Origin of the sequence: Inquilinus sp. YAF38 (assembly GCF_052113205.1) — a bacterium.
GTDB lineage: Bacteria > Pseudomonadota > Alphaproteobacteria > DSM-16000 > Inquilinaceae > Inquilinus.
Map to the genome: position 1 here is coordinate 1 of NZ_JBFRCU010000041.1, position 55,110 is coordinate 55,110.

Consider the following 55,110-nt stretch of genomic DNA (forward strand, 5'->3'; position numbering starts at 1 on the left):
CTCCGAGCACTGGGTCGTGCTGTCCGGCACCGCCCGCGTCACCATGGAGGGCCAGTCCCGCATCCTGCGGGAGAACGAGGCCGTCTACCTGCCGATCGGCACCGACCACAAGCTCGAGAACCCCGGCAAGATCGACCTTGAGCTGATCGAGGTCCGCACCGGCCCCTATCTCGGCGAGGACGACGTCGTCCGGCTGGAAGAGCCCTGAGGCGGAAGTCGTGGGCTGAGTTCGCCACGGCGAGCCCGGCCTATGGGTGCCACAATGCCATGGTGTCCGTGATCCGCTGCCGGGCCGTGGCGACCACCGCGTCGGACACAGTCTGTCGGGTCAGGAACTCGGCCCAGCTGAACAGGTCCGCCAGCGCCGCCATCCGGCGCCATGCCGCCGGCAGGTCGCCGCCCGCCGCGCGGTAACCGGCGGCCACGGCATCGGCGAAGCCCGGGCGAGGTCCGAGCGGCGGCCGCAGCAGGTTGCCGAAATCGAAGAACGGGCTGCCGGCGAAGGCGAACTCCCAGTCCAGCACGGCGGCGACGGCCCAGCCGCTGGCTTCGGGACGGACCAGTATGTTGGTGCCGCCGAAATCGGAATGGGTCAGGCAGGGCGGGCCGGGCCATAGGTCGAGCAACCCGGCCTCGCGATCGGCGAAGGCGATCAGCCGGCCGGCCAGGTAGCGGCCCAGGCGCTCGCCGCCAGGGCCATCGACCAGCACATGTCGCAGGAAGCCGATCAGCCCGGCGCCGCCGGCATCGACCGGCTCGGCCACCGCCAGCGATCCGTCGAAAAAGCCGCTGCGGTCGAAGCGCACGGCATGGATCGCCGCCAGCGCACCGCCGATGGAACGGCCGAGCGGCAGAAGCGCCGAATCGTCCAGCTCGCGGGCAGCCTCGTCCAGGCGCTGTCCGTCGGTCCATTCCAGCAGGGCGAAGGGCAGCCCCGTCACCGGCTCGTTGCCGCTGCCCAGGAGGCCAGGGACGGGGAGGCCGCGTTCAGCGGCCAGGGCGGGGATCGCCCGTTCCTTCGCCGCCTGCGCCGGGTCGCGCTGGAACAGCCGCAGCACCACCGGTGGATGGCTGTCGAGGTCGAGGCGGAGATTGGTGTTGGCGAGGCCGCCCGACAGCTCGGTGACCCGCAGCACCGCAGGCCGGCCGGGCAGGGATCGGGCCAGCGCAGACGCCTGGTCCGGGCTGAGGACCGCCGCCGGATAGGGCCTCGACCAGCTCTCGCGCATGGCTTAGCGGCTCAGCGCGGGGACCACCCGGTCGGCCATGGCCGGCACCTCGGCGAGGTCGTGGTAGAGGCCGAAGCCGAAGCGCAGCCGATCGTCGCGGTGGTCGACGACGATGCCGGCGGCGCACAGCCGGTCGTCGATCGCGCCAGCGGCTTCCGTGCGGTAGGTCAGGAAATGGCCGCGGACCGGGGTGTCGAGCGGCACCAGCAGTCGGCCGCGGGCGAGGTCCGGCACCCCGGCCCGGTCGAGCGCGCCGGCGAAGCCCTGCTGCAGCGCCAGCACGTGATCGTGGATCGCCGGCACGCCGATGCCGTGCGCGTCCAGCAGGTCGAGCACGGCAAGCAGGCGGTACAGGCCGGAGGGATCGAAGGTCGAGCCGAGGAAGCGGCTGCCGTCGATGCCGTAGGGCACGCGCCCGTCCTGCGCTCCGGCCAAGGCACCGAAGGCGGCGTACCAGCCGGTGTCGCGTGGCCGCGGGCCGTAGCCCGGCGGCACATGCAGGAAGCAGGCGCCTTCGCCGGCCATGGCGTATTTGTATCCGCCGGCGATGTAGAAGGCGCGGCCGGCGATGGCGGACAGATCGGTCGGCAACGCCATGAAGCCGTGATAGCCGTCGATCGCGACCAGCGTCTCCCGGTCCGGCACCGCCGCCACCAGCGCTGCCAGGTCGGKCACGGCATAGCCGGAGTTGAAGAACACCTGGCTGAAGAACACCAGATCGTGGCCGCCGGCCGCGGCCGCAGCGGCGAAGCGGGCGGGGAAGTCGGCAGTCGGCTCCTGCGCCACACGGGTGACCTGGACCAGCCCGTCCTCCTCCAGCCGCGTGACCTGCCGGCGGACGCTGTGGAACTCGGAATCGGTGGTCAGCACCCGGGCCGGCCGGTCCGCCGGCAGGCAGGACAAGAGGCGCCGCACGAACTCATGCGTGTTCGGCGCGAAGGCCAGTGAGGTCGGCTCGGGTAGGCTTAAAATGGCTGCGATCCGCGCCTGCAGCCGCGGCACCACATCGCCGAACACCAGCTCCCATTTGTGGTCGGCGAGGCGGGCGGTGTCCTCGACGTAACGGAGCTGGGCCTCGAAGACGACATCGGGCCAGAGATGATGGCTGTGCGCGGCCAGGTGCAGCCGCTCCGGCGCTGCCGCGAGGAAGCGGGAGAACAGCGGCTTGAAGCTCATACTCCAGCCTCCCCGTCATAGGACAGTCCGGTGCGGCGGGTGATCTCGTCCGGCAGCGGCGGCAGGGCCGAGCGCGGGATCAGATAGGTCGACAGGGTGAACAGGTCGCCGAACACCCGGTGCCGCTCGGCGGTGCGGGCCAGATAGTCGTGGCCGGACGACCCGCCGGTGCCGGTCTTCAGCCCGATCATGCGCTGGACCATCAGCGCGTGGCGGTAGCGCCACAGCGTCATGGTCTCGTCGAGGTCCATCAGCAGGCTCAGCAGCCCGAACGGCACCTGCAGCGCCGGCTCGTCGCGGTAAAGGTTGATGAACAGGGCAGCCTGCAACGCTCGCCAGGACATGCGCCATGACCCCTGCGCCACCTCCTCGGCATGGCGGGTCTCGTCGAACAGCGCGTCGAAGCGCGACAGCGCCTGGCGCAGCGCCGCAACCTCCTTCTCCCGCGCCGTGTCGTCCAGCGTCGGATGGGCGGTCAGGTGGCCGATGTCGCCCTCCAGCATCGCCACCACGGCCTGGCGGTAGGCCTCGCGGAAGCGGTAGCCGCCGAGCTCGATGAACGGCGTGCGGGCCAGCCAGGCGTCGAGCTGCTCGAACAGGCTGGGCTGGCCGCCGGCCGCCACCACCTTCTCGCGTCCCGGCGATTCCAGCCTCGCCTCGAAGGATCGGCCCTCATAGGCCAGCCGGTCGGCTGCGCGCAGGCCGAGGCGGATCTCGATCAGCCGGAACTGCGCGCTCTGGAAGCCCGAGGCCGGGCGCAGCAGGTCGCGGAAATCGAGGAAGTCGAGCGGCGTCATGGTCTCCAGCACGTCGAGCTGGTGCACGCCGAGCTTCAGGATCTCGTGGATGCGGCGCAGGGCGCGGCTGGCGCGGCCGACGGCGCGGTCGTCGACCCGATCGGCGGCGAACACCCCCTGCACGGCATCGAGCTCGAACAGGATCTGCTTGAACCACAGCTCGTAGGCCTGGTGGACGATGATGAACAGCATCTCGTCATGCGCCGGCCGGCCGACCTTCTCGCTTTCGCGGTCCTGCAGGTTGAGCAGCTGGTCGAGCCGCAGATAGGATGCGTAGTGGACGCCTGGTTCGGCCATAGCACGTCTCCCGGTGGCTATGCCTGCCGGTTGCCGACCGGAGTCGACCGCGGTCCAGTGCTGATGATGACCGGAAGCTAGCGCAGGGGCGGCGCTGACGACAAGACGGCAACCAGCGGCTCACCGGCTCACTGCAGCTTGCGGGTGTCCTCGATCACCTTGCCGTCATTCGGCAGGCTGCCCGGCGGCACCGCCGCCACCGCGGCGCGCACCTTGGCGACGTCGAGCATCGTCTCGGCCACGGCATCGGCCACCGCGGCATCGGCGCTTTCCACCTGCAACACCACGTCGTCGATGCCTTGCTGGCTCTTTACCACCAGCCGGCCGCGCTCCAGCCCGTGGCGCTTCAGCACCTCGGCGATCTGGCCGGGATGGACGAACAGGCCGCGCACCTTGGTGCTCTGGTCGGCCCGGCCGAGCCAGCCGCGCAGCCGCGGCGCGGTGCGGCCGCAGGGGCTGCGCCCGGGCAGGATGGCGGACAGGTCGCCGGTGGCGAAGCGGATCCAGGGCGTGCAGCGGTCGAAGCTGGTGACCACCACCTCGCCGACCTCGCCCTCCGGCACCAGGTCGCCGGTGCCGGGGCGGACGATCTCGACCAGGATGCCCTCGGCCAGCACCAGCCCCTCATGCGCCTCGGTCTCATAGGCGATCAGGCCGAGATCGGCAGTGCCGTAGCTCTGGAACAGGTCGATGGCGCGGGCGGAGTAGAACTCGCGCAGCGGCGGCAGCAGCGGCCCGCCGGAGACATGGGCCAGCTTCACCGAGCTGCTGTCGTGGCCGAGTTGGTCCGCCTTCTCCAGGATCAGCTTCAGGAAGTCGGGCGTGCCGACATAGCCGCGCGGCTTCAGGTCGGCCATGGCCCGCGCCTGCAGCTCGGTGTTGCCGGTGCCGGCCGGGATCACGGCGCAGCCCAGCGCCTCGGCGCCGGTCTCGAACATCACGCCGGCCGGGGTGAAGTGGTAGGAGAAGCAGTTCTGCAGGATGTCGCCTTCGCGGAAGCCGCTGGCGAACAGGGCGCGGGCGGTGCGCCACATATCGATGCCATGGGCCTCGCCCTCGTAGATCGGGCCGGGGGAGCCGAAGATTCGGCGGAACTGGCCCGGCCGGACCGTGGTCAGCCCGCCGAAGGGCAGGTCGACAGCCTGGATCGTCGGCAGGTCGGATTTCCGGATCAGCGGCAGCTCCGCCAGCTCGGCCCGGCTGGTCACCGCCGCCGGGTCGAATCCGGCCAGGCGCTTGGCATAGCCGGGGGCGGCGGCCTTGGCATGGGCGATCTGGGCCGGCAGCTCGGCCAGCAGCGCCGCCTCCCGCGCCTCGGGCGGACGGGTATCGAGATCGTCGTAATGCTCGGCCATGGGGGTGCCCCACCGTGTGTCGTGTCGAAGCTGCAAGCATGGCGCCGCCTGCCGGGGCAGACAATGCCGGGAGGTGGATACCGCTATAGCCAGCGCTTGCGGCGCTTGAAGCTCTTCAGGTTCTTGAAGCTCTTGCGCTGCTCTCCGCCGCCGCCGAGGTAGAACTCCTTGACGTCCTCGTTGGCCGCCAGGGCCTCGGCGGTGCCGTCCAGCACCACCTTGCCGTTCTCCATGATGTAGCCGGTGTCGGCGCAGGACAGCGCCATCCGGGCGTTCTGCTCGACCAGCAGGATCGAGATGCCGAGATCGGTGTTGAGGCGGCGGATGATGCCGAACACCTCCTTCACCATCAGCGGCGACAGGCCCATCGACGGCTCGTCCATCAGGATCAGCTTCGGCCGCGCCATCAGCGCCCGGCCGATCGCCAGCATCTGCTGCTCGCCGCCGGACAGGTAGCCGGCCAGGCCGTTCCGCTCGCGCAGCCGCGGGAAGTAGCCGTAGACCCGGTCGATGTCGTCGGCGATGCCGCGGTCGCGCCGGGTGTGGGCGCCGAGCCGGAGATTCTCGACGCAGCTCATGTCGGCGACGATGCGGCGCCCCTCCATCACCTGGAAGATGCCCCGGCGCACCACGGCGCCGGGGTCGAGGTCATGAATCGGCTGGCCCTCGTAGCGGATGGCGCCGCGGGTGACTGCCCCGTCCTCGGTGCCCAGCAGGCCGGAGATCGCCTTCAGCGTCGTCGACTTGCCGGCCCCGTTGGCGCCCAGCAGCGCCACGATCGACCCCTGCGGCACCGCGAGGCTGAGGCCCCGCAGCACCAGGATGACGTCGTTGTAGACGACCTCGATGTTCTCGACCGACAGCAGCGGCGGGGCGGTCATGCCGCCACCAAAGCCTTCCGGTTCCTCTTCTTGTCATCCTCGGGCTTGACCCGAGGATCCAGGGGCCACCAGGAACCGCTCCGGCCGCCCCTGGATGCCCGGGTCAAGCCCGGGCATGACAGGAATGGAAGGGAAGAACCGGAAGCGCTCAGCACATCAGTACCCCAGCCATTCCGGGCGGCGGGGCAGGGTGATCTCGGCCACCTTCTCCAGCGACATGGTGCCGTCGGCCATCAGCGCCGTGACCTCCTTGCCCTGGGTCGTGCCCTTCACATGGCCCTGGTAGATCGGCACGGTCATCAGCCCGCGATGGTCGGTCGCGGTCCAGGTCGAGGGCAGGCACACCCCCTCCAGCCCGGCCGGCACCCAATCCTTCTTCTCGTACATCGCGTCGCGGATGGCGACGCCGGTGACCGCGCCCTTGGTCTTCGCCGCCTTGATCGCCTCGACCATGTAGGAGGTGGCGCAGACGCCGGCGAGGTAGCTCAGCGGGCGATAGGTCTCGCCCGTGGAATCGCTGGTCTTCGAGATCTCGCGCACCCGGTCCATGCCGGCATTCTTGTCGGTCCAGATCGCGCCGGTGCGGACCGCGACCACCACGCCGTCGGCGTTCTGGCCGGCCGCCTTCATGATGTTCTCGTCATAGCCCCAGACATTGGCCACGAACTGTACCTTGGTGCCGGCGGTGGCGCAGGCGTTCAGCAGCGACGGGGTTGAGCCGGCGATGTTGGCGATATAGGCGTAGTTGGCGCCCTTCTCCTTCAGCGTCAGGCATTGCGGCGTGAAGTCGCCCGGCGCCATGGTGTACTGGATCGGATCCAGCACCTCGAAGCCCAGCTCCTGCGCGTATTCGTTGCAGGCCACCTTGGGCGAGTTCGGGTATGGGTGGTTGTCGCCCATATGGACCCATTTCCCCTTGCCCTGGCCGCCCTTCTTCTTCCAGTCGTCGGCCGCCCATTGCGCCAGCGCCCGGCAGGCGTCGGAGTAGGAGGGACCGTAGAAGAAATTGAACGGAGTCGCCTTGGTCGCCTTCGGCGCCTTGCCGGTCGGGTCGGTCAGCGCTCCGGAATAAGAGCCGGAGTAGTAGGGGATCTGGTCCTTGCCGATGAACTCGATCAGCGCCTCGGTGTCGGCCGTGCCCCAGCCGGCGATGGCGACGACATGCTCGTTCGCCACCAGCCGCTGGTACTCGGAGACCGCCTGCGGCGCCTTGTAGGCGTAGTCATAGGTCTCGAAGGCGATGTCGTCGCCGTCGACCCCGCCATTCTCGTTGACCCAGTTCAGCGTGTCGGCGACGCCGTCGGCATAGGGCACGCCGATCGACGCCGTGGGGCCGGTCAGGTCGGCGATGTGGCCGACGGGAATGTCGTCTTCAGCGAAGGCCGGGGTGGCGCACAGGCCGACCAGGGCGGTGGCGGTGAGCAGGGATCGCATCGGTGTCTCCTCCATGGCGGCCGTTCTGTCGCGGCCGGGTTCAGTACGAGAAGGGATACAGCTTCCACCAGGCCTTGATCTGGCGCCAGCGATGGGCCAGCCCGTCCGGCTCGAAGATCAGGAACAGGATGATGGCGATGCCGACCGCCATCTCCTTCAGGAAGTTGATGCCGACGCGCAGGTCGAGCGTCTTGTACAGCCAGGTGCCGCGGATCAGCCGCACCAGCCAGTCCATCACATCCGGCAGCGACACCATGAAGACGGTGCCCAGGATCGTGCCCATGATCGAGCCGAGGCCGCCGATGATGATCATGCCGAGGAACTCGATCGATTTCAGGATCGTGAACTCCTCGACCGAGACCACCTGCAGGTAATGGGCGTAGAGCGCGCCGCCGACCCCGGCGTAGAAGGCGGCGATGCCGAAGGACAGCACCCGGTATTTCGTCAGGTTGATGCCCATGATCTCGGCGGCCAGGTAGTGGTCGCGCACGGCGACGAAGGCGCGGCCGTCGCGCGAGCGCATCAGGTTGGTCGCGGCCAGGTACAGCAGCGTTCCCCAGAACAGCACGATGTAGAAGTAGTTGATGCGGTCGACCTCCCAGCCGAACAGGGAGACCGGGGCGGCATGGGCGCCGGCGACGCCGCCGGTGAACCAGCCGGCGCGGGCGAAGAAATCCTCCAGGATGACCTGGGCGGCGAGGGTGGCGATGGCCAAGTACAGGCCTTTGATCCGCGCTGCCGGGATGCCGAAGATCAGGCCGATCGCCGCGGTCATCACCCCGGCGATCGGGATGCAGAAGAACACCGGGATGCCGGTGCTGCGGTTCAGCCAGGCCGAGGCGAAGGCGCCGAAGCCGAAGAACACGGCATGGCCGATCGAGATCTGGCCGGTGAAGCCGACCAGGATGTTGAGGCCCAGCGCGGCGACGGCGAGGTAGCCGATCTCGATCAAGCTGTCGATCCAGCCCTTGGACAGCCAGCCGAGCTGCACCGCGATCGGCGCGAACGCCAGCAGCGCCAGGATAGCGATGACGCTGCGCCGGCTGAAGGCATCGGCGAAGATCGTGGTGTCGGCGGCGTAGCCGGTGCGGAAGTCGCCGCAGGGGCGGGCATAGGCGTTGGCCATTTACGGGCCTCTCCCTGTTTTCGCTTCCCCTTCATCGTCATCCCCGCGAAAGCGGGGATCTCCCGCCGTTCTCGATGCCATCGAGATTCCCGCTTTCGCGGGAATGACGGGTAAGGGGGAGGGCGGCGAGTGTCTCATCCTCACACCCTCTCGATGTCGCGGGTGCCGAACAGGCCGTAGGGCTTGATCATCAGGATCACGATCAGGACGTAGAAGGGGGCGATCTTCAGCATGTTGCCCCAGCCCAGGAAGGTGACGTCGAGCCAATGGGCGAAATGCTCCAGCACGCCGATGATCAGCCCGCCCAGCACGGCGCCGACGACGCTGTCCAGCCCGCCCAGGATCACCGCCGGGAATACCTTGATGCCGAAGCCGGAGAGGGCGGAGGACACGCCGTTGACCACGCCGACGACGATGCCGGCGACCGACGACACCATGGCCGAGATCGCCCAGGCCATGGCGAAGACCTGTTTCACCGAGATGCCCATCGACTGCGCCACCTGCTGGTCGAAGGCGGTGGCGCGCATCGCCAGGCCCATGCGCGAGAATTTGAAGAACCAGGCGAAGCCGCCCATGATGAACAGGCTGATCGCCATCGACAGGATGTAGACGGTCTGCACCTGCAGCCCGAAGATGTCGACCGACCGAGTCTCGAACACCGGCGGGAAGGGCTGGGCTGAGACGCCGAAGATCCAGGCCATCAGCGGCTGGAACACCAGCGACAGCCCGATCGTGACCATGATGACGGAGATCACCGGCTTGCCGATCAGCGGCCGCAGCACCACCACCTGCAGCAGGATGCCGAACACCAGCATGAAGGCCAGGGTGATGGCGAAGCCGACCACGAAGGGCACCTGGTACTTGGTCAGCACCCACCAGCAGATCCAGGCGCCGATCAGCAGGAACTCGCCCTGGGCGAAGTTCACCACCCGGCTGGCCTTGTAGATCAGCACGAACGACATCGCGACGACGCCGTACAGCGTGCCGACGATCACACCGTTGACCAGGAGCTGGAACAGGAAGGCGAGGTTCATCTCCGCCTCACTCCAATATCGGCCGTCATCCCGGCCAAGCGGCGAAGCCGCGCCGAGCCGGGATCTCTTTCCGCGCTCGATGCCATCGAGATTCCCGCTTTCGCGGGAATGACGTCGAGGAGATAGGCGAGGTTCATGGGCTCACTCCGCCGCGTGGCGCTGCCCGGCGCGGCCGGGGGCGAGGTCGACCACCTTGAGCGTGGTGCGGATCCGCTGCCGGGTGCCGTCCTGGAAGGCGATGGTGGTGTCGACCGGGATCGCCGGGTCGCCGCGATAGATCGCGTCGATGATGTCGCCGTATTTCTCGCCGATCACGCTGCGGCGCACCTTGCGGGTGCGGGTCAGCTCGCCGTCATCGGCGTCCAGCTCCTTGTACAGCAGCAGGAAGCGGCGGATGCGCTGCGCCTCCGGCAGGCCGGCATTCACCGTCTCGACCTCGCGGCGGATCAGGCCGTAGACCTCGTCCCGCGCCGACAGGTCGGTGTAGGTGGTGAAGGCGATGCGGCTCTTCTCCGCCCATTTCGACACGATCGGGAAGCGGATGCAGATGATCGCCGCCAGGTCCGGCCGGCCATGGCCCAGGACCACCACCTCGCCGACATAGGGTGAGAATTTCAGCTTGTTCTCAATGTATTGCGGGCTGAACCTGCCGCCTTCGCTGGTGACGGCAAGGTCCTTCATCCGGTCGATCACCACCAGATGCCCCTTGCCGTCGACATAGCCGGCGTCGCCGGTGGCCAGCCAGCCGTCGCGCAGGTCGGCCTTGGACGCCTCCTCGTTGCGGTAATAGCCGAGGAACATGTTAGGGTGGCGGGTGACAATCTCGCCGACGCCGTTCGGGTCCGGCGCCTCGATCCGCAGTTCGACGCCGTCGTCGAAGCCGATTCCGACCGTGTCGAAATCGACGTCGCCTTCCCGGTGGATGGTGTAGGCGCCCAGCAGCTCGGTCTGGCCGTAGAGCTGGCGCAGCGGCACCCCCATGGCGAGGAAGAAGCGGAAGGTCTCCGGCCCCAGCGCTGCCCCGCCGGTCGCGGCCGAGCGCAGCCGGGAGAAACCCAACCGGTCGCGCAACGCCGCGAAGAGCAGGATCTTCGCCAGCGTCGATTTCTTGTTCTGGCCAAGCGCTTTCAGGCCGAACTTCATGCCGAGGTCGAACAGGCGGCGCTTGAGCCGGGAGGCGTCCATCATCCGGCTGCGGACATCGGCGGCCAGCCCCTCCCACACCCGCGGCGCCAGCAGCACGAAGGTCGGGCCGATCTCGCGAAAATCGGCCCAGCTGGTGCTCTGCTCCTCGACGAAGTTCACCACCATCCGGCACTGCAGCGCCTTCCCGAAGACGTAGACCTGCTCCATGATCCAGGGCAGCGGCAGCACCGAGACGTATTCGTCGTGCGGCCCCTGCGGGTCGACCGCCAAGTAGCTGGCGGTGTGGCGGATCACCGACCCGGCCGCCAGCATGGCCAGCTTCGGCTGCGCCGTCGTGCCGGAGGTGGTGCACAGCACCGCGACATCCTCGCCGCGCGTCGCCGCCACCATGCGGTCGTAGATTCCGGGATCGGCCGCCAGCAGCGGGGCGCCGAGGGCGATGAAGTCGTCGACCGGCAGCAGCCGCGGATCCTCGTATTTCCGCATGCCGCGCGGGTCGGAATAGACGATGTGGCGGACGCTGGGGATGCGGTCGTCCAGGCCCAGCAGCTTATCGACCTGCTCCTCGTCCTCGGCCAGCACGATGGCGACCGAGGCGTGCCCGATCAGATAGGCCACCTCCTCGTCCAGCGCGTCGCGGTACAGGCCCAGGCTCATGGCACCGGCGGCGTGGGCGGCGATCTGGCCGGCCACCCAGTCCGGCCGGTTGTCGCCGATCAGCCCGACCACGGCGCCGGACCCGATGCCCAGTGCGCGGAGCGCCAGGGCGAAGCCGCGCACCCGGGCGTGGAAGCCGGCCCAGCTGATCTCCTGCCAGATGCCGAAATCCTTCTCGCGCAGCGCCACCTCGCCCGGCCATTGCGCGGCGTTGCGGGCCAGCAGCTTGGGGAAGGTGTCGAAGGCGGCGTCGCTCAAGCCGCCTCCTCCTCATCGTCCACTTCGCCGAGATAGGCGCGGCGGACATGGGCATCGGCCAGCACCTCCTCGGGCGTGCCCTCGGCGATCCTGCGGCCGAAATCCAGCACCATGACGCGGTGCGAGATGTCCATCACCACGCCCATGTCGTGCTCGATCATGATCACCGTCATGCCCCATTCGGCGTTGAGGTCGACGATGTAGCGGGCCATGTCCTCCTTCTCCTCGAGGTTCATGCCGGCCATCGGCTCGTCGAGCAGGATCAGGTCGGGCTTCAGCGCGATGGCGCGGGCCAGCTCGACCCGCTTGCGCAACCCGTAGGACAGGGTGCCGGCCAGGGCGCGGCGGATATGCTGGATCTCGAGGAAGTCGATGATCTCCTCGACCGCGCGGCGGTGCCGAAGCTCCTCCTGCCGGGCGCCGCCCAGCCACCACAGCGCGCCGGTCAGCACGTTGTTCTTCAGCAGGTGGTGGCGCCCGACCATGATGTTGTCGAGCACCGACATATGCGCGAACAGCGCCAGGTTCTGGAAGGTGCGGCCGAGGCCGAGCTCGGCCCGGGCGCTGGGCCTCAGCCGGGTGATGTCGCGACCCTTGTAGTGGATGCGGCCGGCGGTCGGGCTGTAGCGGCCGGAGATGCAGTTGACCATCGAGGTCTTGCCGGCGCCGTTCGGGCCGATGATCGAGAACAGCTCGCCGCGGCGGACGGTGAAGCCGACATCGGTCAGGGCCTTGACCCCGCCGAAGGCGAGGCTGACCGAATCCGCGGTCAGAAGCGCATCTCCCGGTGCTGGCGGCGCGGCCGCAGCCTGCATGCTCTCTCCCCCTGTTTCGCGTCCGGCACCTCTGGCGGGTGCCTTGTCCAGGTCAGTGTCGTGGAAGCGGCCGGAAAGGCAATCAGCAAAACGTCTACAGGACGCCGATCGCGATATCGCCTATGGCATGATCGTCCTCCGCACCGGCCCCGGCGACGCCGAGCGCGCCGACCACGGCGCCGGCGTCGCGCCAGGGGAAGCCGCCGGGCTGCACCAGGATCTCGCCCAGCCCGGCCAGCTGCGCCGCCTCGACCGGGTCGCGGCCGAGGCGCAGGGCCGGATCGCGGGTCGCTTCGCCGAAATGCAGCGCCGCGGCCGCCCGGCGCCGCGCGATCTCCAGCATCAGGTGGCCGACGCCGTCCATCCGCGCCGCGGCGACGACATGGCCGCCGCGGTCGACCACCACGGCGGCGACCTGCTGCTCGCGGCGTCCGGCCTCGGCCAGGGCGCCCGCCAGAACGGCCTGAGCTTCGGCAAGGGCGGGGGCGAAGTCTGGCATGGCACTCTCCGGTTCGGCGGCACGGCCATCATAACAGCGCCGACCGCCTCCGCTGCAGCGCGAAAGAATCGTACGCACGCCCCTTGATCCCGGGGCCGGTTGCGGCCACGCTCATTCCATGAGCTTCACGCTGAACGCCGATCAGGACGCCATCCGCGATGCCGCGCGCGCCTTCGCCGCGGAGCAGATGGCCCCCCATGCCGCCCGCTGGGACGAGGAGCAGATCTTCCCGGTCGACACGCTGCGCCAGGCCGCGGCCCTGGGCTTCGCCGGCATCTATTGCGGCGAGGCGCATGGCGGCAGCGGCCTGACCCGCCGCGACGCCGCAATCGTGTTTGAGGAGCTGTCGGCCGCCTGCGTCTCCACCGCCGCCTATATCTCGATCCACAACATGGTCGGCTGGATGATCGACAGCTTCGGGTCGGACGAGCTGAAGGCGCGCTTCCTGCCGTCGCTGATGACGATGGAGCGTTTCGCCAGCTACTGCCTGACGGAGCCCGGCTCCGGCTCCGACGCCGCCTCGCTGCGCACCCGCGCGGTGCGCGACGGCGATCATTACGTGCTGAACGGCACCAAGGCCTTCATCTCCGGCGGCTCGACCTCCGACGTCTATGTCGTGATGGTGCGCACCGGCGAGGCCGGGCCGAAGGGCATCTCGGCGGTGATCGTCGAGAAGGGCACGCCCGGCCTGTCCTTCGGCAAGAAGGAGAAGAAGCTGGGCTGGAACAGCCAGGTCACCACCATGGTGATCTTCGAGGATTGCCGGGTGCCGGTCGCCAACCGGCTGGGCGAGGAAGGGCAGGGCTTCACCTTCGCGATGAAGGGGCTGGATGGCGGCCGCGTGAACATCGGCGCCTGCTCGCTCGGCGGCGCCCGTGCCTGCCTGGAGGCGGCGCGCGGCCACATGCTGCAGCGCAGCCAGTTCGGCCGGAAGATCGCCGAGTTCCAGGCGCTGCAGTTCAAGCTGGCCGACATGGCGATCGACCTGGACGCGGCCCGGCTGATGATCCACCGCGCCGCGGATTCGCTGGACCGGCGCGACCCGGACGCGACCCAGCATTGCGCCATGGCCAAGCGCTTCGCCACCGACGCCGGCTTCCGGATCTGCAACGATGCGCTGCAGCTGCATGGCGGCTACGGCTACATCAAGGACTATCCGGTGGAACGCTTCCTGCGCGACGTCCGCGTCAACCAGATCCTGGAAGGCACCAACGAGATCATGCGCCTGATCGTGGCCCGCCGCCTGCTGGCGGAGTAGGGGCCGGATGACACTGCCATGACCGACGAGATCCTGTTCGACCGCGAAGGGCCGATCGCCATCGTGACGCTGAACCGGCCGAGGGCGCTGAACGCGCTGACGCTGGCGATGTGCCGGGCGCTGCTGCCGAAGCTGGCGGAGTGGGCGGAGGATCCGGAGCTGCACGCCGTGGTGCTGCGCGGCGCCGGCGACCGCGCCTTCTGCGCCGGCGGCGACATCCGCGCGGTCTATGAGCGTGGGCCGCAGGGTGGCGTGCCGGGCGGCGACCGGAAGCAGGATTTCTTCTGGGTCGAGTACCGGCTGAACCATGCCATCCACCATTTCCCCAAGCCCTGGATCGCGCTGCTCGACGGCGTCACCATGGGTGGCGGGCTCGGCCTGTCGGTGCATGGCTCGCACCGGGTGACGACCGAAAAGACGCTCAGCGCCATGCCGGAATGCGGCATCGGCCTGTTCCCGGACATCGGCGGCGGCTGGTTCCTGTCGCGCTGTCCGGGCGAGACCGGCACCTATCTGGCCCTGACCGGCGCGCGCATTGGCGCCGCCGACATGCTTTTCACCCGGATTGGGACACATCACGTCGCCTCGGCCCGGGTCGACGACCTGGTCGCAGCGCTGGCCGATGCCGAATGGATCGGCCAGGGCGGGCTGGTGGCCGAGGCGGCGCTGCAGCGCTTCGCGGCCGATCCCGGCGAACCGGCCCTGGCGCCGTTGCGCCCGGCGATCGACCGCTGCTTCGGTCACGACACGGTCGAGGAGATCCTGGCGGCGCTGGACGCCGAGGCCGGCGAGTGGGCCCAGGCCGCGGCGGCACAGATCCGCGCCGGGTCCCCGACCAGCCTGAAGGTGACGTTGCGCCAGATCCGCCAGGGCAAGACCATGATCTACGACGCGGTGGCGGCGATGGAGTACCGCATGGTCCACCGCTTCCTGGCCAAACCCGACTTCTTCGAGGGGGTCCGGGCGCAGCTGGTCGACAAGACCCGCGACCCGAAATGGCGGCCGGCGACGCTGGCCGAGGTGGACGATGCCGCGGTCGCCGCCTATTTCCAGCCGCTGCCCGGCCATGAGCTGAGCTTCGACTGAACCAATGACGGGCGGTGAACGCCCGGGTGTGAGGAGACCCCGATGTCGCTGCGAATCGCCTTTCTCGGGCTCGGCCATATGGGCCGGCCGATGGCGCTGAATCTGGTCAAGGCCGGGCACCGTGTGTCCGGCTTCGACCCGGTGGAGTCGGTGCGCGAGGCGGTGGCGAAGGAAGGGATCGCCGCCAAGCCGTCGATCGCCGCCGCGGTCGACGACGCCCAGGTGGTGGTCAGCATGCTGCCGACCGGCGGCCATGCCCGCGAGGCCTATCTCGGCGAGAACGGGGTCTGCGCCAGCGCACCGCCGGGAGCCTTGCTGATCGACTGCTCGACCATCGATGTCGACAGCGGGCGCCTGATCGCGAAGGAGGCGGCGGCGCGCGGCTTCGCCATGGTCGATGCGCCGGTCTCGGGCGGCACCGGCGGCGCCGCGGCCGGCACCCTGACCTTCATGGTCGGCGGCCCGGACAAGGCCTTCCACCAGGCCGAGCCGGTGCTGCAGGCGATGGGCAAGGCCGTGATCCACACCGGTGGCCCGGGCACCGGCCAGGCGGCGAAGATCTGCAACAACATGGTGCTCGGCATCTCGATGATTGCGGTGTCGGAGGCCTTCGCCCTGGCCGACAAGCTGGGGCTGGAGCGGCAGAAGCTGTTTGACGTGTCGTCGAAGAGTTCCGGCCAGTGCTGGTCGCTGACCACATATTGCCCGGTGCCCGGGCCGGTGCCGACCTCGCCGGCCAATCGTGACTACAAGCCCGGCTTCACCGCGGCGATGATGCTGAAGGATCTGCGCCTGTCGCAGTCCGCGGCCCAGGCAGCCGGCGCCGCCACTCCGCTCGGTGCCGCGGCCGCCGCGCTCTACACCCTGTTCGTCAACGAAGGCGCGGCAGACACCGACTTCTCCGGCATCTTCAAGCTGATCTCAGGCGAGAAATAGGCAGGCTTTTCCGTTTGTCGGGCATAATCGTTGGCCCAAGACTCGGGAGGGACCCATGCGCAAGCTCGCCGCCTCGATCGCGGTTCTTCTGTCCTTGAGTGGAGCACCGTCGATGGCCGCCGATCCCGGCATTCCCGCCCTGCCGCCAACCGACCAGCCGCTGCGCGACTTCGTCACCCGGGTCGAGGCGGACCGCCGCATCACCTTCCGGCTGTTCGCGCCGGAGGCGAAGGCGGTCTCGGTCGTGTTCGGCTCGATGGACCCGGCCAAGGTCAAGGCGACGCCGATGACGAAGGACGGGCGCGGTGTCTGGTCCGTCGCGGTCGGCCCGGTCGCGCCCGACCTCTATGAATACTATTTCAACGTCGACGGCTTCCGCACGACCGATACTGGGACCAACGCGCCGAAGCCGCAGCGCCAGGTCAACACCAGCCTGATCCTGGTGCCAGGCAGCATCGTCGATACCAAGCCGGTGCCGCATGGCGACCTGCGGGTCGTGACCCTGACCAGCCAGGCCCTCGGATCCGAACGGCAGATGCTGGTGTGGACGCCGCCGGGCTATGGCGACGGCTCGGCGCCGCTGCCGGTGCTGTACCTCTATCACGGCTTCGGCGACACGGTGTGGTCCTGGGCCACCCAGGGCCGGGCGCCGCAGATTCTCGACAATCTGCTGGCCGAGAAGAAGATCGTGCCGATGATCGTGGTGATCCCGGACACCGAGGCCGACATCGCCGCGGCGGTGCCGGAGGACTTCCCGGGCTCGACCCGGCGCCAGACCTTCTATCCGGCGAACGCCGCCGCGGCCGACCGCGAGTTGATCGGCGACATCATCCCGTATATGGAGGCGCATTACCGGGTCCGCACCGATGCGGCCGGGCGGGCGCTGGCCGGCTTGTCCCAGGGCGGCTACCAGGCGCTGGTGTCTGGCCTCGGCCATCTCGGCACCTTCGCCTGGCTGGCGACCTTCAGCGGCGTGTCGCAGACCACGGTGCCGGATGCCGGCATCGCCAAGGCGCTCGCCGACCCGGCCAAGGTCAATGCCAGCCTGCGCGGTTTCACCGTGACGGTCGGGTCGGACGACACCGTGACCGGCAAGGACATCGCCGGGCTGCGCAAGGACCTCGACGCCGCCGGCATCCGCTACGACTACAAGGAATATCCCGGCCTCTACCACGAGATGGCGGTGTGGCGGCCCTCGCTGGCCGACTTCCTGCAGAAGATCTTCCGGGACTGATCGGCGCCACTGCCGATCCCGGAACGAGATGCGGCGTAAGTCTGTTACGATCCCGCAACGGCGATAGGGCGCTCGCGTCGCAAGCAGAGCCGGATCCGAACCGCTGCGAGAAGGGGAGGGCATGACCCGAAAGTGCCGTCGCCACGGCCACGAAAGGATGGGTCATGCGCATTCGCGTCGGCTTCGAACTGGTCTATGACTGCCCGCAGCCCACCGCGATGATGCTGATGCTGCGGGTCCATCCGGAGCGCGCACAGGATCTGGCCGCTCCGGACACGCTGCGATCCGACCCCGTCGTGCCTGTGGATGTCTATATCGACGGCTTCGGCAACATCTGCAGCCGGATCCTGGCGCCTGCCGGGCGGATCAGGCTGTCGGCGGAAACCGTGGTCACAGACAGCGGCCTTGCCGATGAGATCGTGCCCGACGCACCCGAGATCAGGGTCTCGGACCTGCCGACGGAGGCGCTGGTGTTCCTGCTCGGCAGCCGGTACTGCCAGACCGATCTCATGTCCGAAACCGCCTGGGGGCTGTTCGGCAAATCGCCGCCGGGCTGGGCCCGCGTCCAGGCGATCTGCGACTTCGTCCATGGCCATGTCCGGTTCGGCTACGACCATGCCCGGCCGACCAAATCGGCCTGGGACGTGCATCAGGAGCGGGCGGGAGTCTGCCGCGACTTCGCCCATCTCGCGGTCACCCTGTGCCGCTGCATGAACATCCCGGCCCGCTATTGCACCGGCTATCTCGGCGATATCGGTGTGCGGGCAGACCCGGCGCCGATGGATTTCAGCGCCTGGTTCGAAGCCTATCTCGGCGGCCGCTGGTATACTTTCGACGCCCGCCACAACCGCCCCCGGATCGGCCGGGTGCTGATGGCGCGGGGGCGGGATGCGGCGGATGTCGCCCTCAGCAACGGCTTCGGCATGACGACGCTGGCCGGTTTCAAGGTCCGGGCCGACGAGATCGTCGGCTGACCGTCGGCGGTGGTCAGTCCCAGTCGGCGACCTTGCCTGCGGCCAGGCCGTCCCCGGCCAGGAGATGCGCGAGCAGGCGGTCGGCGGCGGCGTCCGGTGTCGGCTGGGCGCCGGATGCCTCTCCCGGGAAGCCTTGCTCGCGCAGGCGAGTGGCCATCGGGCCGGGATGGAACAGCGCCACGCGCAGCTCCGTCTTCGCCGTCTCGGCCGCATAGAGGCCGGCTAGGGTGTCCAGCCCGGACTTGGCCACGGCGTAGGCGCTCCAATAGGCGATGCCGCTGCGGGCGATGCGGTCGGTGACGAACACCGCGCGCGGCGCCGCGGCGGCGCGCAGCAGCGGGTCGACCGAGCGGATCAGCCGGTAATTGGCGTTGAGGTTGAGATCGAGAACCTGGCCCCAGACCTTCTGGTCGCTGTAGGCGACCGGGCCGAGATGACCGAGCATCGCGGCGTTGGCGACCAGCAGGTCGAGCTTGCCGAAGCGCTGCGCCAGCGAGCCGCCGAGCAGGTCGATCTGCTCGAACTTGAACAGGTCCATCGGCACCAGCGTGGCGCTGCCGCCCGCGGCCTTGATGGCGTCGTCGGTCTGTTCCAGCCCGCCGACGGTGCGGGCGGCGCAGACAACATGGGCGCCGGCGGCCGCGAGCCGGACCGCGACCACAGCGCCGAAGCCGCGCGACGCGCCGGTGACGAGCGCGATCTGCCCCTCCAGGGGCCTCGTGGTCTCGGCCATCGGGTCAGACGCGCTCGGAGAGGGCGGAGCTGCGGCGCGGCGCCGCCGTATGGTCGGTCAGCGGTGTCGGATAGTCGCCGGTGAAGCAGGCGTCGCAGAACTGCCGGGCGTTGCCGGCCCGCTTCGGCGCGCCCATCGCCCGGTACAGCCCGTCGATCGAGATGAAGGCCAGGCTTTCGACGCCGATCAGCTCGGCCATCTGCGCGACCGAGTAGTTGCTCGCCAGCAGCTTCGACTTCTCCGGCGTGTCGACGCCGTAGAAGCAGGGATTGGTGGTCGGCGGGCTGGAGATCCGCATATGGACCTCCTTGGCGCCGGCCGCGCGCACCATCTTCACGATCTTCTGGCTGGTGGTGCCGCGCACGATCGAATCGTCGACCAGCACCACCCGGCGGCCCTCGATCATCGCCCGGTTGGCGTTGTGCTTCAGGCGCACGCCGAGATGGCGGATCTGGTCGGTCGGCTCGATGAAGGTGCGGCCGACATAGTGGTTGCGGATGATGCCGAGCTCGAACGGCACGCCGCTCTGCGCCGCGAAGCCGATGGCCGACGGCACGCCCGAATCCGGCACCGGGATGATCACGTCGGCCTCGACCGGCGACTCGACTGCCAGCTCGGCGCCGATCCGACGCCGCGCCTGGTAGACCGAGGAGCCCTCGAGCACGCTGTCCGGACGGGCGAAGTAGATATATTCGAAGATGCAGAAGCGTCGCTCGGCCGGCTGGAACGGCTTGATGCTGGTGACGCCCTCGGCGGTCAGCACCACCATCTCGCCCGGTTCGACGTCGCGGATGAACTCGGCATCGATGATGTCCAGCGCGCAAGTCTCCGACGCCAGCACATGGCTGGTGCCGGATGCGGTCTCCAGCTTGCCCAGCACCATCGGCCGGAAGCCCATCGGGTCGCGGATGCCGATGACATGGTCGGACGACAGGGCGATCAGCGAATAGGCGCCCTCGACCTGGCGCATCGCCTCGACCAGCCGGTCGATCACGTTGCCGCCGCGGGCGGTCGCCATCAGGTGCAGGAACACCTCGGTGTCCGAGGTCGACTGGAACAGACAGCCGCGGCTGACCAGCTGGTGCCGCAGTCGGCCGGCATTGGTCAGGTTGCCGTTGTGCGAGATGGCGAAGCCGCCGAACTCGAAATCCGCGAACAGCGGCTGGACGTTGCGCAGGCCGGCACCGCCGGTGGTGGCGTAGCGGTCATGGCCGATCGCGGCATTGCCCTTGAGCTGGCCAACCACCGCCTGCGACGAAAAGGCGTCGCCGACCAGGCCGTTGGCGCGGTGAACATAGAACTGCTCGCCGTCATGCGAGACGATGCCGCAGGCCTCCTGGCCGCGATGCTGCAGTGCGTGCAGCCCCAGCGCGGTCATCGCGGCGGCCTCGGGGTGCCCGATGATGCCGAAGATGCCGCACTCCTCACGGAGCGTGTCGCCGGTGAGGTCGAAAGGATCTGTCGTCAGCATGTGGCCGCGAAGGCTCCTGATCCTGGGCGCCATCGGCGCCAACTCGGAACGTCTGGCGCCTATATAGTGTCAACCGCCACCGGTTGCACCCGCGTTCGACGTGGGGGCCGGATGCGTCTGCGTCGGGTGTGTCGGGGTGATGCCGGGCGCAGGCGGAGCGGAGGTCGGCGGCTGCGCCGGTTGTGGCTGGGTGGGGGGCTGGTTCTGCTTGAGCAGGCTGCCGATCGGGTCGGCGATCTGCGGCGCCAGGGCCGGAGCCTCCTGCTTGGCCTTGTCGATCGCCCCGGCCAGCGCCTCCTGCGGCACCAGGCTCTTCAGATATTCGGCGCCGGCCTGCACCCAGGGCAGCATCCGGGCATTCTCCAGCCAGGGCGGCCGCCGGGTCTCGGGGAACACCCAGGTAAGCAGCAGATAGGCCAGGCAGACCAGAACGGCGCCGCGGACGATGCCGAAGACGAAGCCGAGCGAGCGGTCGACGGCGCTGAGCGCCGAGCCCTTCACCACCCGGGCGATCAGATGGCTGATGGTGGAGAAGATCACCAGCGCCACGACGAAGATGCCGACGCCGGTCAGAATGTCGGCCAGCAGCTGCATCTGGATGTACTGGCGCAGATAGGGCTTGGCGTCGTTGAAGGTCCACAGCGTCACCAGCGCGGCGCCGAGCCAGCCGGCGATCGACAGCACCTCGGCCACGAAACCGCGCGCCAGCGCCAGGAAGGCGGAGATGGCGAGGATGATCAGGATCGCGATGTCGCCGGCGGAGATGGGAAGGCTATCCAGGATCGGTCTCCTCGAAACTCCTGCGACGGCCTGCCGATGCGCCGCGTCCGTCGGTGCTGAACAGGGCCACCAGTTCCTCCAGCCTCGCGATGCTCCGCCGTTCGATCGGCGACGCGTCACGGCTGGCGGCGCGGCCCCGCTTCGGGTGCCCTTGTGGCACGATCGCGGCGGCGAATCCAAGCTTCGCGGCTTCCTTCAGCCGCGCATCGCCCTGGCCCACGGCGCGGATCTCGCCGGACAGGCCGATCTCGCCGAACACCACCGTGTCGCGCGGCACCGGCACGCCGGTGAGGGAGGACAGCAGGGCGGCCGCCACCGCCAGATCCGCCGCCGGCTCGGCAATGCGCAGGCCGCCGGCGACGTTGAGATAAACGTCGTTCATGCCGATGGCGACGCCGCAGCGCGCCTCCAGCACCGCCAGCACCATGGCCAGCCGGGCGCTGTCCCAGCCGACCACGGCGCGGCGCGGGGTGCCGAGCGATGAGGGGGCGACCAGGGCCTGGATCTCGACCAGCACCGGCCGGGTGCCTTCCAGCCCGGCGAAGACCGCGGCGCCGGAGACGTCGCCGCTGCGGTCGGCCAGGAACAGCTCGGACGGGTTGCTCACCTCGGCCAGGCCGACATCCGTCATCTCGAACACGCCGATCTCGTCGGTCGCGCCGAAGCGGTTCTTCACCGCGCGCAGGATGCGGAACTGGTGGCCGCGCTCACCCTCGAAATAGAGCACGGTGTCGACCATGTGCTCGAGCACGCGCGGGCCGGCGATGGCCCCGTCCTTGGTGACATGGCCGACGATCAGCAGCGCCGTCCCGCGGCGCTTGGCATGGCGGATCAGCTCGGCGGCCGAGGCGCGGACCTGGGCGACAGTGCCCGGCGCGCTTTCCAGCGCCTCCAGGAACATGGTCTGGATCGAATCGATCACCACGATCTTCGGCCCGTCCGGCCGGTCCATGGCGGCGATGATGTCACGGACGTTGGACGAGGCGGCGAGGCGGACCGGCGCGTCGGCCAGGCCCAGGCGGCGGGCCCGCATGCGGATCTGGTCGACCGCCTCCTCGCCCGAGACATAGGCGCATTCGATGCCGCCGGCCAGGCGGCACAGCACCTGCAGCAGCAGTGTCGACTTGCCGATGCCGGGATCGCCGCCGATCAGGATGGCCGAGCCGGCGACGATGCCGCCGCCGCAGACCCGGTCGAATTCGTCATTGCCGCTGCGCCAGCGCGGCTCGTCGATCGTGGCCGCGGCCAGGTCGGTGAAGGCGACGGCGCGGCCGCCGCCGGCCTTGGCCCCGCCGAATGCCTTCGGCGCGGCCTCGACGACTTCCTCGACCAGGGTGTTCCACTCGCCGCAAGAATCGCAGCGCCCGGCCCAGCGGCTGTAGCTGGCGCCGCAGTTCTGGCAGATGTAGCGGGTCGCGTTCTTCGCCACGGAAGGGCCTATAGCGACGGTAGGGTAAGAGGACCAAATGCCCCCATGCTGTCATGTCCGGGCTTGACCCGGGCATCCAGAGACTGTCGAGACCTTCTGGATTGCCGGGTCAAGCCCGGCAATGACAGATGGGAATAGGCTTGTCCCCTCATCGGCGCTGATCTTACGTCAGGAAACCCGGACCTGCATCTGGATCGGCCCGTCCGCGCGGCCGTGCACGAACTGGTCGACATAGGCGTTGCCGGAATCATCCACCTGCGCCGCCGGCCCGGCCCAGATGATCCGGCCTTCATAGATCATGGCGATGCGGTCGGCGATCTTGCGGGCGCTGGCCATGTCATGGGTGATCGACAGGGTGGTGGCGCCGAGGTCGCGGCGGCATTTCACGATCAGGTCGTTGATCACGTCGGCCATGATCGGGTCCAGGCCGGTGGTCGGCTCGTCGAAGAAGATGATCTCCGGCTCCGCCGCGATGGCGCGGGCCAGGCCCACACGCTTCTGCATGCCGCCCGACAGCTCGGCCGGATAGAGCGTGGCGACCTCAGGCCCGAGGCCGACCTGGGCCAGCTTGTCGACCGCGATCTCCTTGGCCCGCTTGCGGGATTCGCCGCGGCCCTGGATCAGGCCGAAGGCCACGTTCTCCCAGACCTCCAGGCTGTCGAACAGGGCGGCGCCCTGGAACAGCATGCCGAAACGCTTCATCAGGTCGACCCGGTCGCTGCCGGACAGCCGGATGGTGTCGGCGCCGTCGACCAGGATGCGGCCGCGATCCGGGCGGATCAGGCCCAGGATCGACTTCAGCAGCACCGACTTGCCGGTGCCCGAGCCGCCGATCACGACCAGGGATTCGCCGGACGCGATCTCCAGGTCGATGCCGCGCAGCACCTGCTTCTGGCCGAAGCCCTTGTGCACGCCTTCGATGCGGATCTTGGGGGTGGCGGGCGTCATGATACGAACAGACCGGTGATCACGAAATCGAGCAGCAGGATCAGGATCGACGAGGAGACCACCGCGTTGGTGGTGGCCGCGCCGACGCCCTGCGCGCCACCGCGCGAATTGTAGCCGTGATAGCTGCCCATCAGCGCCACGACGAAGCCGAACACCGCGGCCTTGACCAGGCTGAGCACGATGTCCTCGACCTCGAGGGCCTGCCAGGTCGCCGCCATATAGGCCGACGGATTGTCACCCAGCCGGTAGACGCTGATCAGGAAGCCGCCGAACACACCGATGATGTTGGCGACGATCACCAGGCAGGGCAGCATCAGCAGGCCGGCGACCAGCCGCGGTGCCACCAGGTATTTGTACGGGTTGGTCGACAGGGTGCTGAGCGCGTCGATCTGCTCGGTCACCCGCATGGTGCCGATCTCGGCGGCCATGGAGGCGCCGATGCGGCCGGCGACCATCAGCCCGGCCAGGACCGGCCCCAGCTCGCGCACCACCGACAGCAGAACGACGCTGGCGCCGAAGCCGCCGGCGCCGAAGCGGGCGAAGCCCGCCTGGGTCTGCAGCGCCAGCACCATGCCGGTGAACAGCGCCGTCAGCCCGACCACCGGCAGCGAGTAGTAGCCGATATCGACGATCTGGCGCAGGTACAGCCGAGGATACAAAGGCGGCCGTAGGCACTGCGCCAGCGCGGTCCCGGCGAACAGGGCGATGCGGCCGACGGCGGCCAGGAAGGCGAGGAAGGTGCGGCCGATCGCGGCGAGGAAGTTCATTCGGCCCCGCCGGTATAGCGGCGAGAGTAGCGCCGGCCGAGGCTGGTCAGGATCTCGTAGCCGATGGTGCCGGCGCTCTCGCCCAGCCGGTCGGGCGGCAGCTCCGGGCCGATGATCTCGGCCAGGGCGCCGGGCGCGGCCAGCGGTTCGGGAATGTGGGTCACGTCCACCGTGATCAGATCCATCGAGATGCGGCCGGTGATCGGCGCGGTGAAGCCTGCGATGCGCACGGCGCCGCGACCACTCGCCGCTCGCGGGACCCCGTCGGCATAGCCCACGGCGATCGTCGCGAGCCTGGCCGGACCCTCCACGCGGTGGGCGGCACCGTATCCAACGGTCATGGGGGTGTCAACGCGGCGGATCTGCAGGATTCGGGCCTCGAGCCGCAGCACATCGGCCATCGGATTCGGCCGGCCCGGCGTCGGGTTAATGCCGTAGAGCGCGGCGCCGGGCCGGGTCAGGTCGCCATGGAAGTCCGAGCCGAGGAAGATGCCGGAGGAGTTGGCGATGCTGACCGACGCCGGCGGCAGCGTCGCCACGGCTCGGCGGAAGCGGTCGAGCTGGGCCCGGCTCATCGGGTTTCCCGTTTCCTCGGCGCAGGCGAGGTGGGTCATCCAGGTGACCGGCCCGATGCCGTCCAGGGCTGTCGGATCGGCGGCCAGCCGGTCCTGGTCCTCGGGCGCGAGGCCGAGCCGGTTCATGCCGCTGTCGAGATGGACGAAGCTGGGCAGGGCGGTGCCGAGTGTGTTTGCGTGTGCGGCCCAGGCGGCGATCTCTCCGGGGTCGTTCAGGGCCGGGATCAGGTCATGGGCGGTGTAGTCGGCGGCCAAGCCCGGCAGCAGGCCGTTGAGCACGATGATTCGCGCCTCACCGAGCACCGCCCGCAGTGCGATCCCTTCCTCCAGATGAGCGACGAAGAAGCTGCGGGCACCGGCGGTGAACAGGGCGCGGCCGACCGGCGCGGCGCCGAGGCCGTAGGCATCGGCCTTGAGCACGGCACCGCACTCCGCCGGGCCACCCCGGGCCTGGAGCCGGCGCCAATTCCCGGCGATGGCGTCGAGGTCGATGGTCAGCAGGGCGCCGGCCCGGCCGAGCGCCGCCGCCTCACTGGTCATCGAAGCTGGGATCGGTCTGCAGGTTGGAGAACTTGGTGTACTGGCCCTCGAAATGCAGCCGCCTTGTGCCGGTCGGGCCGTGGCGCTGCTTGGCGACGATGACCTCGGCCACGTTGTGCACCCGGTCCATCGCCGCCATCCAGTCCTGGTGCTCCGGCGTGCCCTCGGGCGGCTCGCCCTTCGACAGGTAGTAGGCCTCGCGATAGACGAACATGACCACGTCGGCGTCCTGCTCGATCGAGCCGGATTCGCGCAGGTCGGACAGCTGCGGCCGCTTGTCCTCGCGGTTCTCGACCTGGCGCGACAGCTGGGACAGGGCGATCACCGGGATGCTCAGGTCCTTGGCCAGGATCTTCAGGCCACGGGTGATCTCCGAGATCTCCTGCACCCGGTTCTCGTTCTTCTTGGTCGACCCGGCGCTCATCAACTGGATATAATCGACAACCAGCATGCCGAGATTATGCTGCCGCTTCAAGCGCATGGCGCGCGTTCTTAAGGTACTGATCGAAACGCCGGCGGTGTCGTCGATGAAGAACGGTGTCTGCCGGATCAGGTTTGCCGCCTCGACCACGCGCGGGAAGTCGGACCGCTTCATGTCGCCCTTGCGGATCCGTTCCGACGCGATCTCGGCGACCTCGGACAGGATACGGACGGCGAGCTGATCGGCCGACATTTCCATCGAGAAGAAGCCGACCACGGCGCCTTCCTTGCCGTGCTTGCGCAGATAGGCGGTGGCCGCGTTGAACGCCATGTTGGTGGCCAGCGCGGTCTTGCCCATGCCTGGCCGGCCAGCCAGGACGATCAGGTCCGAGGGCTGCATGCCGCCCATCATCTTGTCGATCTCGGCCAGGCCGGTGGTCACGCCGGTCAGCGGCGTGTCGCGCTCCAGCGCCTTGCCGGCGGCGTCGACGGCGCGCGCCAGGACGTCGCCGAAGGGCTCGAAATCCTTGCGCAGCACGCCCGAGCTGGACAGCCGGTACAGCTTCTCCTCGCCCTCCTGGATCTGGGCGGGGCCGTCCATCTCGTTTTCGAGCTTGTAGGCGTCGTTGACGATCTCCTCACCGGCGAGGATCAACTGGCGCCGCAGCGACAGGTCGTAGATCGTCTGGGCATAGTCTTCGGCGTTCATCACCGAGACCACGCTGGCCGCCAGGTCGGTCAGGTACTGGGCGCCGCCGACGCCCTCCAGCTCGTTGTCGGTCTCGAAATACTGCTTCAGGCTGATCGGGTCGGCGATCCGGTTCTGCTCCGCGAGTCGCAGCGCCGCGCCGTAGATCCGGCCATGGGCGGGCACATAGAAATGCTCCGGCCGAAGGAAGTCCGACGCCTTCTCCAGCGCTGCGTTGTTGGCCAAAATGGCGCCGAGCAGCGCCTGCTCGGCCTCCTCGTTCGCCGGCATGCGCCGGTACGTCGGGCCCGCCGTCTGGTCGGCGCTGTGAACGAGGGTGAGGGGGGATTCGGGACGGAACTTCTCCATCGGCCCAACCTACCGCAGCCGGGCATGGCACCGCCATAACCACCGAGACCTTCCGCTGTGGATAGCGGGATCAAATGTGGACGGATCTGTGGACAACCGGATTAAAGTTGATAGATCAGGGGCTTGGTGGCTTGGTAGCCGCAGGCGAAAGGGCCGCCTTCTGACGCTTCGCGGCGCCGTCCATGATGACCTGCGCGAGGCTGTCGTAGTCGCCGTCGAAATGGTGCCCGCCGGTGGTCTTGATCACCTCGGCGCCGGCCATGGCGGGGGTCGGGCAGACGGTGTCGTCCTCCTCCTCGCCATAGAAGCACTGGATCCGGGCCGGGTCGATCGACTTCAGCTCCGGCGCCACCAGCGGCGCATCGTCGTCGGCACTGACGCCGAGCCAGCCGGTGACCCGGATCTCGAAATCAGTCCGCTCGGCCAGGCCCAGCAGACTGATCTGGTCGACCTTCGCCTTCTCCGCCGCCGGCAGCCGGTTATAGGCGAAGGGCAGGACATTGGCGCCGAAGGAATAGCCGACCAGGATTACCCGCTGGGCGCCCCAGGCCTTGCCGTAATGGTCGATGATATGGGCCAGGTCCTTGGCCGTCTGCTCCGGCGTCTGCTGGCTCCAGAAGTAGCGCAGGCTGTCGACGCCGACGACGGAAACCCCTTTTTGTTGAAGAGCTTCGCCGATTGTTTTGTCGAGATCTTGCCAGCCGCCATCGCCGGAATAGATGATCGCCAGGGTGGGCGAGGGGCCGGACGCCTGCAACTCCTCCAGCGGCAGGCTGCTGACGGCGGAGGCGTCGGCATCCGCCGGCGCATCCTGGTGCAGCAGCGCCACGACCTGATCGGCCAGCGGCGCGTCCTGCGGCAGGGTCACCACCTCGCCGCCCGAGGCCGCGGCGAGGTCGCTCGCGGCCGCATCCGACTGCTGCAGGCCGATGCGCCACCAGCCGGGGATGTGCGGCTGCGGCCCATAGGTGAAGCCGCCGCCCGGAGCCGCCGTCGCCACCGGCGTGTCGGCGGGGCCGGAGCACAGCGGCAGCTTGGTCTTCACCGGCGGCAACGGGCCGATGCTGGCGCCGCCCGCGATCGTGGTCTTGGCGGCCGCCTGGGCCACCGCGGCATAGGCCATGGTGGCGCCCTGGCCCCGGCCGACCACGATCGGGGCATGGTAGGCGGCGAATTTGAACTCGCGCTCGAGCCGCTGGCTCAGATCCTCGAAATCGCCGGCCGGGGAGTGGCAGTCCTCGTCGTCGCTGTGCTCCAGCCCGTCGAGATAGCTCTTCAGGTCGACGCCGACGACGAAGGCGCCGCTGTCCTGCAGCCGCTGCGCCGCGGTGTCGAACTCTGCGGTCCAGCCGGTGTCGTCCGACAGCAGGAACACCATGGAGCCCGGCTGTCCCTCCGGCTGCCACAGCCGGACCGAGCCGAGGGTGCCGCCATCATAGCTGCGCGTCGATGCGGCCGAGGCGCGCTGGTCGGGGATCAGCCAGGCCGTTGTGGCCAGCGCGACCGCCGCCGTCACCGCCAGCCCGGCGGCGGCCAGCCAGGAGATGCGTTTCATCGTGCCACCAGCCCCTTGATCCCGCCGCCGATCAGCGCCGCGATATCCGAGATGGCCAGGGCCGGGGCCAGGCCGCTCGGCGTCGCCAGGTAGCGCGGCTCCCACACCGGGTCGTATTTCTGCTTGAAGGTGCGCAGCCCCTCGAAATTGTAGAAGCGCGCGCCGCTGCGGTAGACGAAGCGGCCGATGCGGTGCCAAAGCGGCGCCAGCGGGTGGCTTTCCAGGCCCGACAGCGGCGCCATGCCGAGGCTGAGCGTCTCGTAGCCCTGGTCCTTGAAGTGCACGATCAGCTTCGTGATCAGGAACTCCATCACCAGCTTGGAATTCGCCTCGGTGTGTCGCATCAGGTCGATGGCGACCTCGCTCTTCTCGTCGGTCACCATCAGCGTGGCAAAGGCCACCAGCCGGCCGTTCTCGCGCACCAGGGCCGTCGGCGAGCCGTGGACATAGTCGGGGATGAAGGCGCCGAGCGAGAACCGCTTCTCCTTGGCCGCCTGCTTGTGCAGCCAGTCGTCGGAGACGGCGGCGAGCTCGCTGATCAGGCCTGAGCCGGAGCCGGCCGGCACCATCTCGAAGGTCAGCCCGTCCTTCTCGCCGCGCGACAGCGCGTAACGCAGCGCCTTCTTGCGGCTGCCGCCCTCGAGCGTGAAGGTCCGCAACGGCACCCGCGCCTCCTCGCCCAGCTTCGACAAGGTCATGCCGGTGTCGAGATACAGCGGCAGGGTCTCGGCCCGGACGCCGTAATAGGCCGGGCGGCCGCTGGTGGCCTCGGTCATCTCGCGGAAGCGCCAGATCAGCTCCGGCCAGTCCTCGCGCGCGCCGACCGGGTCGCCCAGCGCGGCCCAGGTCCGGCCCTGGATGGCGTACATCAGGAAGGCCCGGCCGCTGTCCGAGAACAGCAACGCCTTGTCGCCCATGCGCACCAGGTTGGCCTCGGCGCGGGGCTGCTGCCGCAGGATCTGCTCGGCCTGGTGCAGCTCGGCCGCGGTCGGCGCCGTCATCCGGCCGTGATGAGCCCGCACCAGGTGCCACAGGCCGTACAGCGTGGCGAGCAGGCTGACCGCGACCATGGCCCGCAGGGCGCGCGACGCTTCCTCATGGACCTCGAAGGTCCACCACAGGTCGTTGGCATAGGCAACGTGGCGGAACGAGAAGAAGGTCAACCAGGCCATGCCGCCGACGACGCTGCCGACCGCGATCAGCCAGCCCGGGGTCATCGGCTGGTCGAACAGGGCGGAGCGGCGCCAGAACTCCTCCCGGCAGGGCAGCATGATGACCAGGCACAGCAGCAGCAGCAGCGCCTCGCGCCAGGCGAAGCCCTTGCCCAAGGCCAGCACAGCGCTGACGCCGAGCAGCAGCAGGGTCAGCCAATAGGCCGCGATCAGCCGTCGGAACAGGCCCCAGGCGACGACCAGCAGCGCCAACCCGGTGACCGCCGCAAGGATATGCGACAGCTCGACCACGGCGATCGGCAGGTCTTCCAGGATCTCGATGCGGCTCTTCAGCGTCGGCGTGGCGGCCGAGATCAGCAGCAGCGTGCCGACGACGAAGATCAGCGCCGCCATCACCGACGGCATCAGCCGGCCGGCGACGTCGAGGGTCAGCCGGGTCGGGGCGTGGCTCTGCAGCCGGCGCACGCCGCGCGCGGTCTCGGCACTGGCGAGAATGCCGACGGCGAGGATCACCGGGATCAGGAAGTAGACCGCGCGATAGACCACCAGCGCCGCGGCGATGGCCTGCGGCGGCAGCACCGAGCCGAGGCCGAGCAGCATCACCGATTCGAACACGCCGACGCCGCCCGGCACATGGCTGATGATGCCGGCCACGGTGGCGACGACGAAGACGACGAAAAAAGCGCCGAACGGCACGCTGCCATGCGGCAGCAGGACCCAGAAGGCGAGGCCGGCGAACAGCAGCTCGACCGTCGAGATCACCAGCTGGCCGGCGGCGATGCCGAAGCTGGGCAGCGGGATCCGGCCCAGGAACGGCTGGCCGGGCCGGCGAAGGGCGCAGAGCAGCAGGAACAGCGCGGCGCCGCCTAGGATCACGGCGGCGCCGGCGTTGGTCCAGGCGCTGTGAATGCCGAGCGCGCGGGTCAGCAGATGCGGCTGCAGCAGCACCCCGGCGGCGCCGACCGTGACGATGCCGAAGCCGAAGGCCAGCGCGCAGAAGCCGGCGATTCTGGCGATGTCGCCGAACTCCAGCCCGGTCGCGGTGTAGACGCGGTAGCGCACCGAGCTGGCAGTGATCAGGCCGCCGATGGTGTTGCCGACGGCATAGCCGCAGAAGCTGGCCAGGGCCATGGTCCGCAGCGGCACCCGGGCACCGACATAGCGCAGCGCCGACCAGTCATAGCCCATCAGGGCGATAAAGCTGCCGATCGTGCCCATCAGCGCCAGCCCGACCGAGGTCCAGGGCAGGGCGCGGATGCGGCCGATCAGGTCGTGCCAGCTCATCGCCGCCAGCTCCTGCCGGATCGCATAGGCGGCACCGGCGAACAGCAGCAGGGTGACGATGGTCAGCAGGGCCGGCTTCAGGCGCTGGTGCATGGGTCGAAGGGTCAGGCCGCCGGTGACGGCGGCCGCGTCGGCAGTCGGAACGGAAACCGCCTGCGGCTGTGCCGTGGACATGGAGGGGAACTCGATTGGACGGATCGGCCGGACGCTAATCCCGCCCAGGCTCCGGATCACGTTAAGAGTTTGCAACGTGTTGTTCAGGTTGCGCGCAGCCGCCCTCAACAAAAAAGCGCGGACCCGAAGGTCCGCGCCTTTTCGATACAGAACGAACCGGGCTGGTTAGGCCGGCTCGCCGTCGGTGGTCTCGGCTTCGGCCTCGGCGAAGGCGGCCTCGGCAGCGGCTTCAGCCGCCGCTTCTTCCTCTTCGAGGACCGAGGCGACGACCATGCCGCCGCGCTGACGTTGCATCTCGGCCTCTTCGGCCGAGCGGGCGACGTTCACGGTGACGATGACGCTGACCTCGGGGTGCAGCCGGATCCGGACCTTCTCCAGGCCCAGGGTCTTGATCGGCTGCTCGATCGCGACCTGGCCGCGCGAGACGGTGTAGCCGGCCTCGGTCAGGGCCTCGGCGATGTCACGCGCCGACACCGAGCCGTAGAGCTGACCGGTGTCGCCGGCCTGGCGGATGACGACGATTTGCACATCGTCCATCCGGCCCGCGACCTTCTCGGCCTCGGCCTTGGCCTCAAGGTTGTTGGCCTCGATCTGAACCCGCTGCTTCTCGAACACGGCCAGGTTGGCCTTGGTCGCGCGCAGCGCCTTCTTCTGCGGCAGGAGGTAGTTGCGGGCGAAGCCGGGCTTCACCTTCACCACGTCGCCGATCTGGCCGAGCTTCTCGACCCGTTCCAGCAGGATGATTTCCATGGCTGATCCTCCCCTTACTTCACGATGTAGGGCAGGAGGCCGAGGAAGCGCGCCCGCTTGATGGCGCGGGCCAGCTCACGCTGCTTCTTGGCCGAGACCGCGGTGATGCGGCTCGGGACGATCTTGCCGCGCTCGGAGATGAACCGGCCCAGCAGCTTGGTGTCCTTGTAGTCGATCTTCGGCGCGTTGGCGCCGGAGAACGGGCAGGTCTTCCGGCGGCGGAAGAACGGACGGCGTGCACCCATCGCGCTCATGCCTGGGCTCCTTCACCTTCGGCCTGTTCACGCGGGGCGCCGAAGCCGCGATCCCGGCGCTCGCCACGATCACGATCGCCGCGGGGGCCATCACGGTCGCCCCGGCCATCGCGGTCGCGACCGTCACGGTCCCGGCCGGCCCGGCTCTGCATCATCGCCGAGGGGCCTTCCTCGAGGGCGTCCATGCGCAGGGTCAGGGTGCGCAGCACATCCTCGTTGATGCCCATTAGGCGCTCCATCTCGGCCACGGCGGCCGCGGGGGCGTCGATGTTCATCAGGACGTAGTGGCCCTTGCGGTTCTTCTTGATCCGATAGGCGAAGCTCTTCAGGCCCCAATACTCGGTCTTGGTGACCTTGCCGCCATTCTCGGTGAGGATGGTGGTGAAGCCCTCGGTCAGGGCCTCCACCTGCGCGGCGGACACGTCCTGCCGCGCGATGTACACGCATTCGTAAAGTGGCATTGTGACTCCTTATGGCTGTTCCCGACATGGCGCTGCGCGGGGACCGCCAGCCGCCCATGTCAAAGCCGGCCGCTATGCCAAGCGACCGGCAAGGAGCATCGAAGGCGCGCACTATACTCGGGAACGTCCGAAGATCAAGCGCGATCGGAACCCGATATCGCCGATCAAGCTTGACTTGCTATGGCGAGGCTCTAAGACCAGCGCCCTCATTGTGATGCGGGGATCGCCGCCATGGCGCGCGCTTTCGTGTTTCCGGGACAGGGCAGCCAGGCTGTCGGCATGGGCAAGGCGCTCGCCGAAGGTTCGGCCGCCGCACGCGACGTCTTCGCCGAGGTCGATGCGGCGCTGGGCCAGAAGCTCTCGGAGCTGATGTTCGGCGGCGACATCGAAACGCTGACGCTGACCGAGAACGCCCAGCCGGCGCTGATGGCGGCCTCGGTCGCCGCGGCGCGGACGGTGGCGGAGCGGTCGGGCAAGTCGCTGGCCGATTTCGCCGGCTTCGTCGCCGGTCACAGTCTGGGCGAGTATTCGGCCCTGGCCGCGGCCGGTGCGATCAGCGTCAGCGATGCGGCCCGGCTGCTGCGCTTGCGCGGTCGATCGATGCAGAAGGCGGTGCCGGTCGGAATCGGCGCCATGGCGGCGCTGCTGGGCCTCGATCTCGATCAGGCCCGCGACGTCGCTGCCCGCGCCTCGACGGCGGATTCGATCTGCAGTGCGGCCAACGACAACGCGCCCGGGCAGGTGGTGGTCAGCGGCCACAAGGAAGCGGTGGAACGGGCGATGGCGCTGGCGGCCCAGCTCGGCGCCAAGCGCAGCATCCTGCTGCCGGTCAGCGCGCCCTTCCATTGCCCGCTGATGGCGCCGGCCGCCGAGGCGATGCGCGCGGCGCTGGCCGAGGTCGAGATCAAGGCACCGGCGGTGCCGGTGGTGGCCAATGTCACCGCCGCGCCGGTCACCGCGCCGGACGAGATCCGCCGCCTTCTGGTCGAGCAGGTGACCGGCACCGTGCGCTGGCGCGAGTGCGTGCTTTACATGAAATCCGCGGGCGTGCAGGAACTGGTCGAGCTCGGGGCCGGCAAGGTGCTGGCCGGCCTCGCCAAGCGCATCGATCGCGACCTCGCCGCGGTATCGCTGCGGACGCCGGAGGAAATCGACGCCTGGATCGCATCGGCCGGCGCCTGAAGCACAGGGCCGCAGCACAGGGGATAGAGAGCATGTTCGATCTGAACGGCAAGTCGGCGCTCGTCACCGGCGCCTCGGGCGACATCGGCCGCGCCATCGCGACCCTGCTGCACGCCCAGGGCGCCACCGTGGCGCTGTCCGGCACCAAGGTCGAGAAGCTGGAGGCGCTGGCCCGTGAGTTGGGCGAGCGGGCCCATGTGACCCCGGGCGACCTGTCGAGCGCCGCGGGCGCCGAATCGGTGGCCAAGGCGGCCGAGGCCGCGACCGGCGGCATCGACATCCTGGTCAACAATGCCGGCCTGACCCGTGACGGCCTGGCGATGCGGATGAAGGACGATGATTTCGAGACCGTCCTCGACGTCAACCTGGTGTCCGGTTTCCGCCTGGCCCGCGCTGCGCTGCGCGGCATGATGAAGAAGCGCTGGGGCCGGATCGTGTCGATCACCTCGATCGTCGGCCACACCGGCAACCCGGGCCAGGTGAACTACGCGGCGTCCAAGGCCGGCCTGACCGGCATGACCAAGGCACTGGCCCAGGAGGTCGCGAGCCGCGGCATCACCGTCAACTGCGTCGCCCCGGGCTTCGTCACCAGCGCCATGACCGAGGCGCTGAACGACGAGCAGAAGGCGCGGATCTCGGCCACCATCCCGATGGCGCGGATGGGCGACCCGGCCGAGATCGCCGCCGCGGTCCTCTATCTCGCCAGCAGCGAGGCGGCCTATGTCACCGGCCAGACCATCCATGTGAATGGCGGAATGGCGATGGTTTGACGTCGCCGGGCTGGACATGGCCAGATGCTTGGCCATGTTCGATCAGGTGTGTTATGTGACCGCGGGTTACGGGGCGGTCACTCGTGCGGGGGTTCAGCACTGCGGAATTCAGCCCCGTTCCGCTCTCTTGAAAGGTAGAACGAATGAGCGACATCGCCGAGCGCGTTAAGAAGATTGTCGTCGAGCATCTCGGCGTCGAAGAAGGCAAGGTCACCGAGTCGGCCAGCTTCATCGACGATCTGGGCGCCGACAGCCTCGACACCGTCGAGCTGGTCATGGCGTTCGAAGAGGAGTTCGGCTGCGAGATTCCCGACGACGCGGCCGAGAAGATCCTGACGGTGAAGGACGCGATCCAGTTCATCGAAGCGCATTCGGCCGGCTGATCGCTGGCCCGTGCCACACGTTCCGCCGCAGAACCGGATGAAATGATGCGACGTGTCGTAATCACCGGCATGGGGATGGTCACGCCTCTCGGTGCCGGTGTGAAGACCAATTGGGATCGCCTGACCGCCGGCCAGTCCGGCATCGGGGCGATCTCGACCTTCGAAGTCTCGGATCTGCCGGCGCGGATCGCGGGCATGGTGCCGCGCGGCACCGGCCCGGGTGATTTCGACGTCGACGGCGCGGTCCCGCCCAAGGACCAGCGCAAGAACGACGTCTTCATCCATTACGCGATCGCCGCGGCCAACGAGGCGATCGTGAATTCCGGATGGCAGCCCCCGGATGACGAAGCGCGCGAGCGCACCGGAGTCATGATCGGCTCGGGCATCGGCGGCCTGCAATGGATCGCCGAGGGCTCGCTGACCTTGGAGCAGAAGGGGCCTCGCCGGATCTCCCCCTTCTTCATCCCGGCGGCGCTGATCAACCTGGCCTCCGGCCAGGTCTCGATCCAGCACGGCTTCCGCGGCCCGAACCATGCCGTGGTCACGGCCTGCTCGACCGGCGCGCACGCGATCGGCGACGCGACGCGCCTGATCATGTGGGACGATGCCGACGTCATGGTGGCGGGCGGGGCGGAGGCGGCGGTGTGCCGGCTCGGGCTCGCCGGCTTCGCCGCGGCCCGGGCGTTGTCTACCGGCTACAACGAGACACCCGACCGGGCCTCGCGCCCCTATGACAAGGGCCGCGACGGCTTCGTCATGGGCGAGGGCGCCGGCGTGGTCGTGCTCGAGGAGCTGGAGCACGCCAAGGCGCGCGGCGCCACGATCTATGCCGAGGTGGTGGGCTACGGCCTGTCCGGCGACGCCCATCACATCACCGCCCCGCCGGAAGACGGCAATGGCGGCTTCCGGGCGATGTCGGCGGCGCTGAAGCGGGCCGGCCTGACTCCGTCGGACATCGATTACGTCAACGCCCACGGCACCTCGACGCCGCTCGGCGACGAGATCGAGCTCGGCGCGGTCAAGCGCCTGTTCGGCAATGCGATCGAGACCGTGTCGATGTCCTCGACCAAATCCGCGATCGGCCATCTGCTCGGCGCGGCCGGCGCGGTCGAGGCGATATACTCGGTGCTGGCGATCAACCACGATGTGGTGCCGCCGACGCTGAATCTCGAGGACCCGTCGGACAGCTGCCTGGGAGTCGACCTGGTGCCGAAGCAGGCCAAGGAGCGGCCAGTGCGCGCCGCGCTGTCGAACAGCTTCGGCTTCGGCGGGACCAACGCGTCGCTGGTCTTCCGCGAGTATCTCTGAGGGTATGCTTCGGGCCCTTGCCCGCGCGCTCGTCTTCCTGGTGGTCCTGGCGGCCGTCATCGGTGGCGGCGTCGCCTGGTTCCTCCATGTCTACCGCGCGCCGGGGCCGCTGACGGCTCCGGCGACGCTCGTCATCGACCGGGGCAGCGGCCTGGCCGCGATCGCGGCGCAGCTCGAGGCGGCGGGGATCGTCGAGACCCGGTGGGTGTTCCTGGCCGGAACCGCATTGGACGGCGGCGATCGTGTCCTGAAGGCCGGGGAATACGCCTTCGCGCCCCGGACCTCGCCCGCAGAGGCGGCCGAGCTGCTGGCCCGCGGCAGCAACGTCTCGCACAAGATCACCATCCCGGAGGGCCTGACCTCGGCCGAGATCGTGGCGTTGGTGCAGGCCGAGCCGCTCTTGAGCGGCGAGGCTGGGGACATCCCGGCCGAAGGCTCGCTGCTGCCGGAGACCTACCAGTTCATCCGCGGCGACACCCGCGCCGCCGTGATCGACCGGATGCGCAAGGCGATGCGGCAGGAGCTCGACGCGCTGTGGACCAGGCGGGGCAACGGGCAGCCCGTCAAGTCGCCGCAGGATGCCGTCACCCTGGCCTCGATCGTCGAGAAGGAGACCGGCGTGCCGGCGGAGCGGCCGGTGGTCGCCAGCGTGTTCCTGAACCGGCTGCAGGCCGGCATGCCGCTGCAGTCGGACCCGACCGTGATCTATGCCCTGACCGAAGGCAAGAAGCCGCTCGGCCGCCCGCTGACCCGGGCCGACTGGAAGCTCGATTCGCCCTATAACACCTATGTCGTGGCGGGCCTGCCGCCGGGGCCGATCGCCAATCCGGGCCGCGACGCACTTGCCGCAGTGCTCAAGCCGGCGGTTACGGACTATTATTACTTCGTAGCCGACGGCTCCGGCGGGCATGTCTTCGCCCGGACGCTCGAGGAGCACAACCACAACGTCGCCGAATGGCAGAAGCGACGGCAGGCCGCATCGCCCGATCCCGGCGACGCCGCCCCGGACACCGGAGACAAAACGCCGTGAAGGGTAGAGACGACCCCCATCTTCTGCACACGATCCGCGGGGTCCTGGTGCCGATTCACCCGGCCGGTTACCCGTTCATCGGTGTGTTCGCCGTCGCCACCGTGATGCTGTTCATGCTGTGGGAGCCGCTGGGCTGGCTCGGCGTGCTGGCGACCGCCTGGTGCATCTACTTCTTCCGCCACCCGCCGCGGGTGACACCGAACCGGCCCGACCTGGTGGTGGCGCCGGCCGACGGCGTGGTGCAGATGGTGGTCCAGGCAACGCCGCCGGCGGAGCTCGGCTTCGGCAACCGGCCGCTGACCCGGATCAGCATCTTCCTCAACGTGTTCAACGTGCATGTGAACCGGGTTCCGGCCGACGGGGCGGTGATCGACGTGAAGTACCGGCCAGGCAAGTTCCTGAACGCCAATCTGGAAAAGGCCAGCGAGGAGAATGAGCGCAGCGCCGTCTCGCTGCGCCTGCCGGACGGGCGGATCCTGGTGTTCGTCCAGGTCGCGGGGCTGGTGGCCCGGCGCATCATCTGCGACCTGTCCCCGGGCCAGCCGGTGGTGGCGGGCGAGACCTACGGGCTGATCCGCTTCGGCAGCCGGACCGACATCTACCTGCCGGAGGGGGTCGAGCCATTGGTCTCGGTCGGCCAGACCATGATCGGCGGCGAGACGGTGCTGGCCGACCTGGCGGCCGCCGCCGTCGCCAACCCGGTCGCGATCGCCCGATGATGAAGCCGGAGCATCGCCGCCATCGGCGGCCATTCCGCCGCCGCCCGGTCGTCCGCATCCGCGGCCTGACGATCAACCGGCTGCTGCCGAACATCCTGACCACGCTGGCTCTGTGTGCCGGCTTGACCGCCATCCGCTATGCGGTGCAGGACCGCTGGGAGCAGGCGGTGACCGCGATCCTGGTGGCCGCCGTGCTGGACGGGCTGGACGGCCGCGTCGCCCGGCTGCTGCGCGGCTCGAGCAAGTTCGGGGCCGAGCTGGACAGCCTGGCCGACATCGTCAGCTTCGGCGTCAGCCCGGCGATCATCCTCTATCTCTGGATGATGCAGGATGCCGGCAGCCTGGGCTGGCTGGCGGTGATGGCCTATGCCGTCTGCGCCGCGCTGCGCCTGGCGCGGTTCAACACGGCGCTGGACGACACCACCCTGCCGCCCTTCGCCTACAATTACTTCACCGGCGTGCCGGTGCCCGCTGGCGCCATCCTGATCCTGATGCCGCTGATGATCAGCTTCGAGTTCTCGCCCGGCTTCTGGGCGGCGCCGCTGCTGGTCGGGCTGTGGACCGTCTTCGTGGCGCTGCTGCTGGTCAGCCGGATCCCGACCTTCTCGATGAAGGTGGTGCGGATCCCGCAGGAATACATCGTGCCGGTGCTGGTCGGGATCGGGCTGGTGGCCACGTTGCTGGTCACCGCCACCTGGCCGACGCTGGTCGCGCTGGGGCTGATCTATGTCGGCAGCATCCCCTTCAGCGTCCAGCGCTACGCCCATCTCAAGCGCCAGGCCGCGTTGATGATGGGAGAGCTGGACGAGGAGGAGGCTGTACCGGCTGCCGATCCGGCGCAACAGCCTCCGGACCGGCCGGATCAGCCGAACGCGGCGTAGGCGACCAGCAGCAGGGCGAAGGTCGACGCCACCCAGCCGACGATGGTTACGATCTCGCGGATCAGGTCGAACGGGCTGTCGGTATCTTCGTCGTCATGGATCAGATGCATGGTCGTGCTCTCACTGTGCAATAGGACCATGCACGTTCTTTCGTGAACGCACCGTGACGGCAGTCACACCCGCATGATGCGGCGGACCAGGGCGTCGGCCCAGGCGGTCGGCAGGGCCGCGAGGATCCGCGTGCCGGCGTGAACCGGCCAGGGAAAGGCGACCAGCGGCCGGCCACGCGCCAAGCCGCGCTGGATCGCGTCCGCCGCGTGCTCGACCTCCATCAGCATCGGCATCGGGAACCTGGCGCCGTCGGTCATCGGCGTGCGCACGAAGCCGGGGCAGATCACCGAGACCCGCACGCCGCGCGGCCGCAGCTCGACCCGCAGGGCCTCGCCATAGAGCCGGACCGCGGCCTTCGACGCGGCATAGGGCCCCATGCCGGGAAAGCCGCGGAAGCCGGCCAGCGAGCTCATCAGCGCGATCTGCCCGGCAGCGCGCGCCGCCATCCGCGGCCGGATCGGGTCGATTGTGTTGAGCACGCCGTCGAGATTGACCGCCAGGATGCGATGGCCCTTCGCCGCTGGGTCGGCACCCTCGGCCCCGCCCGGGGCGACGCCGGCATTGGCGATGACCAGATCTAGCGGCCCGGTCTCGTCGGTCGCCGTAACCGCCGCCGCCATCGCCGCCTGATCGGTGACGTCGACCGCGGCTGTTTCCACCGTGGCGCCGAGGGCCCGCGTCGCCTCGGCCACCGCCTCCAGCCGGGCCGCGTCGCGCCCGAACAGCACCAGCCGCACGCCGGGCGCGGCGTAGGCCTTCGCCAGCGCCGCGCCGAGGCCGCTCGAGGCGCCGGTGATCAGGATCGCGGCCGGCCCCGCCATGGCATTCTCCTCGTTGCCAGTGTCCTTGTTGCCTGGCCAAGCGACCGCTATAAGCCCGCTATGACTCAGGATAAGACCGCTTCGGCCCCGCTTTCCAGCATGACCGGCTTCGCCCGCAGGGAGGGCGGCGTCGAGGGCGTGTCCTGGGTGTGGGAGGCACGCAGCGTCAACGGCAAATCGCTCGACCTCCGCCTGCGCACCCCGGCCGGCTTCGAGCGGCTGGAGGCGGCAGCGCGGATCGAGTTGGCCAAGCGCTTCCGCCGCGGCAACGTCACCCTGAACCTGTCGCTCGGCCGCAGCGAGACGGCGCCGCAGCTGCGCATCAATCGCGAGGTGCTGGACCAGCTGATCGCGCTGGTGCGCGAGGTCAATGGTGACACAGCGCCGGTTCAGGTCGACGCGTTGCTCGGCGTCCGCGGCGTGGTCGAGAACGGCGACTCCGCCTCGGCCGAGCTGAACGGCGCCGTCGAGGCCGAGGCCGGGGCGGCGATCGCACCGCTGCTCGACGACCTGCTGGCGACGCGGCTGGAGGAGGGCGGCCGCCTGCGCGACGTCCTGGCCGGCCAGATCGACCAGATCACCGAGCTCGTCGGCCAGGCCCGGGCCTCCGCCGCCGCCCAGCCGGAGTCGCTCAAGGCGCGGCTCAAGGCCCAGCTCGACCTGCTGCTGGAGGCCCGGCCGCCCTTGGCCGAGGACCGGCTGGCGCAGGAGGTGGCGCTGCTGGTCGGCCGCAGCGACGTGCGCGAGGAGCTCGACCGGCTCAACGCCCATATCGGCCAGGCGCGCGGCCTGCTCGCCGCCGGCAGCGGCGTCGGGCGCCGGCTCGATTTCCTGTGCCAGGAGTTCAACCGGGAAGCCAACACGCTGTGCTCGAAGGCAGCGGATGTGGCGCTGACCCGGATCGGCCTCGACCTCAAGGCCGTGATCGAACAGTTCCGCGAGCAGATCCAGAACATCGAATGACGACCAACATCATCCGACGCGGGCTCATGCTCGTCCTGTCCTCGCCATCGGGGGCGGGGAAGACCTCGATCACCCGGGCCGTGCTGGCGCAGGACCCGAACCTGACGATCTCGGTCTCGGTCACCACCCGCGCCCAGCGGCCGGGCGAGATCGACGGCACGCACTACCACTTCATCGACCAGGCGGCCTATGACGTCATGGTCGCCAATGACGAGCTGTTCGAGCGCGCCAAGGTCTTCGGCAACGGCTACGGCACGCCGCGCGCGCCGGTCGAGGCGGCGCTGGCGGCCGGCCGCGACGTGATCTTCGATATCGACTGGCAGGGCACCCAGCAACTGGCGCAGAAGGCGCGGACCGACCTGGTCAGCGTCTTCGTGCTGCCGCCGACGGTCGAGGCGCTGGAGCAAAGGCTGCGCGTCCGCGCCCAGGACAGCGACGAGGTGATCGCCGGCCGCATGGCCAAGGCGGCCGACGAGATGAGCCATTGGCCGGAATACGACTACGTGATCGTCAACCGGGACCTCGAAGCCAGCATCGCCGAGGTCCAGGCGATCCTGGCGGCGGAACGGCTGCGCCGCAGCCGCCAGACCGGCCTGCCGGACTTCGTCCGCGCGCTGCAGGCCAGGCTTTAACGAACGAAGCCATACTTCCGCCGGAAAATTGACGAAGAGCGAACGCAGTTCAAATTCAATATAAATCCGTCTGCTTTACTTCGATATTCATGTTTTGTTTTCGCGGTCGCGGGGTGCCGTGGCAAGCGGCTCCGCCTTTTCGTCCTCTCCTTTTCATGAGGGATTTCGGCCATGCCTATTACCGGTCGTGACTGGGAAATTCATATCGTCCGGTCGCGCGAGGAGACGCGAGTCGGGAAGGCTTTTGCCCGTACCGTCAGCAGCTACCAGGTGTTCCACGACGGGGCCGCGGTCGCGCAGCTGAGCGGCACCATCGTCGAGCGACAGGGGCCGGGCGACAACACCAGCACCGGCGTGTCGAAGCACCGCCGGGTGGCGGCCGGAACCTATGAGCTCCATACCCATGACGGGGCCGGCAACAACAAGTACATGACGATCGGCTATTCTACGGCCGCCCAGATCACCGCGTTGCCGAGGCCCGCCCTGCGGCTGTCGCCGACCGGATCCAGAACCGGCATCCTGATCCACCCGGCAAACGGATATCTGTGGGCCATCGGCTGCCTCAATCCAGGCTCCGCCCTCAACGGTCCGAACGACAACGTCCAATGGAGCGACAGCCGGTCCCGCGTGATCGCGATCATCGACGACCTGAAGGCCTTCCTCGGCGGCCAGTTCCCGACTTCGAACAACAGGGAGATTCCCCGCTGCCAGTGCGTCATCGATGGCGAGCCTTGAGGAGGGACTGCCATGACACGGCGCATTTGGGGGCCGGCATCGGCCACCGCCGCAGCCTTCGCCGCCGCGATGCTCGTCGCGGGGTGCCAAGAGTCGCAACCGGCCATGTCGGCCTCGGTACCGGAGGCCCCGGCCATACCGCAGGTCATGTCCGGCACCGCCTTGGGCAGCATCCCCCAGGGCGTTCCGGTCGATGAGGAGTATCGTCGCGAGTTCGAGCGCTGCGACCGGGAGAATATCTTCCGGAACCAGCCCATGACAGGGTTCCGGCGATGCAGCGGAGATCCGAATCGGCTGACCGCGCTCAACCGCCTCCATGACGGCACAATCTCCTTCGATGCCAAGCTCGGGCTCGACATCGATGGCGGCTTCAAGGCACTGACCGATCCTGGGCTGACCGACCTGAGAGACACTTCCTACCGGTACCCGGACGGCAGTTCCGTCTATTCGGATACGGTGCCGTATGTGGTCATCCCGCAGGGCGGCGACTTCTCCCGTCTCACGGGGATTCAGATCGGCGATATCGGCGTCGTCCTGGATGGCTCCAAGGCCGTTCCGGTCCTGGTCGCCGATCGCGGGCCGGCCAACAAGATCGGGGAAGGGTCGATCGCGCTGTTCGAAGCGATCGGCGACAGCCGCTGCCGGACGTGGCAGGACCCCGATCGCAAGACCCGCTGCAGCGACATTCGCGACACGAGCCTGAACCGCAATGTCCGATACCTGCTCTTCCCGGACTCGAAGATCTCAGGCCTGACGCCGGACACCGTCAACCAGCGCGTGGGAGAGGAGGCGTTGCGACGATTCGAGGCCCTGAAGACCACTCCGCCAGGGCCCTGACGGTCGCCGGGCTCGCGGCGGGTCAGCTCCGCCGCGCCACCGCCCGGGCCAGGCGGATGAAGCCGGCGATGTCGATCTCCTCGGCCCGCGCGGTTGGCGGCAGGCCGGCCTCGGCCAGCAGCGCCTCGGCGTCACCCAGGCTGCGCAAGCTGGCGCGCAGCATCTTGCGGCGCTGGCCGAAGGCGGCCGCCGTGACGGTTTCCATCGTTGCGAAGGGGACCTCCTCGCGATCGGGACGGGGGCGGAAGCGGACCACGGTTGAATCGACCTTGGGCGGCGGCGTGAAGGCGCGGGCCGGCAGTGTCAGCAGCGGGTCGACCTCGGCGCACCATTGCGCGATCACCGACAGCCGGCCATAGGCGTGGCTGCGCGGCTGGGCGACCATCCGGTCCGCCACCTCTTTCTGAAACATCAGCGTCAGCGACCGGAACTGGTCGATCCGGCGCAGCCAGCCGATCAGCAGTGGCGTCGCCACATTATAGGGCAGGTTGGCGATCACCGCGCGGGGCGCCGGCACCAGGGCCAGGATGTCGGTCTTCAGCGCGTCGGCCTCGACGACCCGCAGCCGGTCGCCGGCGACTGCCGCCAGTTCCTCCAGCGCCGGCTGGAAGCGCCGGTCGCGCTCGATCACCGTGACGCTGGCGGCGGCGGAGGCCAGGAGCGCCCGGGTCAGCCCGCCCGGACCCGGCCCGATCTCGATCACATGCACGCCGGCCAGGTCACCGGCCTCGCGGACGATCCGGGCGGTGACATTGAGGTCGAGGAGGAAGTTCTGGCCGAGCGACTTCTTGGCCGCCAGCCCATGCCGCGCGATCACGTCGCGCAGCGGCGGCAGGGCGGCGATCGCGTCGCGGAGGGCGTCGTCGGACAGGGTCAGGGAACCCTCAGAGCCGGATGTCGATATAGGCGTTGCCGCGCAGGTCGCGCAGCAGCCGGCGCTGCATCATGTCGATCTTCTGGTCGGCCAGGGCGCCGCGAATCTGGTCGCGGTCGACGCCATCGGTCGGGGCATCCTGGCGGGAGCAGACCATCATCACGGCGACGCCGTTCGGCACGCGCAGCGGCGAGCTGACCTGGCCGTCGGGCAGGGCGCTGACCACCTGGCGCATCGCGTCGGGCAGGCGGTTGAGCATGACGTCGCCCAGATCGGTATTGGCGGTCACGCCCAGTTCCTTGGCCTTGGCCTGGAAGGCCTCGCAGCCGTTCACGCTGGAGAAGTCGTTGCGCATCTGCGAGACCACCGTCTCCACCCGGTTGCGCGGCGCGGTCGGCGGCACCGGGACGACGATCTGGTTCAGGCGGACCTTGACGCCCGTCGCGGTGGCGGCATTGACCGTGCGCTTGTCGCGCAGCAGCAGGATGTTGTAGCCGCCGAGGGTGCGGATCGGGTCCGACACCTGGCCCTGCTGCATGGTGCCGAGGACCTGGTCGAGCGCGGGTTCGAGCTGCCCGGCCAGCACCCAGCCCATATCGCCGCCGCCCTGGGCCCCGGCGGCCKGGCTGAACTGGCGTGCCACGGCCGGGAAAGGGGCACCGCGCCGGATTTCGGAGACCAGCCGGTCGGCCAGGGCCTTGACCTGGGCTTCGCCGGAATCCTGATCGACCGCGAGGAAGATCGAGGCGACGAGATATTGCGGCTTGCCCTGGTTGGCCTTCAGCCGCTCCACCACCTCATCGATCTGAGTGTCCGAGACCTCGACCTGGGACAGGAAGCGGCGCTGGATCAGCTGGCGCCAGGCAAGCTGGGAGCGCACCTGGCCTTCCAGCGCGCTCTGCGGCACGCCGGTGGATTTCAGCATGGTGAACAGCTGCTGAGTCGACATCTTGTTCTGGCCGGCGATCGCCGCCAGCGCCCGGTCCACATCCGCGTCGGGGACGGCGATGCCGGAGCGCTTGGCCTCCTGGCCCTGCAGCTTCTCGTCGATCAGCAGGCGCAGCACCTGGGGCAGCAGCCGCTGCTGGGCGTCCGGCGTCGCCGGCAGGCCGCTGCTCATCAGCGCCAGGCGCATGCGCATCTGCAGGTCGGCCACGGTGATCACGTCGTCATTGACCACCGCGGCGATGGTGCCGACGGCGGAGGCCGGGGCGGGGCGGGTCTGGGCCATGACCGCGGGAGCGGCCAGAGAGGTGATGGCCAGGACCAGGGCGACAATCGGGGCCGACAGGCGACGGATCATGAGGGCGACACGGCCTCGCAGTTGAAAGGCGCAGATACAGCACGTGACTTTGGCCGACTCAAGGCAAAAGCGGCCGGATTCAGGGACGGCATGGCGGGCTAACCATCCTCGAGATGAAGCAGCGCGGCGACGCCGAACAGAAGCGCGACCCCGGAGGTGGCCCAGGCGGCCATCGGCACCGGCAGCGTTCCGGCCCGGCCGAGCGCCGCGACGATGTCGCCGAGCACGAAGATCGAGAAGCCGGTGACGATGGCGCCGACGATCATCAGCACGGTGTCGACCCGGCGCCCCGGCCGCAGGCTGAAGGCCGCAGCGACCAGGATCATCGCCGCCATCAGCAGCGGCTGCGACAGCAGCCCCTGATAGGCGATGCGGTAGCGGGTCGAGGAGAAGCCGGTGGCCTCGAGGTTGCGGATATAGTCCGGCAGGTCCCAGAACGAGATGGTCTGTTGCGAGGCGAACCGCTCCTGGATGCCGTTGCGGGTCAGGTTGCTGGGGATCGAGGTGGTGGCGACATGCTCCGCCGGCGTCTCGCCCTTCATCACCCAGGCGTCGCTGATCACCCAGCGGCCGTCCTGCAGCTGGGCGCTGGCGGCGTCGATCCGGCCCTGATAGCTCTCGTCCGGGTTCAGCAGCAGGAACATCGCGTTCTGCAGCTGGTCGCCGTTGCCGCCGACCTTCTCGGCATGGATGACGACGATCCCGCTCTCGTCCTTCTGGCGCAGCCAGAAACCGGTCCTGGCCACCTTCATGACGTCGCCGGTGCCGCCGAGGAAGTCGAGGTCCAGCCGCTCGAAGCGGCTGTACATCGCCGCCGAGACCGGGTTGACCACGGTGATCTTGACCACGCCCAGCACCATCGCCACGGCGATCACCGGCGCCAGGAACTGCCAGGCCGACAGGCCGGCGGCACGGGCGACCACCAGCTCGCGGCTGCGGGTCATGCGCCAGAAGGTCACCATCGCCGCGATCAGCACCGCGAAGTGGAACAGGATCTCGATATCGCTCGGCAGCTTGAAGGCGGCCAGGGTGAAGGCCAGGCTCACCGGCAGCTCGGGAATGGAGCTGACCTGGCGCACGAACTCGACGAATTCGAACACCGCGATCACGCCGCTCAGCACCAGCAGCACGGCCATGAACCAGAACAGGAACTGCCGCACGATATAGGCGTAGAGGGTGGGGGAACGAACCATCGGGTGCGGGCTGGCCTGTGGGTGCCGGTTGGGCGGGTCGGCGGATCTTCTACAACAGACGGCCCCTCGCGGCGACAACCAAGGAGGTCGCAGCCGGGCGGCAGCACCGTTTTCGACCGGTGACGGCTGTGAAACCCGCTGTTACCTTGCAGGTTCCGCCGCCTTGGCCGCGGCCATCGGAAATCGCCCGGAAGACGACAAGATGCAGATCTCCTTCGCCCCGCCCGCTTCCGTGGAAGCCGGCGCCCTGGTGCTCGGCGTGTTTGCCGACGGAGTCCTCTCGACGGCCGCCGCCGCGGTCGACAAACGGTCGAAGGGGTCGCTGTCGCGGGCGCTGAAGGCCGCGCCGAAGTTCAAGGGCGGCCGCGACGAGACCCTGACCCTGTATGGTCTTGCCGGTATCGGCGCCGACCAGGTCGTGCTGTTCGGCCTCGGCAAGCCGGAGGAGGTCGATGCGGTCCGGCTGCAGCGGGCGGGCGGCGCGGTCGCCGCCCTGCTGAACCAGGCCCGGATCAATGAGGCGACGGCCCAGTTCGAGGGCATCGTCCTCGCCGGCCAGGGCGCGGGGGCCGCAGCCGCCGAATTCGCCTTCGGTGCCCGGCTGCGGGCTTGGCGCTTCGAGCGCTATCACACCAAGGAGAAGGCCGAGGCGAAGCCGACGCTGACGAGCCTGACAGTGCAGACCGGCGAGGCCGCGGCGGCGAAGAAGATCTTCGCCCGCGCCGATGCCGTGGCCCAGGGCGTGTTCCTGACCCGCGAGCTGGTGTCGGAGCCGGCCAACATCCTCCATCCGGAGAGCTTTGCCGCCAAGGCCAAGGAGCTGGCGGATCTCGGCGTCGAGGTCGAGATCCTCGGCGAGAAGCAGATGCGCAAGCTCGGCATGGGCGCGCTGCTCGGCGTCGGCCAGGGCTCGGCGCGCGAGAGCCAGCTGGTGGTGCTGCAGTGGAAGGGCGCCGGCGGCAAGCGCAAGGACGAGGCGCCGATCGCCTTCGTCGGCAAGGGCGTGACCTTCGACACCGGCGGCATCTCGCTCAAGCCCGGCCAGGGCATGTGGGACATGAAGTGGGACATGGGTGGCGCCGGCGTGGTCACCGGGCTGTTCAAGGCGCTGGCGCTGCGCAAGGCCAAGGTCAATGCGGTCGGCGTGCTCGGCCTGGTCGAGAACATGCCGTCGGGCGACGCCCAGCGGCCGGGCGACATCGTCACCTCGATGTCCGGCCAGACCATCGAGGTCTGGAACACCGATGCCGAGGGCCGGCTCGTGCTGGCCGACGCGCTCTGGTACACGCAGGACCGGTTCAAGCCGAAGGCGATGGTCAACCTGGCCACGCTGACCGGCGCGGTCATCATCGCGCTGGGCACCGACCATGCCGGGCTGTTCGCCAATGACGACGCGCTGGCCGAGAAGCTGACCGCCGCCGGCAAGGCGGTCGAGGAGAAGCTGTGGCGCCTGCCGCTGGGCGACGCCTATGACAAGCAGATCGACAGCGACATCGCCGACATGAAGAACATCACCGGCAGCCGCGACGCCGGGTCGATCATTGGCGGGCAGTTCCTGCAGCGCTTCGTCAACAAGGTGCCCTGGGCCCATCTCGACATCGCCGGCACCACCTGGTCCAGCAAGGACACGCCGACGGTGCCGAAGGGCGCCACCGCCTTCGGCGTGCGGCTGCTGGACCGCTTCGTGACCGACAACTACGAAGGCTGATGGCCGAGATCCGGTTCTATCACCTGACCGCGCGGACGTTCGAGCAGACCCTGCCGGTGCTGCTCGACCGGACGCTGCAGCGCGGTTGGCGCGCCGTGGTCAGCGTCGGCTCGGAGGAGCGGGTGGAGAGCCTGGCCGGCCATCTCTGGACCTACTCCAAGGAAGGCTTCCTGCCGCACGGCACCAAGCGCGACGGCTTCGCCGAGGAGCAGCCGGTCTGGATCAGCGACCATGTGGAGAACCCGAACGCCGCCCAGGTGCTGTTCCTGGGCGACGGCGCGGAGTCGGACGGCGATGGCGGCTTTGCCACGGTCTGTGACCTGTTCGACGGCAACGACCCGGAGGCGGTGCAGGCCGCGCGCGGGCGCTGGAAGCGCCTCCGCGACGCCGGCCACACCCTGGTCTACTACCAGCAGGACGAGGCCGGGGCCTGGAGCGAGAAGCAACGGGTGGGCGGGTGACGCCGCGCACGGCGCTGTGGCTCGCAGTCGCCCTCTGTGTCCTGCTGGTCCTCCTGCCCGGGATCGACCTCGTCGTCTCCGGCTGGTTCTACGCCGCCGGCAGCGGCTTCGCCTGGGACGGCGCGCCGCTGGCGGAGGCGATCCACGAGGCGGTGCAGATCCTGGTCCGCACCGCCGCTGTGCTGCTGCTCGTCGCGACGCTCTGGACCTGGCTGGCGCAGCGGCGACTGCTCGGCCTCGACGCGCGGCGCTGGACCTTTCTGGCCCTGGCGCTGGCGCTCGGTCCGGGGCTGATCGCCAACGCCGTGCTGAAGGATCATTGGGGCCGAGCCCGGCCGCGCCAGGTCGAGGCCTTCGGCGGCAGTGCCGTCTTCACACCGCCGCTGATCCCGGCCGGCCAGTGCGGCCGCAACTGCTCCTTCGTCGCCGGCGACCCGACCGTCGGCTTCGTTGTCCACAGCGTCGCCTATGTCGTGCCGGCGCGGCGGCGGCGGCGGATCTTCTGGGGATCGATGGCGCTGGGCGGGCTCCTGGGCCTGCTGCGCATCGGCATGGGCGGGCATTTCTTCAGCGACGTGGTCTTCGCCGCCGCGGTGATCCTGCTGGTCAGCGCCGGGCTTTACACCCTGCTGTTCGATCGTTGGCGCACGGCCGCCGCCTGGCGCGACTTCATCCGTGGCCTGATCCGCTGGCCAGAGCCGGGGTGAGTTACAGCCGTAGCCAATTGTCCGGCAAGTGATGCGCGGCCGCAATTCGCGACCATATAGACTGACAGCCAAGGCCGCTGCGGGTCAGGCATCCGCGCGGTTCCCCAGACAAGGTGACGAGTGATGACGGACGGATCGACTGTCGGACGGTTCGGCAGCGGGCGCGAGGTGCGGCGGATCGAGGATGCCGGGCTGCTGGCCGGCGCCGGCCGGTTCAGCGACGACATCTCCCTGCCGGGACAAACCTATCTCGGCTTCCTGCGCTCGCCGCATCCGCATGCCCGGATCGTGTCGATCGACGCCTCGGCGGCGTTGGCGATGCCCGGTGTGGTCGCCGTGGTGACCGGCGCCGACCTGATCGCGGACGGGGTGAAGCCGCTGCCGCTGGCGCCGATCTTCAAGCGGCCGGACGGCTCGCCCGGCGCGTCGCCGCTGCGGYCGGCGCTGGCGCATGAGATCGTGCGCTTCGTCGGCGAGGCCGTCGTCGCCTTGGTGGCCGAGAGCCGTGGCGTGCTGAAGGACGCGCTCGACACCATTGTCGTCGAGTATGACGAGCTGCCCGCGGTCACCGGCGTGGCGCAGGTCCTGGCGCCGGACGCGCCGCAGGTCTGGCCGGCCGCGACCGGCAACATCGCGGCGCAGATGCGGCACGGCGATGCCGCGGCGACCGACGCCGCCTTCCACGCCGCCGCCCATGTCGTCTCGCTCGACCTCGTCAACCAGCGGCTGGCGCCGACGCCGATGGAGCCGCGCAGCTCGCAGGCCGAGTACGACGCCCAGACCGACAAGCTGACCCTGCGCCTGTCGAGCCAGATGCCGTCCGGCGCCCGTGACACGCTGTGCGACGCGGTGCTCGGCATCCCGCGTGAGAAGGTGCGGGTGGTGGTCGACGATGTCGGCGGCGGCTTCGGCATGAAGACCGGCCTCTACCCCGAGGACATCATGGTGGCCTATGCCGCGCGCAAGCTGCAGCGCCCGGTGAAATGGACCGCCGAGCGGATCGAGGAGTTCCTGGCGGCGACCCATGGCCGCGATGTCGAGAGCCGTGCCGAGCTGGCGCTGGACGAGACCGGCAAGGTGCTGGGCTACCGGGTGCGGTCGTATGCCAATGTCGGCGCCTACGCCACCACGGCGGGCATCATCATCCAGCTGATGATCGGCCCCTGGGTGTCGACCAGCATCTACGACATCCGCACCATCGATTTCGATTTCACGGCCCTCCTAACCCATACGGCGCCGACCGGCGCCTATCGCGGGGCTGGGCGGCCGGAGGCGATCTATCTGATCGAGCGGCTGTTCGACGCCGCGGCGCGCCAGCTCGGCCTTGACCCGGTCGAGATCCGGCGCCGCAACCTCATCCATCCCGAGCAGATGCCCTACACCAACGCGATGGGGCAGACCTATGACAGCGGCAGGTTCGGCTCGATCATCGACCAGGCCGTGGACCTCGCCGACTGGGACGGCTTCGCCGCGCGTGAGGCCGAGTCCCGGGCCCGCGGCAAACTGCGCGGCCGCGGCCTGGCCTCGTTCCTGGAATGGACCGGCGGCAATGTGTTCGAGGAGCGGGTGACGGTCCAGGTCTCCGGCGACGGCGACATCGAGATCTATGCCGCAACCATGCCGATGGGGCAGGGGATCGCGACCTCCTACGCCCAGCTGGTGGTCGACGTCTTCGGCGTGCCGATCGACAGGATCCGCATCGTCATGGGCGACACCGACCGCGGCCAGGGCTTCGGCAGCGCCGGGTCGCGGTCGCTGTTCACCGCCGGCTCGGCGATCCGCCACGCCTCCGAACGCGCGGTCGACACCGGCCGCGAGCTGGCCGGCGACGCGCTGGAGGCTGCGGCGGCCGACATCGAATATGCCGAGGGTGAGTTCCGGATCGCCGGCACCGACCGCGGCGTCGGCCTGTTCGAGCTCGCCGATCGCCAGCCCGACCGCCGCATCTTCATCGACGCCACCAGCACGGTGAAGGGGCCGAGCTGGCCGAATGGCTGCCATATCTGCGAGATCGAGCTGGACCCCGAGACCGGCACAGTAGACATCGTCTCTTACGTCTCGGCCAACGATGTCGGGCGGGTGGTCAACCCGATGATCGTGCGCGGCCAGCTCGACGGCGGCGCGGTCCAGGGCATCGGCCAGGCGCTGGGCGAGCACATGGTCTATGACCGCGAGACCGGGCAGGTCATGACCGCGACGCTGATGGATTACGGCGTGCCGCGGGCGGACGTGATCCGCAGCTTCGTCCACGTGCTCGACGAATCGATCCCGTGCCTGAACAACCCGCTCGGGGTGAAGGGCGTGGGCGAGCTCGGCACCATCGGCGCCACCCCGGCGGTGGTCAACGCCGTCGCCGACGCCCTGGTGCGCGCCGGCCATGGCGAGGCCGCCGACCGGCTGCAGATGCCGCTGACCCCGGCGGTGGTATGGGAGGCGCTGCGGTAACGGAGGGGCGGAGCCACCCCCTCACCCGAAATCGCTGTCGCGATTTCGACCTCTCCCCAAGGAGAGGCGAGGGAGCGGCGCTCCTGTTTCCCTCGCCTCGGGGAGAGGGAGGGGCCCGTCGCGTTGGCGACGGGAGGGTGAGGGGGTAAGCCTCAGCCCGCCAGCGCCTGCGCCGCCTCCAGCTTGCCGTTGGCCTCCAGCCAGGCTTCCTCGGCGGCGTCCAGCTTGCTTTGCACGTCGTGCGCCGCGATCTGCTGCTCGGTCGCTGCCGCGGGGTTGTTGTAGAGCGCGGTGTCGGCCAGCTTCGCCTCGATCGCCTTCTTCTCCCGCTCCAGCCCTTGGATCCGCTTCTCGATGTCGCGGATCGCCAGGCGCAGCGGCGCCAGCTGAGCACGGGCCTCGGCGGCGGCGCGGCGCTGCTCCTTGCGGTCGGCCTGGCTTAGCTTGTCCCCCTGCCGCCCGGCGCGCTCCTGCCGGCGCTGTTCGTTCAGCAGGCGGCGGTAGTCGTCGAGGTCGCCTTCGAACGGGCTGACCGCGCCGTCCTTGACCAGCAGCAGCCGGTCGGCGGTCAGCTCGATCAGATGCGGGTCATGGGTGATCAGCACCACCGCGCCGTCATACTCGTTCAGCGCCTGCACCAGCGCCTGGCGGCTGTCGACGTCGAGATGGTTGGTCGGTTCGTCGAGCAGCAGCAATTGCGGCGCCTCGCGCGCCATCAGGGCCAGGAGCAGCCGCGCCTTCTCGCCGCCCGACATGTCGCCGATCCGGGTCTCCGACCGGCGCTGGACGAAGCCGAAGCGGCCGAGATGGGCCCGGATCTTCTCGTCGGTCGAATTCGGCATCACCCGCCGCGCCTGGGCGATGGCGTTCAGCGACAGGTCCAGCTCTTCCGCCTGGTGCTGGGCGAAATAGCCGACCTTGAGCTTGTTGGACTTGCGCAGCTGCCCGGACATCGGCTGCAGGCGGCCGGCGAACAGCTTGACCAGCGTCGACTTGCCGTTGCCGTTGGCGCCCAGCAGCGCGATGCGGTCGTCCATGTCGATCCGCATGTCGAGATTCTTCAGGACCGGGCGCTCGTCATAGCCGACGGTGACCTTGTCCAGCACCAGGATCGGCGGCGCCAGCTCCTCCGGCGGCGGGAAGTCGAAGCTGATCGACTGGCCTTCGACCAGCGCCACGATCGGCTCCATCTTCTCCAGCGCCTTGACCCGGCTCTGCGCCTGGCGGGCCTTGGTGGCCTTGGCCTTGAAGCGGTCGATGAAGCTCTGCATGTGGGCGCGCTGGGCGATCTGCCGCTTCTGCAGCGCCGCCAGGTGGTCCAGCCGCATGCGGCGCGTCTGCTCGAACTGGTCGTAGCCGCCGGTGTAGGCGGTCAGCTTGCCGTTCTCGAGATGGATCGTGGTGTCGACCACCCGGTTCAGCAGGTCGCGGTCGTGGCTGACCATCAGGATGGTGTGCGGGTAGGATTTCAGCCAGGTCTCGAGCCACAGCGTGGCCTCGAGGTCGAGATGGTTGGTCGGCTCGTCGAGCAGCAGCAGGTCGGGCTGCAGGAACAGCGTCGCCGCCAGGGCCACGCGCATGCGCATGCCGCCCGACAGGTCGCCGACCTGCCGGCCTTGAGCCTCGGTGTCGAAGCCGAGGCCGGCGAGGATGGTAGCGGCACGGGCCGGGGCGGTGTGGGCGTCGATGTCGACGAGGCGGGTGTGGATCTCGCCGATCCGGTCCGGATCCTCGGCGGTCTCCGCTTCCTCCATCAGGGCGGCGCGCTCGGTGTCGGCGGCCAGCACGGTGTCTAGCAGGCTGGCCGACCCTTCCGGCGCGTCCTGGGCCACGCTGGCCATGCGCCAGCGCCCGGGATAGCTGATCTGGCCGCCGTCGAGCCCGATCTCCTTGCGGATCGCGCGCAGCAGCGTCGACTTGCCGGTGCCGTTGTGGCCGACGAGACCGGCCTTGTGCCCGGCCGCGACCGACACCGAAGCGGAGTCGAGCAGCACGCGGCCGGCGATGCGGATGGTGATGTCCTGGATCTGAAGCATGGCGGCGGCGTCATAGCACGACCGGGCCGGATTCGGGCCTGCGGATTCGGCTTCGGTTGCCGGATCGGGGCCGCCCGTCTATAAGGCCGCGCAATTCCGATCGCCAACGCCTGAAAAACCGAGGATCCAATGGCCGAGCGCACCTTCTCCATCATCAAGCCGGACGCCACCCGCCGCAACCTGACCGGCAAGATCAACGCCAAGTTCGAGGAAGCCGGCCTGCGCATCGTCGCGCAGAAGCGGGTCCAGCTGAGCCGCGCCCAGGCCGAGGCCTTCTATGGCGTGCATGCGGCGCGGCCATTCTTCAATGATCTGTGCAACTTCATGATCTCGGGCCCGGTCGTGGTCCAGGTCCTGGAGGGCGACAACGCCGTGGCCCGCAACCGCGAGATCATGGGCGCCACCAACCCGGCCAATGCCGAGCCGGGCACCATCCGCAAGGAATTCGCGGAATCGATCGAGGCGAATTCGGTGCACGGCTCCGATTCGGCCGAGAACGCGGCGATCGAGATCGCCTTCTTCTTCGCCGGGACCGAGATCGTCGGCTGATCCGAAGCGCCTCGGGCCATTCCCACCGCGGTGGGAATGGCCGGGTACCGCTTTCGGCAACAAAAAAGGCCGGTCCCCACGGGGCCGGCCTTTTTTGCGCCGATGGCGAAAATCAGAGCAGGAACAGCGCCATGCCGATCAGCAGGATGGCGACGGCCACAATGCCCCAGGTGCTGAAACGCACGAAGCTGACATACATCTGCTTGCGCGAGGCCAGCAGTTCTTCCGGAACCTGATTCGTGCCTTCGCTGGCCATCGCGCCCATCCTCGTCACGCTTTCGTATGTTTGCGATCGAGGCACCATTTACGGGTGCCCCCCGGGCTTGTCCAGTGAAATAGGGTTTAATTGTCGCAGCGTCGAGTTGGACTTTGTGACAATTATCACAATGGGTTGCGGATCGCGCCTGCGGCGGCGTCCGCGCCCGTGATGCGAACCCGTCCATCCTCGATCCGGACCCGCCCCTCGGCGACCCAGCGCAAGGCCAGCGGATAGCAGCGATGCTCCTCGACCAGGATGCGCGCGGCCAGGCTGGCGGCGTCGTCGCCATCGAGCACCGGCACCGCCGCCTGGATTAGGATCGGCCCGTCATCGACCGCCGGGCGCACGATATGGACGGTGCAGCCGGCGAGCCTGACGCCCGCCGCCAGTGCCCGCTCATGCGTGTGCAGCCCCGGGAAGGCCGGCAGCAGCGATGGGTGGATGTTGAGGACGCGGTCCTGCCAGCGCTTAACGAAATCAGCGCTCAGCACTCGCATGAAGCCGGCCAGGCAGATCAGCTCGACCCCGGCGGCACGCATCGCCTCGTCCATCGCCGCCTCGAAGGCCGCCTTGGATGGGTAAGCCTTGCGGTCGACCGTGGCGGTGGCGAGGCCGTGACCGGCCGCGGCGGCCAAGCCGCC

55 protein-coding genes (1 of these 55 only partly in view) are annotated in these 55,110 nt (G+C 69.0%); 22 read left to right on the top strand and 33 right to left on the bottom strand.

Annotated features, from left to right (window positions below):
- Positions 1-208: cupin domain-containing protein (locus AB4Z01_RS18985; protein ID WP_437374619.1), on the top strand; the 208-nt coding region annotated here is incomplete at its 5' end.
- Between the two features lie 40 nt (positions 209-248).
- Here AB4Z01_RS18985 and AB4Z01_RS18990 read toward each other — a convergent pair.
- From AB4Z01_RS18990 to AB4Z01_RS19045, 12 genes are all read right to left on the bottom strand, one after another.
- On the bottom strand, positions 249-1,229 hold the full coding sequence (locus tag AB4Z01_RS18990) for a phosphotransferase family protein (RefSeq protein WP_441696109.1): 981 nt from the start codon (positions 1,227-1,229) through the stop codon (positions 249-251).
- Positions 1,230-1,232: 3 nt separating this feature from the next.
- Complete coding sequence (locus tag AB4Z01_RS18995; protein ID WP_441696110.1) at positions 1,233-2,405, bottom strand: hypothetical protein; 1,173 nt, start codon at positions 2,403-2,405, stop codon at positions 1,233-1,235.
- Positions 2,402-3,520 carry a tryptophan 2,3-dioxygenase family protein gene (locus AB4Z01_RS19000; protein WP_441696193.1) on the bottom strand — a complete coding sequence of 373 codons (1,119 nt, stop codon included), beginning with the start codon at positions 3,518-3,520 and terminating at the stop codon, positions 2,402-2,404. Before AB4Z01_RS19000 ends, AB4Z01_RS18995 begins: the two co-directional genes overlap by 4 nt.
- Before the next feature lie 107 nt (positions 3,521-3,627).
- Complete coding sequence (locus AB4Z01_RS19005; protein WP_441696111.1) at positions 3,628-4,854, bottom strand: phenylacetate--CoA ligase family protein; 1,227 nt, start codon at positions 4,852-4,854, stop codon at positions 3,628-3,630.
- Between the two features lie 83 nt (positions 4,855-4,937).
- On the bottom strand, positions 4,938-5,735 hold the full coding sequence (locus AB4Z01_RS19010; protein ID WP_441696112.1) for an ABC transporter ATP-binding protein: 798 nt from the start codon (positions 5,733-5,735) through the stop codon (positions 4,938-4,940).
- A 156-nt stretch (positions 5,736-5,891) separates the two neighbouring features.
- Positions 5,892-7,169 (bottom strand): ABC transporter substrate-binding protein, encoded by a 1,278-nt coding sequence (locus AB4Z01_RS19015; protein ID WP_441696113.1) that lies wholly within the window; start codon positions 7,167-7,169, stop codon positions 5,892-5,894.
- A gap of 40 nt (positions 7,170-7,209) precedes the next feature.
- Positions 7,210-8,295, bottom strand: a complete 1,086-nt coding sequence (locus AB4Z01_RS19020) for a branched-chain amino acid ABC transporter permease (RefSeq protein ID WP_441696114.1) — start codon at positions 8,293-8,295, stop codon at positions 7,210-7,212.
- 140 nt (positions 8,296-8,435) lie between these two features.
- A complete protein-coding gene (locus AB4Z01_RS19025) occupies positions 8,436-9,329 on the bottom strand; it encodes a branched-chain amino acid ABC transporter permease (RefSeq protein WP_441696115.1) in 894 nt (297 codons plus the stop codon).
- Entirely contained in the window at positions 9,326-9,466 is a 141-nt protein-coding gene (locus AB4Z01_RS19030; protein ID WP_441696116.1) for a hypothetical protein, read from the bottom strand. Before AB4Z01_RS19030 ends, AB4Z01_RS19025 begins: the two co-directional genes overlap by 4 nt.
- Before the next feature lie 4 nt (positions 9,467-9,470).
- Positions 9,471-11,390: a long-chain fatty acid--CoA ligase gene (locus tag AB4Z01_RS19035; RefSeq protein ID WP_441696117.1), complete on the bottom strand. Its 1,920-nt coding sequence runs from the start codon at positions 11,388-11,390 to the stop codon at positions 9,471-9,473.
- Positions 11,387-12,205, bottom strand: a complete 819-nt coding sequence (locus AB4Z01_RS19040) for an ABC transporter ATP-binding protein (RefSeq protein WP_441696118.1) — start codon at positions 12,203-12,205, stop codon at positions 11,387-11,389. The genes AB4Z01_RS19035 and AB4Z01_RS19040 overlap by 4 nt, the downstream gene beginning before the upstream one ends.
- A gap of 94 nt (positions 12,206-12,299) precedes the next feature.
- Positions 12,300-12,704 (bottom strand): heme-binding protein, encoded by a 405-nt coding sequence (locus tag AB4Z01_RS19045; RefSeq protein WP_441696119.1) that lies wholly within the window; start codon positions 12,702-12,704, stop codon positions 12,300-12,302.
- 118 nt (positions 12,705-12,822) lie between these two features.
- Here AB4Z01_RS19045 and AB4Z01_RS19050 point away from each other — a divergent pair, with 118 nt between their 5' ends.
- From AB4Z01_RS19050 to AB4Z01_RS19070, 5 genes are all read left to right on the top strand, one after another.
- A complete protein-coding gene (locus tag AB4Z01_RS19050; protein WP_441696120.1) occupies positions 12,823-13,962 on the top strand; it encodes an acyl-CoA dehydrogenase family protein in 1,140 nt (379 codons plus the stop codon).
- An 18-nt stretch (positions 13,963-13,980) separates the two neighbouring features.
- A complete protein-coding gene (locus tag AB4Z01_RS19055; RefSeq protein ID WP_441696121.1) occupies positions 13,981-15,048 on the top strand; it encodes an enoyl-CoA hydratase/isomerase family protein in 1,068 nt (355 codons plus the stop codon).
- Positions 15,049-15,090: 42 nt separating this feature from the next.
- On the top strand, positions 15,091-15,984 hold the full coding sequence (gene mmsB / locus AB4Z01_RS19060; protein ID WP_441696122.1) for a 3-hydroxyisobutyrate dehydrogenase: 894 nt from the start codon (positions 15,091-15,093) through the stop codon (positions 15,982-15,984).
- A 55-nt stretch (positions 15,985-16,039) separates the two neighbouring features.
- Complete coding sequence (locus AB4Z01_RS19065) at positions 16,040-17,218, top strand: alpha/beta hydrolase-fold protein (protein ID WP_441696123.1); 1,179 nt, start codon at positions 16,040-16,042, stop codon at positions 17,216-17,218.
- A gap of 164 nt (positions 17,219-17,382) precedes the next feature.
- Positions 17,383-18,192 carry a transglutaminase-like domain-containing protein gene (locus AB4Z01_RS19070; RefSeq protein ID WP_441696124.1) on the top strand — a complete coding sequence of 270 codons (810 nt, stop codon included), beginning with the start codon at positions 17,383-17,385 and terminating at the stop codon, positions 18,190-18,192.
- A gap of 13 nt (positions 18,193-18,205) precedes the next feature.
- Here the strand turns inward: AB4Z01_RS19070 and AB4Z01_RS19075 are convergent, their stop codons facing one another.
- The 13 genes from AB4Z01_RS19075 to rpsF all read right to left on the bottom strand — a co-directional run bounded on the left by AB4Z01_RS19075 (position 18,206) and on the right by rpsF (position 32,562).
- Complete coding sequence (locus tag AB4Z01_RS19075) at positions 18,206-18,925, bottom strand: SDR family NAD(P)-dependent oxidoreductase (protein ID WP_441696126.1); 720 nt, start codon at positions 18,923-18,925, stop codon at positions 18,206-18,208.
- Positions 18,926-18,929: 4 nt separating this feature from the next.
- Entirely contained in the window at positions 18,930-20,396 is a 1,467-nt protein-coding gene (gene purF, locus AB4Z01_RS19080; RefSeq protein WP_441696128.1) for an amidophosphoribosyltransferase, read from the bottom strand.
- 69 nt (positions 20,397-20,465) lie between these two features.
- Positions 20,466-21,179 carry a CvpA family protein gene (locus AB4Z01_RS19085; protein ID WP_441696195.1) on the bottom strand — a complete coding sequence of 238 codons (714 nt, stop codon included), beginning with the start codon at positions 21,177-21,179 and terminating at the stop codon, positions 20,466-20,468.
- A complete protein-coding gene (radA, locus tag AB4Z01_RS19090; RefSeq protein WP_441696130.1) occupies positions 21,169-22,605 on the bottom strand; it encodes a DNA repair protein RadA in 1,437 nt (478 codons plus the stop codon). The genes AB4Z01_RS19085 and radA overlap by 11 nt, the downstream gene beginning before the upstream one ends.
- A 168-nt stretch (positions 22,606-22,773) precedes the next feature.
- Positions 22,774-23,553 carry an ABC transporter ATP-binding protein gene (locus AB4Z01_RS19095; RefSeq protein ID WP_441696132.1) on the bottom strand — a complete coding sequence of 260 codons (780 nt, stop codon included), beginning with the start codon at positions 23,551-23,553 and terminating at the stop codon, positions 22,774-22,776.
- Positions 23,550-24,320: an MlaE family ABC transporter permease gene (locus tag AB4Z01_RS19100; protein WP_441696134.1), complete on the bottom strand. Its 771-nt coding sequence runs from the start codon at positions 24,318-24,320 to the stop codon at positions 23,550-23,552. The genes AB4Z01_RS19095 and AB4Z01_RS19100 overlap by 4 nt, the downstream gene beginning before the upstream one ends.
- Positions 24,317-25,435, bottom strand: coding sequence for an alanine racemase (gene alr, locus AB4Z01_RS19105; protein ID WP_441696136.1), 1,119 nt, complete (start codon positions 25,433-25,435; stop codon positions 24,317-24,319). The genes AB4Z01_RS19100 and alr overlap by 4 nt, the downstream gene beginning before the upstream one ends.
- The gene (locus AB4Z01_RS19110) at positions 25,425-26,912 is read right to left on the bottom strand and encodes a replicative DNA helicase (protein WP_441696138.1); all 1,488 of its coding nucleotides are present in this window, start codon (positions 26,910-26,912) and stop codon (positions 25,425-25,427) included. Before AB4Z01_RS19110 ends, alr begins: the two co-directional genes overlap by 11 nt.
- A gap of 115 nt (positions 26,913-27,027) precedes the next feature.
- Positions 27,028-28,467, bottom strand: a complete 1,440-nt coding sequence (locus AB4Z01_RS19115) for a virulence factor family protein (RefSeq protein ID WP_441696140.1) — start codon at positions 28,465-28,467, stop codon at positions 27,028-27,030.
- Positions 28,464-31,097 (bottom strand): bifunctional lysylphosphatidylglycerol flippase/synthetase MprF, encoded by a 2,634-nt coding sequence (gene mprF / locus AB4Z01_RS19120; protein WP_441696142.1) that lies wholly within the window; start codon positions 31,095-31,097, stop codon positions 28,464-28,466. The genes AB4Z01_RS19115 and mprF overlap by 4 nt, the downstream gene beginning before the upstream one ends.
- 165 nt (positions 31,098-31,262) lie before the next feature.
- The gene (gene rplI, locus AB4Z01_RS19125) at positions 31,263-31,847 is read right to left on the bottom strand and encodes a 50S ribosomal protein L9 (protein WP_441696144.1); all 585 of its coding nucleotides are present in this window, start codon (positions 31,845-31,847) and stop codon (positions 31,263-31,265) included.
- Between the two features lie 14 nt (positions 31,848-31,861).
- Complete coding sequence (gene rpsR / locus AB4Z01_RS19130; protein ID WP_306770208.1) at positions 31,862-32,092, bottom strand: 30S ribosomal protein S18; 231 nt, start codon at positions 32,090-32,092, stop codon at positions 31,862-31,864.
- Positions 32,093-32,097: 5 nt separating this feature from the next.
- Positions 32,098-32,562, bottom strand: a complete 465-nt coding sequence (gene rpsF / locus AB4Z01_RS19135; RefSeq protein ID WP_441696146.1) for a 30S ribosomal protein S6 — start codon at positions 32,560-32,562, stop codon at positions 32,098-32,100.
- A gap of 231 nt (positions 32,563-32,793) precedes the next feature.
- Here rpsF and fabD point away from each other — a divergent pair, with 231 nt between their 5' ends.
- The 7 genes from fabD (at position 32,794) to pssA (ending at position 38,835) form a co-directional block, all read left to right on the top strand.
- A complete protein-coding gene (gene fabD, locus AB4Z01_RS19140) occupies positions 32,794-33,744 on the top strand; it encodes an ACP S-malonyltransferase (RefSeq protein WP_441696148.1) in 951 nt (316 codons plus the stop codon).
- 32 nt (positions 33,745-33,776) lie between these two features.
- On the top strand, positions 33,777-34,514 hold the full coding sequence (gene fabG, locus AB4Z01_RS19145; RefSeq protein ID WP_441696150.1) for a 3-oxoacyl-[acyl-carrier-protein] reductase: 738 nt from the start codon (positions 33,777-33,779) through the stop codon (positions 34,512-34,514).
- A gap of 143 nt (positions 34,515-34,657) precedes the next feature.
- Positions 34,658-34,897 carry an acyl carrier protein gene (locus AB4Z01_RS19150; RefSeq protein WP_034844540.1) on the top strand — a complete coding sequence of 80 codons (240 nt, stop codon included), beginning with the start codon at positions 34,658-34,660 and terminating at the stop codon, positions 34,895-34,897.
- Between the two features lie 45 nt (positions 34,898-34,942).
- Positions 34,943-36,205, top strand: a complete 1,263-nt coding sequence (gene fabF, locus AB4Z01_RS19155) for a beta-ketoacyl-ACP synthase II (RefSeq protein WP_441696152.1) — start codon at positions 34,943-34,945, stop codon at positions 36,203-36,205.
- A gap of 4 nt (positions 36,206-36,209) precedes the next feature.
- Entirely contained in the window at positions 36,210-37,235 is a 1,026-nt protein-coding gene (mltG, locus tag AB4Z01_RS19160) for an endolytic transglycosylase MltG (RefSeq protein WP_441696154.1), read from the top strand.
- On the top strand, positions 37,232-37,954 hold the full coding sequence (locus tag AB4Z01_RS19165; RefSeq protein ID WP_441696156.1) for a phosphatidylserine decarboxylase: 723 nt from the start codon (positions 37,232-37,234) through the stop codon (positions 37,952-37,954). The genes mltG and AB4Z01_RS19165 overlap by 4 nt, the downstream gene beginning before the upstream one ends.
- Positions 37,951-38,835 (top strand): CDP-diacylglycerol--serine O-phosphatidyltransferase, encoded by an 885-nt coding sequence (gene pssA, locus AB4Z01_RS19170; RefSeq protein WP_441696158.1) that lies wholly within the window; start codon positions 37,951-37,953, stop codon positions 38,833-38,835. The genes AB4Z01_RS19165 and pssA overlap by 4 nt, the downstream gene beginning before the upstream one ends.
- On the opposite strand, the gene AB4Z01_RS19175 is transcribed toward pssA, so the two are convergent.
- Together AB4Z01_RS19175 and AB4Z01_RS19180 are read right to left on the bottom strand one after the other, a co-directional pair.
- Positions 38,817-38,945 carry a hypothetical protein gene (locus AB4Z01_RS19175; RefSeq protein ID WP_441696159.1) on the bottom strand — a complete coding sequence of 43 codons (129 nt, stop codon included), beginning with the start codon at positions 38,943-38,945 and terminating at the stop codon, positions 38,817-38,819. The genes pssA and AB4Z01_RS19175 overlap by 19 nt on opposite strands.
- Positions 38,946-39,008: 63 nt before the next feature.
- Positions 39,009-39,767, bottom strand: coding sequence for an SDR family NAD(P)-dependent oxidoreductase (locus AB4Z01_RS19180; RefSeq protein WP_441696160.1), 759 nt, complete (start codon positions 39,765-39,767; stop codon positions 39,009-39,011).
- A 60-nt stretch (positions 39,768-39,827) separates the two neighbouring features.
- On the opposite strand from AB4Z01_RS19180, the gene AB4Z01_RS19185 reads away from it, so the two are divergent.
- The 4 genes from AB4Z01_RS19185 to AB4Z01_RS19200 all read left to right on the top strand — a co-directional run bounded on the left by AB4Z01_RS19185 (position 39,828) and on the right by AB4Z01_RS19200 (position 42,934).
- Positions 39,828-40,730: a YicC/YloC family endoribonuclease gene (locus AB4Z01_RS19185; protein ID WP_441696163.1), complete on the top strand. Its 903-nt coding sequence runs from the start codon at positions 39,828-39,830 to the stop codon at positions 40,728-40,730.
- Positions 40,727-41,362 carry a guanylate kinase gene (gene gmk / locus AB4Z01_RS19190; protein ID WP_441696165.1) on the top strand — a complete coding sequence of 212 codons (636 nt, stop codon included), beginning with the start codon at positions 40,727-40,729 and terminating at the stop codon, positions 41,360-41,362. Before AB4Z01_RS19185 ends, gmk begins: the two co-directional genes overlap by 4 nt.
- Positions 41,363-41,533: 171 nt before the next feature.
- Positions 41,534-42,097 carry a hypothetical protein gene (locus tag AB4Z01_RS19195; RefSeq protein ID WP_441696167.1) on the top strand — a complete coding sequence of 188 codons (564 nt, stop codon included), beginning with the start codon at positions 41,534-41,536 and terminating at the stop codon, positions 42,095-42,097.
- A 12-nt stretch (positions 42,098-42,109) separates the two neighbouring features.
- On the top strand, positions 42,110-42,934 hold the full coding sequence (locus AB4Z01_RS19200; RefSeq protein ID WP_441696169.1) for a hypothetical protein: 825 nt from the start codon (positions 42,110-42,112) through the stop codon (positions 42,932-42,934).
- Positions 42,935-42,956: 22 nt separating this feature from the next.
- Here AB4Z01_RS19200 and rsmA read toward each other — a convergent pair whose 3' ends face one another.
- The 3 genes from rsmA to lptG all read right to left on the bottom strand — a co-directional run bounded on the left by rsmA (position 42,957) and on the right by lptG (position 46,304).
- The gene (gene rsmA / locus AB4Z01_RS19205) at positions 42,957-43,811 is read right to left on the bottom strand and encodes a 16S rRNA (adenine(1518)-N(6)/adenine(1519)-N(6))-dimethyltransferase RsmA (protein WP_441696196.1); all 855 of its coding nucleotides are present in this window, start codon (positions 43,809-43,811) and stop codon (positions 42,957-42,959) included.
- 7 nt (positions 43,812-43,818) lie between these two features.
- Positions 43,819-45,111 (bottom strand): peptidylprolyl isomerase, encoded by a 1,293-nt coding sequence (locus AB4Z01_RS19210; RefSeq protein ID WP_441696171.1) that lies wholly within the window; start codon positions 45,109-45,111, stop codon positions 43,819-43,821.
- 98 nt (positions 45,112-45,209) lie between these two features.
- Positions 45,210-46,304 (bottom strand): LPS export ABC transporter permease LptG, encoded by a 1,095-nt coding sequence (gene lptG, locus AB4Z01_RS19215; RefSeq protein WP_441696173.1) that lies wholly within the window; start codon positions 46,302-46,304, stop codon positions 45,210-45,212.
- A gap of 202 nt (positions 46,305-46,506) precedes the next feature.
- On the opposite strand from lptG, the gene AB4Z01_RS19220 reads away from it, so the two are divergent.
- From AB4Z01_RS19220 to AB4Z01_RS19235, 4 genes are all read left to right on the top strand, one after another.
- Entirely contained in the window at positions 46,507-48,012 is a 1,506-nt protein-coding gene (locus tag AB4Z01_RS19220; protein ID WP_441696175.1) for a leucyl aminopeptidase, read from the top strand.
- Positions 48,012-48,473 (top strand): DNA polymerase III subunit chi, encoded by a 462-nt coding sequence (locus tag AB4Z01_RS19225; RefSeq protein WP_429229452.1) that lies wholly within the window; start codon positions 48,012-48,014, stop codon positions 48,471-48,473. Before AB4Z01_RS19220 ends, AB4Z01_RS19225 begins: the two co-directional genes overlap by 1 nt.
- Positions 48,470-49,180: a phosphatase PAP2 family protein gene (locus AB4Z01_RS19230; RefSeq protein ID WP_441696177.1), complete on the top strand. Its 711-nt coding sequence runs from the start codon at positions 48,470-48,472 to the stop codon at positions 49,178-49,180. Before AB4Z01_RS19225 ends, AB4Z01_RS19230 begins: the two co-directional genes overlap by 4 nt.
- A 123-nt stretch (positions 49,181-49,303) precedes the next feature.
- Positions 49,304-51,625: a xanthine dehydrogenase family protein molybdopterin-binding subunit gene (locus AB4Z01_RS19235; protein ID WP_441696179.1), complete on the top strand. Its 2,322-nt coding sequence runs from the start codon at positions 49,304-49,306 to the stop codon at positions 51,623-51,625.
- Positions 51,626-51,777: 152 nt separating this feature from the next.
- Here the strand turns inward: AB4Z01_RS19235 and AB4Z01_RS19240 are convergent, their stop codons facing one another.
- Positions 51,778-53,661, bottom strand: coding sequence for an ABC-F family ATP-binding cassette domain-containing protein (locus AB4Z01_RS19240; protein ID WP_441696181.1), 1,884 nt, complete (start codon positions 53,659-53,661; stop codon positions 51,778-51,780).
- A gap of 129 nt (positions 53,662-53,790) precedes the next feature.
- Between AB4Z01_RS19240 and ndk the strand changes: the two genes are divergently transcribed.
- The gene (gene ndk, locus AB4Z01_RS19245; protein WP_395675343.1) at positions 53,791-54,210 is read left to right on the top strand and encodes a nucleoside-diphosphate kinase; all 420 of its coding nucleotides are present in this window, start codon (positions 53,791-53,793) and stop codon (positions 54,208-54,210) included.
- Positions 54,211-54,322: 112 nt separating this feature from the next.
- Here the strand turns inward: ndk and AB4Z01_RS19250 are convergent, their stop codons facing one another.
- Positions 54,323-54,466, bottom strand: coding sequence for an aa3-type cytochrome c oxidase subunit IV (locus AB4Z01_RS19250; protein ID WP_429229448.1), 144 nt, complete (start codon positions 54,464-54,466; stop codon positions 54,323-54,325).
- Positions 54,467-54,591: 125 nt separating this feature from the next.
- On the bottom strand, positions 54,592-55,110 hold the 3' portion of the coding sequence (gene purN / locus AB4Z01_RS19255; RefSeq protein WP_441696183.1) for a phosphoribosylglycinamide formyltransferase. It continues 129 nt past the right edge of the window; 519 of the gene's 648 nt are visible here — the last part of the coding sequence; the start codon falls outside the window, past its right edge — the gene reads right to left on this strand; the stop codon is at positions 54,592-54,594.

What these genes read in the sequence shown, in the direction of transcription:
- AB4Z01_RS18990 (WP_441696109.1), bottom strand. Translation starts at nt 1,229, where the DNA reads ATGCGCGAGAGCTGGTCGAGGCCCTATCCGGCGGCGGTCCTCAGCCCG.
- AB4Z01_RS19005 (WP_441696111.1), bottom strand. Translation starts at nt 4,854, where the DNA reads ATGGCCGAGCATTACGACGATCTCGATACCCGTCCGCCCGAGGCGCGG.
- AB4Z01_RS19010 (WP_441696112.1), bottom strand. Translation starts at nt 5,735, where the DNA reads ATGACCGCCCCGCCGCTGCTGTCGGTCGAGAACATCGAGGTCGTCTAC.
- AB4Z01_RS19015 (WP_441696113.1), bottom strand. Translation starts at nt 7,169, where the DNA reads ATGCGATCCCTGCTCACCGCCACCGCCCTGGTCGGCCTGTGCGCCACC.
- AB4Z01_RS19020 (WP_441696114.1), bottom strand. Translation starts at nt 8,295, where the DNA reads ATGGCCAACGCCTATGCCCGCCCCTGCGGCGACTTCCGCACCGGCTAC.
- AB4Z01_RS19025 (WP_441696115.1), bottom strand. Translation starts at nt 9,329, where the DNA reads ATGAACCTCGCCTTCCTGTTCCAGCTCCTGGTCAACGGTGTGATCGTC.
- AB4Z01_RS19030 (WP_441696116.1), bottom strand. Translation starts at nt 9,466, where the DNA reads ATGAACCTCGCCTATCTCCTCGACGTCATTCCCGCGAAAGCGGGAATC.
- AB4Z01_RS19040 (WP_441696118.1), bottom strand. Translation starts at nt 12,205, where the DNA reads ATGCAGGCTGCGGCCGCGCCGCCAGCACCGGGAGATGCGCTTCTGACC.
- AB4Z01_RS19045 (WP_441696119.1), bottom strand. Translation starts at nt 12,704, where the DNA reads ATGCCAGACTTCGCCCCCGCCCTTGCCGAAGCTCAGGCCGTTCTGGCG.
- AB4Z01_RS19050 (WP_441696120.1), top strand. Translation starts at nt 12,823, where the DNA reads ATGAGCTTCACGCTGAACGCCGATCAGGACGCCATCCGCGATGCCGCG.
- AB4Z01_RS19055 (WP_441696121.1), top strand. Translation starts at nt 13,981, where the DNA reads ATGACCGACGAGATCCTGTTCGACCGCGAAGGGCCGATCGCCATCGTG.
- mmsB (WP_441696122.1), top strand. Translation starts at nt 15,091, where the DNA reads ATGTCGCTGCGAATCGCCTTTCTCGGGCTCGGCCATATGGGCCGGCCG.
- AB4Z01_RS19065 (WP_441696123.1), top strand. Translation starts at nt 16,040, where the DNA reads ATGCGCAAGCTCGCCGCCTCGATCGCGGTTCTTCTGTCCTTGAGTGGA.
- AB4Z01_RS19070 (WP_441696124.1), top strand. Translation starts at nt 17,383, where the DNA reads ATGCGCATTCGCGTCGGCTTCGAACTGGTCTATGACTGCCCGCAGCCC.
- AB4Z01_RS19075 (WP_441696126.1), bottom strand. Translation starts at nt 18,925, where the DNA reads ATGGCCGAGACCACGAGGCCCCTGGAGGGGCAGATCGCGCTCGTCACC.
- purF (WP_441696128.1), bottom strand. Translation starts at nt 20,396, where the DNA reads ATGCTGACGACAGATCCTTTCGACCTCACCGGCGACACGCTCCGTGAG.
- AB4Z01_RS19095 (WP_441696132.1), bottom strand. Translation starts at nt 23,553, where the DNA reads ATGACGCCCGCCACCCCCAAGATCCGCATCGAAGGCGTGCACAAGGGC.
- AB4Z01_RS19100 (WP_441696134.1), bottom strand. Translation starts at nt 24,320, where the DNA reads ATGAACTTCCTCGCCGCGATCGGCCGCACCTTCCTCGCCTTCCTGGCC.
- alr (WP_441696136.1), bottom strand. Translation starts at nt 25,435, where the DNA reads ATGACCAGTGAGGCGGCGGCGCTCGGCCGGGCCGGCGCCCTGCTGACC.
- AB4Z01_RS19110 (WP_441696138.1), bottom strand. Translation starts at nt 26,912, where the DNA reads ATGGAGAAGTTCCGTCCCGAATCCCCCCTCACCCTCGTTCACAGCGCC.
- AB4Z01_RS19115 (WP_441696140.1), bottom strand. Translation starts at nt 28,467, where the DNA reads ATGAAACGCATCTCCTGGCTGGCCGCCGCCGGGCTGGCGGTGACGGCG.
- mprF (WP_441696142.1), bottom strand. Translation starts at nt 31,097, where the DNA reads ATGTCCACGGCACAGCCGCAGGCGGTTTCCGTTCCGACTGCCGACGCG.
- rplI (WP_441696144.1), bottom strand. Translation starts at nt 31,847, where the DNA reads ATGGAAATCATCCTGCTGGAACGGGTCGAGAAGCTCGGCCAGATCGGC.
- rpsR (WP_306770208.1), bottom strand. Translation starts at nt 32,092, where the DNA reads ATGGGTGCACGCCGTCCGTTCTTCCGCCGCCGGAAGACCTGCCCGTTC.
- rpsF (WP_441696146.1), bottom strand. Translation starts at nt 32,562, where the DNA reads ATGCCACTTTACGAATGCGTGTACATCGCGCGGCAGGACGTGTCCGCC.
- fabD (WP_441696148.1), top strand. Translation starts at nt 32,794, where the DNA reads ATGGCGCGCGCTTTCGTGTTTCCGGGACAGGGCAGCCAGGCTGTCGGC.
- fabG (WP_441696150.1), top strand. Translation starts at nt 33,777, where the DNA reads ATGTTCGATCTGAACGGCAAGTCGGCGCTCGTCACCGGCGCCTCGGGC.
- AB4Z01_RS19150 (WP_034844540.1), top strand. Translation starts at nt 34,658, where the DNA reads ATGAGCGACATCGCCGAGCGCGTTAAGAAGATTGTCGTCGAGCATCTC.
- fabF (WP_441696152.1), top strand. Translation starts at nt 34,943, where the DNA reads ATGCGACGTGTCGTAATCACCGGCATGGGGATGGTCACGCCTCTCGGT.
- mltG (WP_441696154.1), top strand. Translation starts at nt 36,210, where the DNA reads ATGCTTCGGGCCCTTGCCCGCGCGCTCGTCTTCCTGGTGGTCCTGGCG.
- pssA (WP_441696158.1), top strand. Translation starts at nt 37,951, where the DNA reads ATGATGAAGCCGGAGCATCGCCGCCATCGGCGGCCATTCCGCCGCCGC.
- AB4Z01_RS19175 (WP_441696159.1), bottom strand. Translation starts at nt 38,945, where the DNA reads ATGCATCTGATCCATGACGACGAAGATACCGACAGCCCGTTCGACCTG.
- AB4Z01_RS19180 (WP_441696160.1), bottom strand. Translation starts at nt 39,767, where the DNA reads ATGGCGGGGCCGGCCGCGATCCTGATCACCGGCGCCTCGAGCGGCCTC.
- AB4Z01_RS19185 (WP_441696163.1), top strand. Translation starts at nt 39,828, where the DNA reads ATGACTCAGGATAAGACCGCTTCGGCCCCGCTTTCCAGCATGACCGGC.
- gmk (WP_441696165.1), top strand. Translation starts at nt 40,727, where the DNA reads ATGACGACCAACATCATCCGACGCGGGCTCATGCTCGTCCTGTCCTCG.
- AB4Z01_RS19195 (WP_441696167.1), top strand. Translation starts at nt 41,534, where the DNA reads ATGCCTATTACCGGTCGTGACTGGGAAATTCATATCGTCCGGTCGCGC.
- AB4Z01_RS19200 (WP_441696169.1), top strand. Translation starts at nt 42,110, where the DNA reads ATGACACGGCGCATTTGGGGGCCGGCATCGGCCACCGCCGCAGCCTTC.
- lptG (WP_441696173.1), bottom strand. Translation starts at nt 46,304, where the DNA reads ATGGTTCGTTCCCCCACCCTCTACGCCTATATCGTGCGGCAGTTCCTG.
- AB4Z01_RS19220 (WP_441696175.1), top strand. Translation starts at nt 46,507, where the DNA reads ATGCAGATCTCCTTCGCCCCGCCCGCTTCCGTGGAAGCCGGCGCCCTG.
- AB4Z01_RS19225 (WP_429229452.1), top strand. Translation starts at nt 48,012, where the DNA reads ATGGCCGAGATCCGGTTCTATCACCTGACCGCGCGGACGTTCGAGCAG.
- AB4Z01_RS19240 (WP_441696181.1), bottom strand. Translation starts at nt 53,661, where the DNA reads ATGCTTCAGATCCAGGACATCACCATCCGCATCGCCGGCCGCGTGCTG.
- ndk (WP_395675343.1), top strand. Translation starts at nt 53,791, where the DNA reads ATGGCCGAGCGCACCTTCTCCATCATCAAGCCGGACGCCACCCGCCGC.
- AB4Z01_RS19250 (WP_429229448.1), bottom strand. Translation starts at nt 54,466, where the DNA reads ATGGCCAGCGAAGGCACGAATCAGGTTCCGGAAGAACTGCTGGCCTCG.